The following is a 57,671-nucleotide window of genomic DNA, read 5'->3' on the forward strand; positions in this document are numbered from 1 at the left end:
GCTGTTTCTGGTGCCTGTTCAGGCTGCGGCGGAGAAGAATGTTTTCGTGGATTCTGCCTGGCTTAACACGCCTTTTATCCGCGAGTTGCAGAACAACATTCTCTTCGTTAAGGTTAGCAATTCCGGATCAGAAGCAGCCCGCAATGTTGTTTTGAAGCTGAGTCTGGATAATATGCAGGCTTCGACGGCGTCCGTAAATGTTCCTGCCAACGGCAGCGCAACCGCCAAATTCAATTTTAACCTAAAAGGAAAAGGCTATAAAAAAGGGCAGATCACATTTGACGATTTCCCGGTTACATTTGATAACAACTATTATTTCGTGCTCAATGCTTCGCCGTTGATCCGCGTCCTGCACATTTACGGGCAGAAGTCTGCTGGCAACTACATTGAAAACGTCTACGCCAACGACAGCCTCTTTTCTTTGCAAAGTTACAGCGCCAGTAATGTTGATCCGGGATTAATCAAAAATACAGATCTTGTTGTTTTAGAGGGCGTTACCTCGCTATCTGGTTCCCTACCCCAGGATTTGCAGGAGCTCATCCGAAATGGCGGAAGTGTTACAATAATCCCTCCCGCCGCACCTAATACTGAAAGTTATAGCGGCTTTTTGTCGCGGATCGGCATTAATGGTTTGTCCGGCACCCAGAATGCTCAACCTGCACCGGTTGCACTTGCAGCGCCCGATCGTAACAATCCGTTTTTCAGCGATGTTTTTGAAGAATCCGTCCGGCAGGAACTGAACCTTAATCTACCCTCCGCTTCGCCTGTGTGGAGCTGGGCCAATGCAGGGCAAATGGTGCTGGCATTGCGCAACGGACAGACGTATCTGAACCAGGTTACTTTCGGAACGGGCAAGGTTTACCTCTTTGCGGCACCTTTAAATCCGGAATACGGCAACATTGCGCAGCACGCCATTTTTGTGCCTATCATGTATAAAATCGCTGCATCCAGCGTCCGCGCGCAGCGTACATCTTTCAAGTTTGATGAGAATCCGATAACATTAAATGTTGAGAAAGCGCAGCCAAATACGGTTTATAAATTGAGAAGAAATCAGAAAGAAGTCATTCCCGTGCAGCGGATCGCGGGAAATCAGCTTTTACTTGAAATTCCCCAGGGCGATCAGCTTGGAGAGGGATTGGATGCGGGATATTTTGAATTAATAAAAGACAACAAAGTAGAACAGATCATCGCATTGAACCACAACAATGCGGAGTCAAAACTGCAATACTATTCCCCTGACGAGCTCAGAACCATTTTCGCCGGACAAAAAAACGTCCAAATCTTCGACCGCATCGACGACGACGCCTTCTCCACAGCCTTCCAGCAACAAAACATGGGAACCAACCTCTGGAAATATTTCCTATACGGAGCCCTTTTCTTTCTCTTAGTAGAGGTAGCCTTGATCCGGTTATTGAAATGATTGCTTAAACAATAGTTGTAGTTTTTGTTTCACGAATAAATTGTTATTTTTGACAAAAACTAACAGTTATGCGCACTATAAAATCAAAATCTGCAACTCCCGGTACTATAAAAGCTGCGGACTATTTTCGCCCTTTCGAAACAACTTCCACCCTTCATGAGCCCGGCGTAAGCTATCAAAAACTTGATCCTGCTAAATATGGCCGCTTGATCAGCTGCGAGCTTTCGGATGAAGAACTGGAAATGGCGAATGATCCTAATGTCAAGCCCTTCGCATACGTCTCCGATTCCGCAGCGTATGTTCGTAAAATCCGCAAAACATCGAAGCCTTAGATGTTGCTGCTTGACACAAACATTCTAATCGACTATTTGAGAGACAAGCCGCAAGCCATTCATTTCATACATTATACAGGAAAATTCAATCTAGGCATCAACACCATCGTTGTTTTGGAACTGTATAACGGTTGCCTGAATCGGGCAGAGTTTGCGAAAATCAAGCGAACGCTCAATGGTTTTATTCACTTTGATCTTAACGAATCTGTTGCCAAAGCGGCAATTGATATCAGTCATACATTCGCATTATCGCACCAGTTAAGCGTTGCGGATACGCTGATTGCTGCAACGGCATTGGTATATGATTTAGAGTTGCGGACATTAAATCTCAGGGATTTCAAAATGATTCCCGGACTTCGCGTTTCCAACTCGCTCATTCTGCCATAATGATATGAATTTTTCAAAAGTATCTTGTCAAAAGATTTCGGTTCAGTTTTATGTTAGCGGTTTTTACACCAATTTTGTGTGACACTACCGGAACATTAAATGCTTTCATCGCGAATAGGAATTCTTGGCGGCGGCCAACTAGGACTTATGCTTTTACAAGCCGCTGTGGACTGGAATCTGGACATTCACGTCCTCGATCCCGACGCAGAGGCCCCATGCAAACAAATTGCCCCTCACTTTCAGCAAGGCTCGTTACAGGATTATGACACGGTTTATAATTTCGGCAAAGACCTGGATGTCATCACGATAGAAATTGAAAAAGTCAATGTCCAGGCTTTGGAAGCACTGGAAAAGGAAGGCAAGAAAATCTTCCCTCAACCCTCTGTTATCCGACAAATCCAGGATAAACGTGTCCAAAAGCAGTTTTACAAAGATCATAACCTCCCAACTGCCGATTTTATATTAACAGAGAACCGGCAAGATGTCTATAAAAACGCATCCTTTTTACCCGCATTTCATAAGCTGGGAAAAGATGGTTACGATGGCCGTGGGGTGCAGCGGCTTACTTCCGAAGCAGACATTGAAAAGGCTTTCGAACAGCCCGGACTTCTGGAAAAGGCAGTGCACTTTGAGAAGGAACTGGCCGTCATCGTGGCGCGGAATGTAAAAGGCGAAATCACCACATTCCCGACCGTGGAAATGGTTTTTCATCCGGAACTGAACCTGGTTGAATATCTTTTTGCACCAGCAGAAATTGAAAAATCCATAGACGAAAAAGCGCAGGAAATTGCCAGAAAAACGGCAGAAGCTTTCCAGATCGTCGGGTTGCTTGCTGTGGAGCTTTTTATGACTGCCGATGGCGAGATCCTGATCAATGAAGTGGCGCCAAGGCCACATAACAGTGGCCACCACACCATCCGCGCCAATGCGACTTCACAATACGAGCAGCACTGGCGGGCCATTCTGGACTTACCGCTGGGCAGCACGCAAGCTTATGGGCCATCCGCAATGGTAAACTTGCTGGGTGAAGAAGGCTACGAAGGTCCGGCGATTTATGAAGGAATGGAGAAATTGTTGGCTACTGAACAGGTTTTCCCGTTCCTTTACTGGAAGGCCATTACAAAATCATTTAGAAAAATGGGCCATATTACCATTATGGATGCCGATATCGCGTCTTTAAAGAGAAAGGTTGATTTTGTTAAAAAGAATATCAGAGTAATTAGTAAGTAATCTTTCGTTTAGTAATGGTTGGAATCATAATGGGAAGCTTATCAGACCGGAAAATCATGCAGCAGGCAGCTGATGCACTTTCCGAGCTTGGGATCGCTTTCGAAATGGAGATCGTCTCGGCACACCGTACGCCCGAACGCATGCTGGAATACGCGTCATCGGCCAGAAGTCGCGGGTTACAGGTTATTATCGCCGGTGCAGGCGGCGCGGCACACTTGCCGGGCATGGTTGCCTCACTCACTTCACTGCCTGTTATCGGCGTCCCGGTTTTGTCCAGCAATTCGATAGATGGCTGGGATTCAGTGCTTTCCATCTTACAAATGCCTTCGGGTGTGCCGGTGGCAACAGTGGCACTGGATGGGGCGAGAAACGCTGGAATTCTGGCGGCCCAAATCATCGGAGCGAGCGATCCGGAGGTCGGAAAAAGGCTTGATGCATTCAAGGAAGGCCTAAAAGAAAAAGTTGCGGTCATGAATGAGGAATTGAGAAATCACCTTGGAAGTTAGAAGGTCTTTAGTATTTTCGTAAAATTAATTAGCACCACAAAAAACCTCGATTACCGGCTATGGAAGACGAATTCCCTAAGAAAAGAAATGTCCGTCCGACCGAAAAGTCCAACCTTCCTATTGTTACCCTGTTTGTGTTGGTTCTTTTGGTATTAGCAATGTTGTACGTGGGGTATGAATACATTTCCGACAGTTCCTCCAATTCCGAAGAGCTTACTTCGGTCGTTGTGGACTCAACGCTTGAAGAACCCAGTGTAGGCGAGCCGATAACCGACGAGCCCGCCGAAGCATTAGAAACACCGGCCTCGGAAAAGCCGTCGGCAGCGAAAGACCAACCGAAAGAGACTCCAAAAGAAACGACGCCTGCGATTTCGGCGTCCTCAGTTGGTGGAGAGCAAATTACGCATACAGTGAAAGGCGGTGAAACTTTTTCAAGCATTGCATCGCGCTACAATTTGAAAACGGAAACATTAAAGGGACTGAATGCTTCCACTCCCGAGTTGAAGTCGGACGTTACCAAGCTCAAAATTCAAGTTCAGGCCGTGCATACTGTGGGCCCGGGCGATGTTTTGAGGGTAGTGGCAGGCAAATATGGAGTTACCAAAGAAGCAATCATGAAAGCGAATGGTAGAACCAGAGATTTCTCCGAAAGAGGTGAAAAACTCATCATTCCTTTTCCGTCCAGAAAATAGATTCTGAAAATAAAGACATATAAAAGCGCCCGGGACGACTCTTCGTTCCGGGCGCTTTTTTGGCATTGATATTTGATTTAAGCACTTTTCAGCTCAAAAACCACCTCTTCCTCCTCTTCCACCACCAGGCATATCACCGCTTTCAAAATCTCTGCGGCGGTTGTTTTGCGGAGCCGGCGCTTTTCCGAAGTTTCTCAGCGTGTAAGTGAAAGTCAGCATTGCATATTGGGTCAAAACGCGATTGGTAACATCCTGCACGTAGGTTTCCGTCACGTTCCGGGTAATGCTGTTGTTTTGTTTCAAGATGTCGAAAACCGTTAGTTTCAATTCGCCGGCATTGTTTTTCAGGAATTTCTTCCCAATGCTGGCATTCCACAATGTGAAGTTTCGGTTATAACCTTCTCCCAAACCCCGGTACGACTGGTTGCTCACATCACTTTGCACAACAAACCCTTTTCCAAAAATCCAGTTCACACGTCCGGTAATGCCCTGCGTATAATAATTATTGTTCAAATTCGGCTGGATCGTATTGCGGACCATATTGTAGTTTCCTGAATAAGAAACTGTGAAATCGAGGTTCTCGCTGACATTGCTGCTGACAACCAAACCCTGCGAAACCGCGTAGGTGTTGGAGTAATTTGAAATGTTGTTGATCAAGCCAGGGGAACGCACATAGTTGAAGCCGGTAGTCAGGTTTACATTCAGTTTTAATGGCGCAATGGGCTTTCCATAAGCGAGAAAAGTTCGTGCATTCCAGCTTCCGTCCACATTCACAGGCTTTGTAAATTTCGCTCCGCGTTCCAGAATAATTCCGTCGACGATTTCGGTTGGCTCCTGCGCAATCAATGTTGAGTTTACAATTGCGTTATTGGTTTGGGTTACAAAAACCATTGCATTCAGGTTGTACGGACGCTCTGCGCCGGCCAGCAAATAGCGAATATTAAAACTGTTGCGATATTCCTGTTTCAGGTCCGGGTTTCCAGCAGTTAAGGCGAGCGGGTTACTGTTATCGATCACATTCTGCAACTGGGAAATCGATGGCTGATTTGTTGAACTTCTGAAAAAAGTACGGAACTGCGTACCGGTTTTGGATCTGTAACTCAACATAAAATTAGGCAGCAGATTTGTAAATGACTGATCCACTTTGGCGTTGACAGGCGCCAATTGCTGACTGTACAAGCCGGTATTTTGGAAATCCAGCCCCAAATTCGCCGACCAGCTATTTTTGCGATAACGGTAGCCGATTCCTGCCCGGTTGGTCACGTAACGATTGTCAAATGTATTGGAAAGCAGCGAATCAAGGTCCGAATAAGTGTTTTCATCGAAACTCATGTTGTAAGTTTCTTTTTTCGAATCGCTGTTGCTCACCGTCAGACCGTAGTTGAACTGTAACTGGCTGTTTTTCCCGATAGGCTCGGTGTAGATCAGGTTTCCGCCTAATGTCAGGCCGTTGGAATAGGTATAACTTTCCTGATCCAGCGTATCGCCTCGTGCCGCCAGGCCCAGACTGTCGAAAAACATGGTTTTGGAATACAGATTACCAAGTCCGTTGCGATCATTCAGCTGCGTGTTCAGATTCACAGAAAGGGTCCGGCCCTTCTTTTCAAATGAATGGCGAAACAAAACGTCATTATTGAAGTTGTACGCATTGGTTGCATTACGCTGGCTGTTATCCAGGCTGTTGATCCGCAGGCCGTTCAGCGTGTTGAGTCCGGCCTTTGTGCTAGCTGAATTGTTGTCCTGAAAGCTGAATCGCGGTGTCACGATCAGCGAGTTATTCTTATTAATGTTGTATTCTATTCTGAAATTAAGTCTGTGGTTTGCGTTGGTGTTGTTTGTACGGCTGTTTTCATTGTAAATCTGATCCGTAGAATCCGTATCACCAGGCAAAATGAAGCGTTGCTGCATGCTCTGCAAATTGCTGTTACCCGTGCGGTTGAAAAAATAGCTTCCGGTAATATCCACTTTTTTCCCAAACTTGTTGGCATAGTTCAATCCGAAAGAATTTGTTCCGGTAATCCCGCTTTGGTTACCCACCAGGAAATTACCCGCAGAGCCACCTCCCGAACCGCCTCTTCCCCCGCCCCCTCCACCGGAAACACCGATCAGATCCTGGCTTGAAAAGTTTTGCATATTAATGTTATTGCTCAGCCCAATCACCGATATACGCTGATCGCCTTTGAAAAAACTCACATTTCCACCCGCCTGATAACGGTTATCCAGCCCATACCCGGCGAAAACCTTACCAAACTGGCCCATTTTGCGATCGGCTTTGGTGACAATGTTGATGGTTTTTTGGCCGTTACCATCGTCGAATCCTGTGAATTGCGCCTGATCGCTCAGTTTGTCAAAAACTTCGATCTTATCGACGATCTCGGCAGGAAGCGATTTCAATGTTAGTGCAGCATCTTCCCCAAAAAATGGCTTACCATCCACCAAAACCCTGTTAACTGTCTCACCATTGGCCGTTACCGTTCCGTTAGCGACCGTTATGCCGGGCATTTTCTGGATGAGGTCCTCGGAAGTTGCGTCAGGGTTTGTTTTATAGGCAGCAGCATTGAACTGGGTCGTGTCGCCTTTTTGCTGCACCGCAGTAACTTGCCCTACGACCTTGATTTCTTTCAAATTCGCAACGGCTTCGCTCAACTGAAATGTGCCGACATCCTGCGTATCATCCTGCACTGTGACTGTGCGGGAAGCATCTTTATAACTCAGATAGGAAACCTTCACAAGATAAACAGCTTGCTTGGCGAGACCACTGAATGAAAACTTACCGTCTATATCAGTCGTTACATACTCGGGTTTCGCATCGGGCAGGTTCCTGCTTACTGCAACATATGCGCCCACAACCGGCTCGTTGGTAACACTGTCTTTTACCACGCCGGTGATCCGGCCGGTTGGGTCTTGTGCAAATGCTGAGAGGGAAAATAATATCAGCAGCGAGAGTAGGGATGCGAATTTTTTCATGGTTTCTGTAAAGGTTAATTGCATTTTAGAGCCTCCTTTTTGATTATAGTTTAATAAGACTCAGCAATAAACCCCTACAATCGATAAAACCACCACACTTATAGATCAACGCCGGGATTTACCCGACGAGAAAATTCACTTCAACCAGTCCTTTAAAAGCCCTTCATACGCATCCAGGAATTTTTGATAAGCTTTTTCCAGCTTTGGAAGCGCCTCGCCGAGCGTGCTCGTATCATCCGATTTCAAACGCCATTCCGCGTCGCGCGCTATTTCAGCAACCTGTGCCACGCCCACAGTTCCGCCGCTTCCCTTTAATGTATGCAAATTACTTTTCACCGTTTTAATGTCCCCACTGGCATATGCCTCCAAAGCACCCGCAACCAGCTCATTGGATTCTGTAACGAAATCTTCAAACACAGACCATACGAGATCCGGGCCGCCAATGCCGTTCAGCTGATCGATGATTTCTTTGTCCAAGATCGGCAACACCACTTCCTGGGCAATTTCGCGCTGTTTGGATTCCAATTTGCGGCTTTCCACATTACTCAGCAAATCTTTCACTTTGAGGATCAATGTTTGCGCGCGAATGGGTTTGGCAATGTAATCGTCCATGCCCTGGCTCATAAACCGGTCACGGTCCTCTTTCATGGAATAGGCTGTCATGGCCACAATCGGCGGCATAGTGTCCGGGAAACGCTTTTTCAACTCCTGGGAAGTCTCCACGCCATCCATATCGGGCATTTGGATATCCATGAATATAATGTCGTAGCTCACATCCGAAACTTTCCTTTTCGCTTCCACCATTTCAATCGCCTTAAACCCGCTCTCTGCCAGATCCACGTAGCAACCCGATTTTTTCAGGATTTCGTTCGCCACTTTCCGGTTTACCGCATTGTCGTCCACCAGCAGAATGGTCGGATGATAGTCTGTGAAAACATTCTCAATCGGCGTTTCCTCCATCTGCACAATGGTGCTGGCCTGAGCGATGGAAGTTTCTTTTGTTTCAAATGTAAACCAAAATGTGCTCCCCTCTCCCACGGTCGATTCCACACCAATTTCCCCATGCATTAACTCACACAACTGCTTGGAAATGGCCAATCCAAGACCCGTTCCGCCAAAAGATTTACGGGAAGAGTTATCGAGCTGTGTAAATGAGGTGAACAGGATCTGCCGGTCCATCGGACTGATCCCTATGCCCGAATCCTGAACCTCAACTTTTATTTTATGAAACAATCCGTCCTTCTTAACCAATGTCAGGAACACAGTAACTGCCCCGTGTTCGGTGAACTTCAATGCATTGGAAGTCAGGTTCGACAAGATCTGCAATAATCTGGTTTGATCCGCAATGATGAACTTCGGAATGTCGGGGGCAATGTGATAGGTGAGCGTATTTCCTTTACTCTTAGCAGTTTGTCCGAAAAGCGAAACCAATTTCAGCAACAACTCTTCCGTCGCGATCGGCGCCTCGTGCAATTCCATCTTTCCGGCCTCGATTTTGGAAAGATCCAGAATGTCATTCAGAATGTTCAGTAATGTTTCCGATGAGCGCTTGATTGTCAGCACGTAATCCTTTTGCTCCACATTCAGCGGAGTCTCGCCCAGTAAATCGATCATTCCGATCACACCATTCATCGGCGTCCGGATTTCGTGGCTCATATTGGCCAAAAACCCTTCTTTCACCTTTAATGACCGCTCTGCATGTTCTTTCGCTTTCAGTAATTCCTGCTCGTTACGCTTCAATTCGGTAATGTCACGCGCCAGCACAGCAATTTCGGTTGGCTTGCCTTTGTCGTTGGTAAACATCAGCATGTTAATCATGAACTGCCTTTCGGTGCCGTCTTTGCGGTAAAGCGAGATCTCGAAGTTGCGAAGGCTCTTGCTCCGCCTCAACCGGATCAATGCTGAATGTATCCGTTTTTTATCTGGAAAAAATTCAAGGATCTTGTGTCCGATCACTTCACCCGGCAAGTAACCGAGCCTTTTCAACACAGATTGGCTGATCATGGTAATCTCACCCAGGCGGTTAATCCGACAATAAATGTCTTGCAGATTTTCAAAAATCCCCCGAAAAAGCTCTTCACTATGCCGCAGTGACAGCTCAGCCTCTTTACGCCGTGTAATGTCGCGTGCGATGCCCGAAACCTCCTCAATTACGCCATCCGCATAATGAATGGGGTTAAGGTAAAATTCGAGCCACATTTCGCCGTCGCCTTTCCGGTCTATTTTAAATTCAAAATATTGCGGCTCGCCTTTTAAAGCCTGCCTGTATTTTGTTTCCAGCGTCCTGCGATTGCTGTTGCCCACCATTCGCCAGCCAAATTTCTCCGCACTGGACTGCAATGAAGGCCTTATACCAAGCTGATTCTGAATAAGATCTGCGTAATTCCTGTTGAATGAAGTTAGCTGTAAGGATTTGTTAACCGACCAGATCAGGTGAGAACTGCTGTCAAAAATCGCATTCAGGCGTGCCAGATATTTACTCAGTTCTTCTTCATTCTGTTTCCTGGCAATCGCCATCGCGACCTGCCCTGAAATGAATTCGAGTAACTCCAAATCCCTAGCATCGAACATGTTAGGATCATCATAGGATTTTACACCAATGATCCCCGTGACGCGGTCGCCTACGCGCAAGGGCACGCACAGGAGCAATTTTGGCGTTACGCCGTATAGGTGCAAACTGTTTGTTTTAGCCAGTTCTTCGACTTTTTCACCAGACAGAAACAGTGGTTTGTTAGACGCAATCGCATATTCCGTCAAACCATTACCCAGCTTTCTTTTTGTAAATTTTACATTCCCTTTAAAATACTGATCGATATAGTAAGGGAAATAAATGTAGCTTTTGCTTGGATCGTAAAGCGCGATGAAGAAGTTTTTTACATCAATAATCTTACCAAGTTCTTCATGGATGCTGTGGTAAAAATCGTCCAGATTCTGTGTGTTAACAGTCCAGTTGGCGATGCTATAATACAGGTTCTGCGCCTTTTCAGCCCTTATTTTTTCAGTATAATCATTTAAAATGCAGCGGAAAGCAGTTGGTTTACCATTATCAAAACGGCAATTGACACTTCCTGCCACAAAAACCTTTTTTCCCTCCCTACTAAGGAAAACCGTTTCAAAATTTGGATTGGAATAGCCTTGCTCAATCAGTTTCAGCTGCGCCAGTGCCTGCTCTTTATGCTGCGGATGCAGAATGTCTTCCATCCGCATGGACGCAATTTCGTCGAGCCCGTAACCCAGCACTTCGCGCCATGCTTTGTTTACAAATATAAATTTCCCGTCAATCGCAACCAGCTGGATCAGATCGCTGGTGTTGTCCACCAAATCCTGTAACTGCGAGTTGGATTTGGCAATGGATGATTCCATTCGGCGGCGGCGGGTGATGTCATCACCAACCAATGTCACACATTCCACCTCGTCGTGCTCGCTGTGCATGAGCACGCTGTTGATTGAAAACGTCCTTAATGTTCCTTTTTGAGCTAGAAAAGGCACTTCTCTCTGTTCCAATTTCCTTTTTCCCTGAATGCCTTCTTCCAGCATCTGCCGGATTTCATGTTCTTCTTCCTTAGGAATGAGTCTGTCAAAAATGCTGTGTCCCACCAGGTCCGACTCCTGCCAGCCTGTTTTCATCAAAGCATGCGCACTGATATTACGGATGATGAAGTCCGGAGAAAAGGTAATTCCAATCAGGTTGAGATGCTGAAGTGTAGCGTGTATAGTCTGCCAATCGGTCTGGGACAAGATCAATTCCATAGTAAGTTGATAATCGCACTTTTAAGATTCCTTCCTATTCTTTATTCGATAAATCTACGAATTAAGCCGTAATTTTGGTTCGTGAAAACAAATTATAAAAAGCGCGACGATTCCAAAGTAAGGGCCAAAAAGCATTTGGGCCAGCACTTTCTGAAAGACTTAAATATTGCTCAGCGGATCGTCGACGGACTGTCCGGACATAACGGTTACAGCACGGTTTTAGAGATCGGCCCCGGGATGGGCGTCCTCACCCAGTTTCTGATCACAAAAGATGCATTCAGCACACACGTGATTGAAATCGACACCGAATCTGTTGCCTATTTGAAGAAACATTACGAAGACCTCACGCCCAGGATCATTGAAGGCGACTTTCTGAAATTCAATCCGGCCGATTACTTTTCAGAGCCTTTCGCCATCATTGGCAACTTTCCTTACAACATTTCCTCTCAGATTTTTTTCCGTGCATTACAAATCCGCGATCAGATCCCCGAGATCGTTTGTATGCTGCAAAAAGAAGTGGCTATGCGCATTGCATCGCCTCCGGGAAATAAGGATTATGGTATATTAAGCGTTCTATTGCAGGCATTTTATGATATAGATTACCTGGTTTCCGTGCCTCCGGGTGCATTTGATCCTCCTCCCAAAGTGCAGTCCGGCGTGATCCGTTTGCGTAGGAATGCGGTCGCAGCATTGGATTGTGATGAAAAAATGTTTTTCAGAGTTGTGAAAACGGCTTTTAATCAAAGAAGAAAAACACTTCGCAATGCATTGAAACCCATCGGTGAATTTCCTGAAAATCCACTGCTGACCAAACGGGCGGAGCAGCTGAGCGTGGCGCAGTTCGTGGAGCTGACCAGACTTGCCCAGGATTTGCAGCCGCAAATCTGAAAATGCCTTTTGATAGTATATAATGTAGCTAGGAGCCATTCTGCTAATTGCTAAAAGCTAAGTGACCAATGACGTTTGAATTAACCAAAGATTACGTAGAGCACATTCTGGAACTGATTGAAAAACAGGATTCTGCTTCCATCAGGAGGGAAACGGAGAGCCTTTTTCCGGCAGATATCACCGGTCTTTTGTCAGAGCTGGAAACAGAGAGTGCCAAATTCCTGATCACGCAGCTGAATGTGGAACGCGGGGCGGAAATCCTGGCGGATATGGATCCGAATGAACGTCGTGAGTTTTTGAAAGCATTCACGTCAGAAGAAATCTCTCATTTTGTCAATCTTTTCGATTCTGATGATGCGGTGGATTTGCTGAACGAGCAGCCTATCCGTGTTCGCGAAGAAGTGATTGCCTTGCTGGAAGACCGCGAACAAGCGCGTTTTATCCTCGATCTGCTGCATTACGACGAAGATGTGGCGGGTGGTTTGATGCAGAAAGAGTTGGTAAAAGCCAATGTCAATTGGAATGTAAATCAATGTATTGAAGAGCTCCGTAAGCAAGCAGAGGATGTTGGGAAAGTGTATGCGGTTTACGTTGTTGATGATTTTGGCAAACTGCTAGGCCTTCTTTCACTTAAAAAAATCGTCCTGGCACATAAAAATACGCGCATTGAAAGTCTGTATGACAAAGATGTGATTTTCGTGGAAACTTACCGCCCGGCCGAAGAAGTAGCCGAGCTCATGCAGCGTTACGACCTTGACGCACTGCCTGTTGTAAATGTGCAGGGAAAACTTTTGGGCCGGATCACCATTGATGACGTGATCGACGTGATCACAGAGCAAGCCAGCTCGGACACATTGGCGATGGCGGGTATTACGGGTGATGTGGAAGAGGACGATACAATCTGGCAGCAGACCAAAGCACGTTTACCGTGGCTCCTGGTGGGCATGATGGGAGGAATTCTGGCCGCAAAGTTTATTAGTTTTTTTGAAGGAGATTTGAAAATTATTCCCGCTATGGCGGCATTTATTCCTATTATCGGATCCACCGGCGGGAATGTGGGCATTCAAACCTCTTCTATTATTCTTCAAAGTCTGGCTGATAAAACCGGCTTGGACACAACGGTTGGGCAGCGACTGATCAGAATGTTTGCCGTTGCATTTATCAATGGCATTATCATCAGCACCATTGTTTTCGGATTTAATCTTTTGATTGGCAACGATATACAATTGGCATTGGTCGTCTCGGCAGCATTAATGTCCGTCGTTTTCCTCGCCTCATTTATGGGGACCATGACACCGATTTTACTTGAAAAAATAGGCATTAACCCCGCAGTAGCATCCGGCCCCTTCATCACCACAGCCAACGACCTCATCGGCTACGGCGTATATTTCGGGCTGGCACATTTGCTGCTGAATCTTTAACATTCACTCAAACTAATCGGAATATTCACCGCTAACCCGCCTTCCGACGTCTCCTTATAGCGATTATTCATATCCAGTGCCGTTTCCCACATGGTATGCACCACATTGTCCAGTGAAACTTTCGCATTATCCGGGTTACTTTGCAAAGCTAGCTGACAGGCAGTAATCGCCTTAATCGCTCCCATTGTATTCCGCTCAATGCAGGGAATCTGCACCAAACCGCCCACAGGATCGCAAGTAAGGCCCAGATGATGTTCCATCGCGATTTCAGCAGCCATCAAACATTGTTCAACCGTGCCACCGGAAACCTGCGCCAATCCAGCAGCAGCCATAGCCGAAGAAACGCCAATTTCAGCCTGACAACCGCCCATAGCAGCCGAAAGTGTGGCTCCTTTTTTAAAAATACTCCCAATCTCACCGGCTGTCAGTAAAAACCGAAACACATCTTCCTCCGTCCCTCCGCAAAAAGTAAGATGATACTGAATCACCGCCGGAATCACTCCTGCCGACCCGTTTGTTGGCGCAGTAACAACCCTGCTATATGATGCATTTTCTTCATTAACTGCTAAGGCAAAGCAACTTACCCAATCCAATGTATAGCTAAACCCCGCACCGCTCCGGCGGATCGCGTCCATCCAGTCGTCACAGCCAGCGCAAACAAAGTCTTTCAATAGCTTCTCGTTTAATGCTGCCGCCCGCCGCTGCACATTCAAACCACCCGGCAAAACACCGTTCGTCTGGCAACCATGGAAAATGCTTTGCTGCATCACGTGCCAGATGTTCATTAAATTGCTTCTTACCAGTTTTTCGTCTTTCCAAACTTTTTCATTTTCTAAAACAATCTCCCAAATCGATTTTTGTGAAGCATGATGCCATTTCAGCAAATCCGCAGCCTGGTCGATTGGGTAAGGAAGATCCACGCATGGCTTCACCTCGTCCCCCGCCTTGCCCTCCTGAATCACGAAACCGCCGCCTACCGAGTAATATGATTCTTCAATCAAGCCTTTGTTTCCGCAGTTTGCAATGAATGTGAGGCCATTGGGATGAAATGGAAGTGTCTCGTTTTTATAGAAGATAATGTTCTCCTTAGGAGAGAAAACCACCTGTAAGTCACCGGGGAGCACGATGCATTCCTTTGTGGCAATTTCAGCCAGGATCTCATCAATATGTTCTGTCTTCACCGTAACCGGATCATAACCGCTCAAACCCAGGATCACCGCAATATCCGTCCCATGCCCCTTACCCGTTTTGGCCAGTGAACCATAAAGATGAATGTCAACCGCCCGCACCTCGTCCAAGGCATCCTTCGCCTGAACAGCCTGCAAAAATTGCTGAGCCGCCCGCCAGGGCCCAATCGTATGCGAACTAGAAGGCCCAATCCCAATCTTAAAAATATCAAAAACGGATATGCGTTCTTCTTTCATTTTTGGATAGTTGACTTGACCTTTGTAAAGTTAGCGAGACTTTTTGAGGTTTTGGAAACTTGGAAATTCTTGGGTTACCTTTACGGTATTCGAATATTCAAGCATAATCAAATGATCGCAGTAATCCAGCGCGTAAGCAGCGCTTCTGTTACAATTGAAGGAAAAGTTGAAGAGGAAATACAAAAGGGCTTTCTGGTTTTATTAGGCATTACACATCTTGATAGTCAGGAAGATATCGAGTGGCTGGGCAGGAAGATTGTTGGTCTGCGGGTGTTTGGGGATAGTGATGATAAGATGAATCTTGACCTCAAAGCTGTGGACGGGGACATTTTGCTGATCAGCCAGTTCACGCTGCATGCGAGCACAAAAAAGGGAAACCGGCCCTCCTTCATCGAAGCAGCCAGACCTGAAATAGCAACCCCACTTTACGAAGGAATGATCACCTTTCTGGAAAAAGAAATAGAAAAACCCATCCAACGTGGAATCTTCGGTGCCGATATGAAAGTGGCATTGCTCAATGACGGGCCAGTAACCATCATCATAGATTCAAAAAACAGGATTTGAGATAAAAGGCAATCAGCAATCACATAGTCAGAATCAAATATCATATCACTCAAACATTCACTCATTCAAAATTCACTCATTAACCCCATGACCATCCAAGAAGCCCAAACACAAGTTGACAACTGGATCAAAACCTATGGCGTCCGTTATTTTTCTGAATTGACTAATATGGCGATCCTGACGGAAGAAGTAGGAGAACTTGCCCGCATTATGGCGAGGACATATGGAGATCAGTCCTTCAAGAAATCGGATTTGGGCAAAGACCTGGGCGATGAAATGGCGGATGTAATGTGGGTGCTGATATGCCTTGCTAATCAAACGGGCGTTAACCTGACCGAGGCTTTTGAAAAAAACATGGCGAAGAAAACGGAACGCGATAAGGACCGGCATAAGAATAATGAGAAGTTAATTGACTAGATATGCTTGTAATGTTGATTCTCAATTTCTTCTAAAAACAAGAAGAGAGCCCGGTTGCCCAGGCTCTCTTCTTCATTTATAATGCAATGCTTGAATTACATATCCAGCAATAATCTCATTGGATCTTCCAGAAGCTGCTTCACGCGAACCAGGAAGCTTACAGAATCTTTACCGTCAATGGTGCGGTGGTCATAAGAAAGTGCCACGTACATAATAGGACGGATAACGATCTGGCCGTCCACCACAACTGCGCGTTCAACAATGTTGTGCATTCCCAGAATCGCTGACTGCGGTGCATTGATGATCGGTGTTGAAAGCATCGAACCGAATGTTCCTCCGTTGGTGATCGTGAATGTTCCACCGGACATTTCATCCAGTCCAAGTTTTCCATCCCGTGCGCGAACGGCCAAGCGAACGATTTCTTTTTCAACTGCTGCAAATGACAATGTTTCAGCATTGCGGATCACAGGCACAACCAAGCCGCGAGGCGTAGAAACTGCCACCGAAATGTCTGCATAATCATTGTAAACCAGCTCATCGCCGTCCATATAGGCATTAATAACCGGGAAGTCTTTCAACGCAACGGTTACTGCTTTCACAAAGAATGACATAAAGCCTAAACCAACTTCATGCTTCTCTTTGAATTTATCTTTGAATTTCGAACGTACGTCCATAACCGGCTTCATATCCACCTCGTTGAACGTGGTAAGCATGGCCGTTTCATTTTTCACTGCAACCAATCTGCGTGCGATGGTCTTACGCAGTGAAGACATTTTCTCACGACGCTGACCTCTTGCTCCGGCTGGCGCTGCGGCAGGTGCTGCAGGTTTCGGAGCAGCTGATTGTGACGGTGCAGCAGTTTCAGCTGGTTTACTGCCTGCTTTCAATGCATCGTCTTTCATAATGCGTCCGCCTGATCCTGAACCATTCACGTCTTTCGGATCAATTCCTCTTTCAGCTAAAATTTTGGCAGCAACAGGTGATGCGTGTTTTTCGCTGTATGCTTTATCTGATCCGCCTGTCTCCGCGGCTGGTGCAGCAGCTTGCTGGGAAGATCCTGCGGATGCCTGTGCCCCGCCGGCTCCCGGCTCAATGGTGCAAATGATCGCACCAATGGACAACGTTTCACCTTCTTTTCCAACAATCCGCAACGTTCCTGCTGCTTCTGCGGGTAATTCAAATGTTGCTTTATCCGATTCAAGTTCGCATAGGATCTCGTCAACTTCTACGTGATCACCGTCTTTTTTGCTCCATGAAGCAATGGTAACCTCCGTAATAGACTCTCCTACTGCCGGAACTTTCATTTCATATGGTTTCCCACCTCCTGCAGGAGCGGCAGCAGCTTGTGCTGGCGCAACAGCGGCTGGTTCACCTGCTTTGTCTTCAATTTTATCGGCAGCTGGTTCCTCAGCGGCGGACGCAGCTGGTGCAGCGGCGTTGGCAGCAGGGGCAGCTTCCTGTTTCGGAGCAGTATCTTTCGATGCACCGTTCGCGGCTGAATCGATGGTTGCAATCAGGTCGCCAATGTTCAGCGTATCGCCTTCCTGCGCTTTAATGTGCAGGGTGCCTTCTGCTTCTGCTGTCAGTTCAAATGTCGCTTTATCCGAATCAAGTCCACAAATGACCTCATCCATTTTCACAAAATCGCCATCATTTTTGAACCAATTCCCTATTGTAACCTCTGTAATGGACTCGCCAACGGGCGGTACTTTTATCTCAATTTCAGCCATTTTATGTGCAATCTTGTTATCGAACTAAGTGTCTAAATTTTATAGGAATATCATTCAAAAGCTCTGCTAATAATCTCTGCCTGCTCTTTCGCATGGATTTTCGAGAAACCGGTCGAAGGAGAAGCGCTTGATTCGCGGGCAATTACCTGCAATGGATTTGCGCCTTTGTACATTCTCAGCATGAATGTCCAGCCACCCATATTGAAAGGTTCTTCCTGCACCCAATATACTTTTGCATTGGTATATTGTGCCAAATGTGCATCAATCTGCGTCTGCGGGAACGGATGCATTTGTTCAAGACGGATAATGGCAACATCGTCGCGCTTGTCTGTCTGCTGTTTTTCGTAAAGCTCATAATAAAGCTTTCCTGTGCACAGCAACACTTTTTTCACCTTTTTCGGATCTGCAAAAGTGTCTCCTATCGTTTCCTGGAACGAGCCGTTAACAAGGCTGTCGATCGGCGAAACACACAATGGATGTCTCAGCATCGACTTTGGCGACATTACTACCAAAGGCTTGCGGAACGGGAATTTCAACTGCCTGCGCATCAGGTGGAAGAAGTTTGCAGGCGTTGTTACATTTGCTACAATCAGGTTGTAATTAGCAGAAAGCTGCAAATAACGTTCCGGCCGTGCATTGGAGTGCTCCGGCCCCTGGCCTTCATATCCATGAGGGAGCAGCATTACCAATCCTGTCCAGCGATCCCATTTCGTTTCACTTGAAGTAACAAACTGGTCAATGATCACCTGCGTACCATTTGCAAAGTCACCAAACTGTGCTTCCCAGATCACCAATGCATTAGGGTTTGCCATGGAATAACCAAATTCAAAACCTAAAACGCCGTATTCTGATAGCAGCGAGTTATAGATCATGAACGGCCCCTGACCTTCCTGAATATGCTGTAAACTATTATAAGCTGCATTCGTTTCCACATCCCTGAGCACCGCATGACGGTGAGAGAATGTTCCGCGCTGCACATCCTGGCCGCTTAATCTGACAATGTTCCCTTCCGTAAGAATGGAACCGTAAGCAAGCAATTCGGCTGTTGCCCAGTTTACTTCTTTTTTATCAAAAATCATTTGCTCACGATCTTTGAGCAACTTATCGATCTGTTTCAGACGGCTGAAATTCTCAGGCGTGCTGATCAATGCCTTCCCGATCTTTTCCAATGTTTCCAATGGAACACCGGTTTCAGGCGATTTTTCAAAATCTTCCGGCCTCGATTTGCGCAATGTGTGCCATTCCTGTTCCAGTTTCGGCATGATATATGGCAATGCTTTTTGCTTCACCATATCCAAGCGCTCCTGCAAAAGCTGCTTGAACTCTTTGTCCATGTTAGCCGCCAGCTGCGCGTCTATATCGCCGCGATCTGAAAGCGTTTTTTGATAAATCTCCCGCGGATTCTGGTGATTCTCAATGGATTTGTAAAGAACCGGCTGCGTAAATTTCGGTTCGTCCGCCTCGTTGTGACCATGACGACGATAGCAAACCATATCAATGAAAATGTCCTTATTAAACGTCTGACGATATTCCACAGCCAGTCGCATACAGAACACAACTGCCTCAGGATCATCCCCATTTACGTGTAAAACAGGCGCATCCACAATCTTAGCAATGTCTGTACAGTAAATGCTGGACCTTGCGTCAATGAAGTCTGTTGTGAAACCAACCTGGTTATTGATCACAAAGTGAATGGTCCCACCTGTGTAGTAGCCATTTAAAGCAGACATTTGGGTCACTTCATAAACAATCCCCTGACCGGCAACCGCTGCATCACCGTGAATCAGAACAGGCAGAACGCGGTCGTAATCACTGTCGTACATGCCATCGGCGCGTGCGCGGATATAACCTTCTACAACCGGGTTAACGGCTTCAAGGTGAGATGGGTTAGGTGCCAGTTTCAAGTGTACTTTTTCACCATTCTTGGTTGTGATCTGGCTCGCAAAACCCATGTGGTATTTCACGTCGCCGTCTCCCCAAACCTGATCCGGCAAGTTACCTTCAAACTCGTTGAAGATCTGGCCGTAAGTTTTCTGCATCACGTTGGCAAGCACGTTCAGACGGCCACGGTGTGCCATCCCGATCATCACTTCAACAACGCCCATCTCAGCAGCCTTGTTGATCATCGCGTCCAATGCAGGGATGGTAGTTTCGCCACCTTCCAGAGAAAAACGCTTCTGACCTAAATATTTTGTGTGAAGGAAATTCTCAAAAACAACCGCCTCGTTCAGCTTTGAAAGAATATGTTTTTTCTCATCAATCGAGAAACTCATATTCAATGCTTCCTTCTCAATTTTCTTGCGCAACCAGCTTTTTTGCTCGCGGTCACGGATGTATAAATATTCGAAACCAATGTTTCTTGTATAAATCGTTTTAAGCGAATCGACGATTTCACGCAGTGATGCCGGACGACCGAAAAGCTCAACGCCTGCTTCAAAAACCGTGTCCAAATCTTCATTCCCAAGATTAAAATCAGCGATATCTAACTGAGGCTGACGATCCTTGCGTTTTTGAATGGGGTTGGTAGTTGCCAGTAAGTGGCCTCTTGACCTGAATCCACGGATTAGGTGAACAACTTCCATTTCCTTGCGGATACGGGAGGGATCGGTTTTCGAAATTGTGGCTGCTTCCTTGCCATTAGCAGCGCCGTTCGCGTGGCCGTTGCCGTTGACAGGATACTTTTGTGAGAAGTCAAAGCCTTCAAAAAATTTCTGCCAGCCTTCGTCTACTGAAGCTGGATTCTGCTTATAGGAATTGTACAATTCCTCTATGTAAGCGCCGTCGGAATTTGCTATATATGTGTATTTATCCATCACAAAAGTGAGTATTTCATTTACCGCACAAAGGTACGAGACTTATTAAAACATTACGAATAAATTATCCTTTTAACTTAGGCCAAAAACGATCTCTGACCGTCCAGCCGCACTAGTTTTTCTGAAACCCGTTCGGACTCGGGACAAATTTCAGCATAAGTTCATGTATGCCTTTCGGGCCGGAATAGTTGGCGTAAAGTTGCTCAACCTGGCGCGTGCTGTAAAAATATCCCAATCTGATATTCTTTCCTGCCTGCACTTCTGCCGAGATCTGCAAATAATCCACTTTCTGCGAAAAAGACTGATATCCGCCCCCAATGCGGTATGACGCCCCTATGCCGACTTTTTCATTAAACCAAAACCTGCTGCCCAGGTCGAAACGCAATGCATGGTCCTTCTCCTGGACAAACAGAACGTGCGGCAATATCATCAGATCATCATTTAGATAGTAACTGCCACCAGCCATTATATATAAGGGACGACGATAAACGCTGGTTATTGCCTGATTGCCGAAATTCTGTGTCAATAGTTCCGGTTTTGATATCCCGAAATACAGACGATCCGAACGCAGCCATGCCCCGATTCCGAAACTTCCTAACACCGTATTATTCCTGGGAGAGCTCAAATCCACAACCGGAAGCACATTAATTCCACCCTGCGCACCAAGCCCGAGCTTCCAATTGTCCGAAATACCGAGATGATAGGCGAACGAGCCGGAAAAGCCCGTGGTAGTGAAAAAACTCGTCTGGTCATTCAATGCCATAAAGCCTATTCCAAACTTGCCATTGGCAACGGTCCCGTCTGCGGTGAATGTCTGACTGGATGGGGAGTTTTGAATGTTAAACCATTTTCTGCGGAACATTGCCGTCATATTGAAAGTCTCCCGCACACCTGTAAAGCCGGGGTTAATGGTCATCGGGCTTTGCACGTATTGTTCGTAAAGGACTTCTCTTTGCGCCAAAACAGGCTGTGAACTTGCGGCTGCCAACAGCAAAAGGCAAACATTTAATCTGATCCGGAAAAGTTGTGTGTTCATGAGATTCATTTAAATCAATTACTAACTAAAAATGGCAAGAGAGGTTATCCCTTGCCACCAATAAGAACCGTGAATTTAAAATTTATACTGATTTTTTAATTAAAAATCATAGCCTAATGTCACGTAAGGAACGGCCTTATTTGTATAACCGTTGTCGACACCCCAGGCGTAATCAAACTTAGCATAAAAGCCGAATAACGTCGTTCTGGCGCCTACTCCATAACCCATTAAATACGGATTTTTGAAGTTGGTAACCGTTGCACGGAAAGGATCTTCCTCGCTTCCAATGATTTGCGTATTCAAACTGTTGTTTTCGCTGAATGGCCCCTTACCCGTCCATGCAGTTCCGATATCGCCAAAACCGACGATCTGGAAGTTGCGCAGGAAGCTGGAAGTGATCGCACCGCGATAAAGATATTTCACCAATGGAATTCTCAATTCGGCATTCAGCAACATATAGCTTGTTCCGGATAATCGGTTCAGCTTAAAGCCTCGCAAATTAGTGGCGAAATCTGCGAAGAAAATGTCGCGGTTGTCTTTTTGGAAATCGAGCGGGTTGTCACCGGTGCGTACTTCCTTCTTGTTTCCGATCCAGTTTTCCATCCCACCCAGAATGTTCTGTTTTGGCGCCTTACCACCCGAATGACTCGCCGAAGCACGAACCGCCAGGATCAGGTCGCGGTGGATTTTTTGGTAATGACGAAAATCGAGGCTTACGCGGTTGAAACTTTCATTGCCATTTGACAGGCCTTGTTGTAGGTCATAACGGATCTTGAAACGCGTTCCTTCCATCATATTCATACCGTTTACACGCGTGTTATCAAACACATATTCACTCCGCAAACCGCCATAGTTGGAGGCCAGGTCAGGATTTGGCAGCAAATACACATCGATCATACGTGTAGAGCTGAACATCGGGGAAAGCGAGAAGCGGCTTGTCGTCGAAAATGGATAGGATGCCGTAAACATCAGCTGGTTAAACCGGTATTTCTGCGGCGCTCCCTCAGAATCAACGTAAAGGCTTTTTCTGTCAATGCGAAGCCCGAAATCAATGCGGTATGTATTGTTATTATATTCTGCAAAAAGATCGCTGTTGCGGAAATTCGAGGAAATGAAAAGTCCTGCTTTGATCACATGGTTTTCAAGCAGATCATTCATCGAAATGGACTGAGCGTAACCAAATCCTCTGATCGGGTCGATGCGCCAGTCCGAATTGGCGTCATTGGTAATGAATAAGCCTTTGTAAGGATATGGCCCTTTGATAGCAATGTTCTCCCTTGTCGCTTTGGACCTCGACAATGTGCTTGGCGATGTCGGGAATGTTCCCCGGCGCTGTTTTGATTCGAAAGCTTTCAGAACGTCCTCGTCAAATTCGTAATTATCGGTATCCACTTCGCCTTCTTTCAGAGCGATTTTAGGCATTCCGGCAGGTTTTGCCTGCTGTGCAGAATCTGCTTTCTGGCCTGTTGTTGCACCAGCAGCTGATGTTCCAGCCGGGGCAGCCGCAGCAGCACCATTGGTCAATGGCGGTGTGTTTACTGTTGCATTGATATTAAAACCATTTTTGAAAGCCGCTGTGTAATAACCGTCGTTCAAATAAGTGTAAGCCAATCCTCCACCCGACTTGGTTGTCAAATCCGCATTTCTGATGCCTTGAATGTAGTTGGTGAGCTGGGAATTTGTATTGCTTGCACGGTTAAATTTAAAAAGGTTGCTTACGCCTTTCTCATTGGAGATGTAAACAATGTCATTTTCGTCCGCATAAACCGGCAGTATCTTGGTTTTTCCATCCGCCTGAACGAGTTTCAGTAGATTGTCCGACTTGGGCGTTCCATCATGCTCGAAAATCGTAAATGAGCCCGAAATTGATTTGTAATTTCCCTTATCGCCGGTTCCCAGCGAATCCACAGATCGGTTTGAAGAGAAAACCACCCTGCGCGACGATCCTTGCACGAAACGTGGGGAAAGATCATCGTAAAGATCGCTGGTTAATGGCAATGCAGAAGCCCGCGCAACGCTGATCAGATAAAGGTCATTTTGTCCGCCCTTATCCGCACTTACGGCAAGCATTGTTCCGTCATGCGAAACATCCATATCCACAATCTGATCCAGACCACGAATATTTCGTTTCAGCTTCACCTTGACCTTTTTCGTGCCCAGGTTTTCATACTGATAAAAATTCTTGCGGTCATTTTCAGTAGCCAGGATCGATAACACATTATTCCGGGACCAGCCTAAAAGCGGTGGCTGCGTTTTCACCCTTCCACCTATGAAATCAAGCTTGCCCTGACGAACGATTTTCTTACTACCGGTCTCACTATCAAACAAATAAACCCTGTAACGACCATTCTTGATCTCACTGACGGCAGTAAATTTCTTATCCGGAGACACCTTAATCACGGCGCTTGCATCGGAAACGCCGAATTCATTCAGCTTATATTTCCAGGTTGGAGCCGGATCAGCGTAAAACTGCTCGGCGTTTTTGTTTTGGTTTAAATAATACGCTTTCCAATCACGTAGAAAACGGTTGTAAGACTGAATTCCCAAGGTGCTGGTAATGCTGGTTTGCTCGGTCCTGATAATGCGGGTAAGGTTCAGGATATCTGAAATCTTGTCTTTTCCGTAGCGTTCAGCAATGTAATTCCAAATGGAGTGGCCGATTAGTGTAGCGTCATTGCCAGTCATTAATGTCGGCTTACGCACATTGCGGTTTTTGAAAAAATCACGCATGTAATCATTCAATTCCGGCGACCAGCCTTCTGCAATGTAGGCAGCAGTTCCTGACATGAACCATTCTGGTAGCGTCAGCAGCAATGAACTTTGCAGCGCTTCCTTCATATTTCCTCCGTAAAGCATGTCGTAGACAAACAATAGGCTAATGTCTTTTACCAGTTTCTGGCGAAATGTGACCTGGTTTCCAGTGTATGCAACTTCTACCCGCGACTGGGAAAGATCCAGTTTCTGCTCATTAAGGTTATCCAATGTGGACAGCCCCATGTTGCTCTGTTCCAACTCGGCAGGAGAATTGTAAAGAAAGATTTTTACACGGCTGTAAGGAGTCCAGCCCAGGATATCGGTGATCTTATCAAATTCACTTTCAGCATATTGCGCCGTCAGCTTGGCAAGCGCAGTTCCGCCCTGGTAGTGATAGATTTCGAAATTGGTTGTTCTGAATATTTTCCAGTTAAAGGTCTTGTACTGGACCCTGTTCTTTCCAAATGTTTCCTGGGAGGGGTAGCGTTGCGCTACTGATTCGGTAAATAATCCTAAAACCGCTAAAAGACCGACCGAAAAGGTTAACTTGTATATAGATTTTATGCTCATAGTGCTAAGGCTGACTTCAACGGAAATATAACGAAAAATACCGCTGAATATTAACTAGCGGATTCAATTCTTTACCGTTTTCCAAATGTTGGGCGAGCTCATTTGCAAAAAATGGCGCCAGCGTAACACCCTTCGTGCCTAATCCATTGAAAATAGCAACATTATGGTATGCAGGATGCACACCGATCAACGGCCTGCGATCCCTTACAGACGGCCTGATGCCGGCCACTTCCGAGCGAATATGATAGGGTATTTTCAGCAGCGCACTGAGCTTTTCTTTCAGTTCAGCAGTGGCTTCTTCTGTGGGCTCCCAATCCAGCGGATCCCAGGAATAAGTGGCTCCTACCCGGCTTACTTTTTCAGCCACCGGAAACATGAAAATTCCCTGGTTCACAATGTAGTCTTGCAAGGCAACTTCCGTTTCAATTTCCAGGATTTGCCCTTTCACCGGCGTAAAAGGAAGCCAGTTGAAAAAGTCGTTTTCCAAAGCCTTGAATCCCTGACATAAAACCAGCTTTCCGAATGTCTTGTCTTTCCAAACTATCCCATCCGTTGAAACAGACAATGCATTGATATCGAATGCTTCATCAACAAGCATTCCGTATTCCAGAAAATAATTTTTGCTTTGATCCAATAACACAGGCAGGTCAATCCAGCCAGACCGGATCACTTCTAAACCGCCGTAGTCGGCATGAATATAATCGGATAAATCAGCGGAATCTCCGTCCTGCTTTATATAGGAAGCGATTTTCGGATCGGCTGTCTGGGCGAGATAAGTGTTTTGTTCGGCTATCGAGCGGAATGGTCGATAAATAGGTGCGGGATGCACAAATTTCTCACCAAATATTGCTTCAAGATAACCATAGAAGCCCTTTGCATAGGGAAAGAGGTCGTCCGCCAGCCAGGTTTTTACCAGCTTTTTACCGGTTAAAGGATTAAATATCCCCGCCGCAACTTTTGAGGAAGAAGGTGCTCGTGAATCGTTTACTATTAAGATCTTTTTACCAAGATCCAATAAATGCATGGCCAGCGAAGTGCCCGCAATGCCTTGCCCTACAATCAGATAGTCATAATCGTGCTCTTCCATATCAGGCCCGGCTCGCTCTTCGGCGAAGTGACAACCCGATCTGCTCATCGGCCAACCTGACAACCATTTCAACCTGCTCGTCCAGCGTCATCAGGGAATTATCGATGTAAACAGCATCTGCTGCTTGCCGCAGCGGACTTTCTGCACGGGTAGTATCAATGTGATCGCGCATTCTCAGGTTTTCGGCAATTTCCGGCAGTCCTATCAGCTCTCCTTTTTCGAGTAATTCAAGTTGCCTTCTTTGCGCGCGGATCAGCGGATCAGCGGTCATGAAAATCTTTAATTCCGCTTGCGGAAAAACGACGGTCCCGATGTCCCGGCCATCCATAACAATGCCTTTGGTTTTGCCCATGCGCTGTTGCTGCGCCACCAGCGCGTGCCTTACTTCCGCGATCGCACTCACATCGCTCACCTTTTCAGAAACATACATTTTGCGGATTTCATCTTCTACATTGAGCCCGTTCAGGTAAGTGTCGTTACGCCCCAGTTCGGCATGCCTGCGGAAGGAAATGTGAATGTTGCTCAGCGCTGTTTCAGTTTCTTTGGGATTGGTAAGGCTGACGTGATTTTGTATAAAATACAGTGTAACAGCCCGATACATAGCACCGGTGTCGATATAAGGGTAGTTCAGCTGCTTTGCAACCAGTTTCGCAGTTGTGCTTTTGCCACAGCTGGAATAGCCATCAATCGCAACAATTATTTTGGGCATATGGATGAATCTTGTATTTGCAAAAATAGAAGAAAGAATGGGCGGGAAGCCGCTTTTACGCAATTTTTTCCTCCGGTTGCTACATTATCCGCTGCATATCAGGCTTCTTCCAGCAGAAATATAACCAAACTTCTCGCGCCATGTGCACCTATGACGAGTGATTGCTCAATGTCAGCCGTTTTGGAAGGTCCGGAAATAAAACAACCCCAACCCGTCGTCTCGGTCAGGCGCTCATATGCGTCGTGCATGTTGTTCACAATCGCTTTTCGTGGAATAACAAAGGCCAGATTCTGCGTAATAAAAGGTAGAGCACGATGCGGCAAGTGCGCATCCGAAATCCAGATCGCACCATTTTCAGCCACACCAAATTCCGCTTGCAGGATTGCAATTTCAATCAGTTCCAATGCGTGCGGGTCCGGGTTATTGAGACTAAAATCGGCCCAGTTGCTCAATGCTGGAATGGTGGTTGCGCGGTTGACAACGGAAGCGTAAAGCTCGTCGGCCTTCCGTGCAAGCGCCGCTAAATCCTTCACCACGATTACTTCGGTGTAAATCGCGGTGAGCGTTTCTATGAACTTCTCTTCTGTATTTTCATATAAACTGTCAAAACGCGTGGTTTCCGGAAGCTGCGTTTCGGCTGGTTTATTCAGTTTTATTTGCTGCAATATTTTTTCCCGTGAGGTCATTGTATTATTCTTTTCGATTGCGGATATACCAGTCGCGGAAACTTTCCTTAGGCGGCTCGGGCATTTCGCGTTGTTTGAACCAGGGATTCATTCCATTATTCACTACAAAAGGGATTGTACGCATCAGGGAGCGCCCTAATCTGCCCGACCATTGATAAAACCTCGGCTGAGACAAAACCACAGACATGGCCTTAATGCCCAGTTCCTTCGCTTGCGGCACATGCCCGCCTTTTACCAAAACCTGCCGCCATTTATAGAGCTGATCATGAATGTCAATTTTAACAGGGCAAACATTGGAACAGCTGCCGCATAATGTGCTTGCAAAAGGCAGATCCGCATTCTTGGTCATATCCAGATTTGGCGCGAGGATCGATCCGATCGGGCCTGCAACGGCATTGTGGTAACTGTGCCCGCCGCTTCTGCGGTAAACCGGACAAGTGTTCATACACGCGCCGCAGCGAATGCATTTGAGTGAATTTCTGAAATCGGCGCGTCCTAATTGAGTCGTGCGGCCATTATCGACAATGATAATGTGCATTTCCTGACCTTCTCGTGGTTTTTTGAAATGGCTGCTGTAAGTGGTGATGGGCTGGCCGGTTGCACTTCTTGCCAAAAGCCTCAGAAAAACGGCGAGGTCTTTTTGTTTCGGGATTATTTTTTCAAAACCCATGCTGGCGATATGAATGTCGGCCAGATGTGCGCCCATATCCGCATTTCCTTCATTGGTGGAAACAACAAATCCGCCGGTTTCGGCGATGGCGAAGTTTACGCCCGTTAATGCTGCTCTTCTGGTCAAAAACTTGTCGCGCAAATGTTGCCGGGCAGCTTCTGTTAGATATTGCGGATCCGTGGCGCCGGCTTCTGTTCCTAAATGCTCGTGGAAAAGGTCGCCGATATCTTTCTTTTTCAAATGTATTGCGGGAAGCACAATGTGGCTCGGCGGCTCATTCCTTAACTGCACAATCCGCTCGCCCAGGTCCGTGTCGATGACCTCAATCCCGTTCTTAGACAAAAACTCGTTCATATGACATTCCTCGGTCAGCATGGACTTGCTTTTGACCATCTTGTCGATATTATTTTGCTTCAAAAGATTGAGGACGATCTCGTTATGCTCCGCAGCGTCCGCCGCCCAGTGAATGTGAATGCCGTTTTCTTTCGCTTTTTGTTCAAAAGAAATGAGCAGCTCATCCATATGCGACAGGACATAATTCTTAATGCCCGACGCCGTTTCCCGCAATTGCTCCCATTCCGGCAATAATTTCGAGGATTTATCCCTTTTCTGGCGCACAAACCAGAGCGTCTCATCATGCCAATCTACATAGGGCTCGTCCTTATTAAAAGTCTCCGAAGCCACCGAATGCTCAATTATCGCCTTAGACATAATTTGCTTAACAATTTGATAATAGTATTTTATAAAGAATAAGAATTGTACTTTTCACATTCATTGCACTATTCCAAGTTTGCTATTTGTTTAATAAACAACTTTTTACTTAACCCAAAAAAGCTATTTTATTGTAATGCAATATCTTATACTTTTGAATCACAAAGTTATTCGATCAGGGCATCGGAGTTTGAAACAAGTTTAGTTTAACTTTTTTTAGACACAATTAAATTTTCACTCTTATGAAAACTAAAAACACGCTTCTCATCGCAGCCTTGACTGGCTTGCTTTTATCAGGTTCAGCATTGACAGTTCATGCACAAACCGCCATCGCAACTGAAAAAACGGAAACAGTTTCTAACAAACTGACTGTTCTTCAGATCAAACCAATGCAATTCCGCGTTTCATATAATAATCCAGTTTCTAAAAATGTAGCAGTTCGCATTTTGGATACTGATAACAATGTTCTTTTTTCAGAAAACAGACGCGTTGACAACAGCTATTTGAAATATTTCGACTTATCGACTTTGATGGATGGAACTTACACATTCGAAATCACGGACGGTAAAGAGAAGGCTACACAATCGTTTGATATTCTGACTACAACGAGCCGCGTTGTTTCTTCTATCAACTAACAACAAAGCGCTTCTCAGATTCTGTGCCTCTTTGGCAAGCCTGCAAACCCTCCTTTGCGACGCGCCACCCATAAACTTTGTAAATGCCGGTTCCTATGCGGGGATCGGCATTTGTTTTTTTACGGCGCTGTTCAGAATCTCTGCGATATGCTTCACCTGCACATTGCTTTTGCTTCTTTTCAAAATTCCTTCCAAATGCAAAAGACAGCTCATATCCGAGCCCGTAATGTATTCGGCATGATGGCGAATGTGGTCCGAAACGCGGTCTTTACCCATTTTCACAGAAACCGCTTCTTCACTAACGCAAAAAGTACCGCCAAAACCACAGCATTCATCCGGCCTGTCCAGGTCAACCAATTCCAATCCTCTGACATTTTTCAAAAGTGAAACCGGTTTGGAAAACGGCGCCGCATTCAACTCGGACATTTGTGACAAATGCAGCCCGCGCTGGCCGTGACAACCCTGGTGCAAGCCCACACGGTGCGGAAATTCAGCTTCGATAAAATCAACTTTTAAAATATCGACGATAAACTCCACCAGCTCGTACACTTTCTTACGCAACACCTTGGACTCATCCGGTTTGTTTTCCACCTTCAAATGATCCTTAATGTGCAGCACACAGCTTCCAGACGGTGACACAACATAATCACAATCAGCGAATTGATTATAAAATAACCTGTCGCAATCCTTTGTCAAATGTTCGAAACCTGAGTTGGCCATTGGCTGCCCGCAGCAAGTCTGGCTCAACGGGAATGTTACATTACAGCCCAGTTTTTCAAGCAGTTCGAGCGTTGCTATGCCCACCTGCGGATAAAACTGATCGACATAGCAGGGGATAAACAATCCGATTTTCAAATCCGAGTGATTCATTTTTACCAAAATTCAATGGTGGCAAGTATGGGGTAGTGGTCCGAAACCTGTGGGTAATTCCTGATTACCTTGTAATTTCTGATCCTTACTTTATTATTCAGCAAAGCAAAAATATAGTCGAGCCGGTCGCCGGGCAGTCCCTCGTTCCAGGTTTCCAGCTGTGAACCCTGCGCGGCATCCTGCCAGTTCTTCCGGAAAGAAAAATAAGGCTGTTCATTCGGTCGCGCACCCATATCCATGCCCAATAGCACAGGCTGGATGCTGTTGACGAGCATTTGATTAATATAGGCTGCCTGCAAAGCCCTGTCCATAACCGAGGCGTACTCTAACCGCGCATTACAAAACCGGAATGTGAGTCCCCGGGCTGGTTTTACCAATCCACATAACAGCACTTTGGGATCCGCGCCTGCTGTTTTCGGCAGGTCAATGGTTTGTGTTTTTTCAAATTCCCAGGTGGATAAAATTCCTACGCCCTGCGAGCCGTTTTCAGACTTGTCCGCAACACCATATAAATAATGCATCCCCGTCTGAACGGCAATTTGCCGGAGCTGAAACTGCACTTTTCCATTACCAACCAGGCTATCAACCGCTTGCAGGGCGATCAGGTCCGGCTTATGTTCCTTGATAATTTTCAGGATATCCCTCAGGTTCGATTCCTCGCTCCGGTTCAGCCCATGGCGGATGTTAAAGCTCATCACTTTGATTTCCACAGGCTTGCGCGGCCGGGAAGAAAACAATGTGCAAGACAAACTGGCAATTAGTAACAGATAAATTAATTTACTCAAACCATTCAGAACGCTAAGTCACCAATCTTTCCTTCTTCTTTTTTATTTGAGGGCAAATATTTTATCCATTAACACCCATTTTTCGCCTGGTTTGGCGGATGGAAGGGCTTTTTGATACTTCCACATGAGCTGTTCCCATTCCTGGACCTGCGCATTGGCGGCGTCCATCCGGGCTTTATTTTCAAAACTAAAATCATCTTCCGTTTCCATGATCATGAAAAGGCGCTCCCCGATCCGGTAAATCTCCATTTGGGTGATCCCGGCATCCAGAATGCTTTTTTCAATTTCAGGCCTGGCTTTTTTGTGATATTGTTCATACTCGGCAATCATCACCGGATCATTCACCAGATCCACCGCAAGACAGTATTTTTTCATAAATCAAACATCAAGACTATAAAATTCCACTGCATTTTTACCCATCACTTTCTGCAATTCCGAATCTGAAAACATGCTCAGATAGTCGGTCAAAATGCCCTTTGCACCTTCATACTCAGCGGCAATGAGGCAGACCGGCCAGTCGGAACCATAGATTAATCTGTCCGTTCCGAATGCTTCGAAAACAACGTCCAGGTAAGGTCGGAAATCTGCTTTTTCCCAGTTTTTCCAATCGGCTTCGGTAACCATTCCGGACACTTTGCAGCTTACATTGGAAAGTTCTGCGAGCTCGCGAATGTCCGTTGCCCAGGGCTGCATTTCGCCGTTTTTGATCAAAGGTTTGGCAATGTGGTCCAGCACAAAATGCACATTAGGCAGCTTAACCGCGAAATTGAATGCTTCTTTCAACTGGTCCTGACGGATCAGAATGTCATAGGTAAAATCAAAAGCAACCAACTGACCAACGCCCTTAATGAATGCAGGTTGCAGCATAAATCCTTCCGCCTCACCTTGCACCACGTGCCTGAAACCCCTCAGCTTTTCAAATTGCGAATACTTTTCAAGCTGATCATATAAATCTTCCGCCTGCAAATCGACCCAACCCACCACGCCTTTGATAAAATCATTTGCCTCAGCAAGCTGCAACAGAAATTCCGTTTCCGACCGGGACTGCGAAGCCTGCACGGCCACGCAGCCATCCACGCGGTTTTCTTTCAAAACCGGTTGTAGATCTTCGGGCAGGAAATTCTTGCGGATTGCCTGCATCTCGGGCGTGATCCATGCATCGCGTTCAGCGTCAAAAACCCAGAAATGCTGGTGTGCGTCGATAACCATATTATAGTGGCTTCCAGGCGATTGCTTCCTGTTTTTGCGAACCTAATTTTTCAATCCCGAGCTCAACAACGTCACCGGCTTTCAGGTAAACCTGTGGCTTCATGCCCAAGCCCACGCCTGCTGGTGTTCCGGTTGTGATCATGTCGCCCGGCAGCAATGTCATGAACTGGCTCAGGTAACTGATCAGGAAGGGAACCTGGAAAATCATGTCCGAGGTGCTGCTATCCTGTATTTTTTTACCGTTCAATGTCAGCCAGAGTTCGAGGTCATTTGCATTGCCCACCTCGTCAGCTGTCACCAGGTAAGGCCCCAATGGTGCGAATGTGTCATTGCTTTTTCCCTTCACCCATTGTCCGCCACGCTCAATTTGGAACGCGCGTTCTGAATAGTCGTTATGGACTGCGTAACCCGCTACATAGCTTAGTGCATCTGCTTCTTCTACATAACTGGCTCTCTTGCCAATGATCACAGCCAGCTCCACTTCCCAGTCCGTTTTCTCCGAATTTCTTGGGATAATCACCTGGTCATTAGGCCCGCACAATGCAGAAGTTGATTTAAAAAATACGATCGGTTCCTTTGGCAATTCTGTCGCACCGGATTCGTAAGCGTGCTTGGCGTAGTTCATGCCTATACACACAATTTTAGACGGGCGAGCTACGCAAGAACCGTAACGGAAACCTTCCACAACCTCCTGGCAGCTTGATTGATTGGCACTTAGCCATTCTGTAAGGCGAGTTAAGCCGTCGGTTGCAAAAAACTTCTCATTGTAATCTTCACCAAATGCAGACACATCCAGTTTCGTACCATCGGGAAGTTCCACACCCGGTTTTTCCTGCTCAAAAGCACCAAATCGAAAAAGTTTCATAAGTTTTATACGGCTTGCAGCGGTTTGCTTTACGCCTTTTTTTAGTTATTTCTCAATGTTTCAAAAGCCTGTCAACAACAGTCGCTTAATTATTCAGCTTCTCAAATCCACCGTCAATCAGATAGTCGCAGCCCGTGACAAAACCGGCTTCGTCTGAGCAGAGATACAATGCCATTGCACCGATTTCCTCGGGCTTGGCCATTCTGCCAATAGGCTGTGTTTTGGAAAGTTTTTCGAACATTTCTTCTTCTTTGCCAGGATAATTTTTGGAAATAAATCCATCCACAAAAGGCGTGTGCACGCGCGCCGGCGAAATGCTGTTGCAGCGAATGCCATCCGCCAGATAGTCCCGGGCAACCGACAATGTCATGGAATAAACCGCCCCTTTGGCGGTAGAGTAAGCAAACCGGTCCGGAATGCCGACCGTGGCTGCAATCGATGCCATGTTCAGAATCACGCCGCCGCCATTGGCTTTCAAATGCGGAATAGTCGCCATGAGGCAATTGTAAACACCTTTCACATTGACATTAATAACGCGGTCAAAATCAATTTCAGCCGTGTTATCCGCCTTGCCTACATGCGCAATTCCGGCATTGTTAACCAGAATGTTGATCTTGTGATTGGTCGCGATGGCATTGATCACATTGACCACGTCGGCTTGTTTGGAGATATCAATGGCGTGTGCTTCCGCTCGACCGCCATCTGCAATGATCTGGTTTACAACCTGGTTGGCCAGATCAAAATTCAGTTCAAGAATATGGACAAATGCGCCCTGTTTCGCAAAAGTTTGAGAGATCGCCAGGCCAATGCCGCTCGCCCCCCCGGTTACCAATGCTGTTTTTCCGCTTAAATCAAACATGAAATTTTGAATGTTATTGAAACAAAAGGGCCTTTCCAGCGGCCTTTACTTGCATTATTTCTTCTGATCTGAATTTTTATCTATATTAAATTAATTCCAAAGGTCCCCGGGTTGAAACCCGGGGCAAATGATTTTGTTGATTATAGAGTCTGTTTTAAATTCTCATCAATCAGCATTGCCCTGGGCAAGTGATTTTATTAATTAAAGAGCCTTTCTAAATTCCATCAATCAGCATTGCCCCGGGCAATGATTTTATTAGTTATAAAGCCTTTCAAAATCCCCATCAATCAGCATTGCCCCGGGTTTCAACCCGGGGATCAAATGAGAATATTTTCAATCTCTGATTTTGTCATTCAATTAAGAAAAATTTAGAGAGAGACGCCGCGTTTCCAGGGGATGAAATCATCCTGGCCTAGTTGCTGTGCTTTGGTCAATTCTCCGCTGGCTACTCGGATAACATATTCTAGCAATGCTTCTGCGTTTTGTTCCAGGCTTTGCGCGCCGTCAACAACCGGTCCGCAATCAAAATCGATGACGTCGGGCATGCGGTTGGCTAATGTGGTGTTGGTTGCGACTTTGGCAACGGGGCAGATCGGGTTGCCGGTGGGCGTTCCTAATCCGGTTGTAAAAAGGATAATGTTGGCGCCTGCGGCTGTTTGCCCGGTGGTTGCTTCTACATCATTGCCTGGTGTGCATACGAGTTGCAAGCCTGATTCCGTGGCTCTTTCGGTGTAGTTTAGCACATCCGAAATATATGCATTACCGCCTTTGCGGGCTGCTCCGGCTGATTTTATGGCATCTGTAATGAGTCCGTCTTTGATATTTCCGGGTGATGGATTGAATGCGAACGCGGAACCGACTGCTTCTGCTTTGCCGGCGTAGTCGCGCATTAGTTTTTCAAATTTGGCGGCCTTCTCTTCGGTCACACAACGGTTAATGAGCTCTTGCTCAACACCATTGAGTTCGGGAAATTCTGCTAATAATGTCTGTCCGCCTAAGCCGACAACGATATCCGAAAGATGTCCTAAAACGGGGTTCGCAGAAATGCCTGAAAATCCATCTGAACCGCCGCATTTAAGGCCAACGGAAAGTTTGGACAGAGGCGCGTCGCTTCTTTCGAACTCATTGATCTTGGTAACACCCATGAAAGTTTCCTTAATCGCACCCGACATTAAGGAATATTCCGTGCCTTTCTGATGCTCAAATGCGAAGAACGGTTTATTGAAATTCGGATCGCGTTTTTTGATCTCGTCCTCCAATGTCTTCAACTCCGAATTCTGGCAACCCAGACTTAACACCGTAATGCCGGCCACATTAGGGTGAACTGCATAGGAAGCAAAAAGAGCACAAAGCGTGTTGGCGTCCGTTCTTGTGCCGCCACAGCCGCCTTCGTGGGTCAGGAATTTGATTCCGTCCACATTCTGGAACGGGCGTTCCGGTTTCTTTCTAACAGGTTCGCGCTCGGTGAATGCTTCCATACTTTTAATGGTTCGCAAGTCGCCGCTTTGATATAAATGCAGGAAATCCCTGACGTGTTCTCTATAAATATCGGTTTGCGCATAACCCAGCTCGCGCTCGAACGCATCCTTCATAATCAGCACATTGCGGTTCTCGCAAAATACCAATGGCACCACGAGCCAGTAATTATATGTACCTACGCGGCCGTCTTCCCGGTGATAACCTTTGAATGTTCTGTTTTGCCATTTGCTTACATCCGGCTGAACGTAAGAATAAGGCTGGCGATTGGCCGTGCTGTAATCCTGTGAATCGTGTTTGAGATTGAATGTCGTGATGGGCTCGCCCTTGCGGATGGGCTGCGATGCGCGTCCTACGAGCACGCCATACATGATGATAGCGCCACCGGTTTCAATGTCTTCCGTCACAAACTTATGCTTGGCAGAAACGCCGTAAGGCAGCGAATAATGACTGCCTGCCCAGGCCACGTCGGCATTCACGGGCAAGTCCCGCAATGCAACGATCACATTATCAGAAGGATGTATTTTTAAAAGCTGTGACGCCATAGTCAGTTTCAAATTGGTTTTGCTTCGCCGGGTATTTTAAATAGAATTTATCAACAAATGAACTGAAATATTTCAATACATTGATTCGCAATACTAGCAAAGTTTTCAACTATATTGGCATATATTTCCTCTTAATAGAATCTTTTTGTAATTATTAGTGAAACCGCAATTACTAAAAGTCCCTAAAGGCCTGCAAAAATCGTTTAGTATCCGCCGCGATGTGGTCCTCTACTTTTACAACCGCTGGCATTACCATCCCGAGCTCGAACTGATCCATATTGAGCAGGGTTCGGGCACGCAGTTTGTGGGTGACAACATTCAGAATTTCCAGAGTGGCGACCTCCTTTTGATCGGCCCTAACCTGCCCCATTACTGGCGCTGCGACGAGAAATATTTTCAGCGCGAAAGTCAGTTATATGCACAAGCCACCGTCGTGCATTTCTCGCTGGACTTGTTCGGTAATGCATTTTTGGAATTGCCTGAAAACAAGGCCATCCGTGAATTACTGCTCAAAGCAAAGTTTGGAATGAAACTATTGGGTGAAGAGACCGAAAATGTCAAGAAACTTTTGCAGGATCTATTGGATCAAAAAAGCGGGAATGCAGTGATTTCACTTTTGCAAATCCTTGAAAACCTCGCGCATTGCTCAGAAAAAAGAACATTATCCAACACACATTATCACGAAGAATACGATCAATACGACACGGACCGGATCAACCAGATCTATCAATATTCGATCAGTAATTTCCAAAAGAAGATTTCGATCGAAGAGATTTCGGAGATTGCAAACATTAGCCCCCATTCGTTTTGCCGTTATTTCAAAAGCCGCAGCCGCAAGACTTACTCGCAGTTTTTGCTGGAACTAAGGATCGGGCATGCATGCAAATTACTTTCAGAAACCAAGCTGCCTGTGGCGCAGATTTGCTATGAAAGCGGTTTCAACAATTTTGCCAATTTCAATAAATATTTCAAAATCCACACCGGCAAGAGTCCTTTGGCTTATCAAAAGGAATTCCGAAAAATTGCCGTTCACCTGCCTAACCTGGAAGTCGCATTATGAAAATTAACCTGGTCAATATTTTTGAAAAAACCATTTCAGAGGCAGAACTGCGCATTGCCGATGGAATCATTAAGGAAATCGACATTACCGGACCCGAAAATCCGTCTTTGCCTTACGCGCTGCCCGGCTTCACGGACGCGCACGTACATATAGAGAGCTCCATGCTAACGCCCGCACAATTTGCCCGCCTCGCGGTTGTGCACGGAACCATTGCCACGGTTTCGGACCCGCATGAAATCGGGAATGTGCTCGGCATAGCAGGAGTGGAATTCATGATTGAAGATGGCAAGCGTGTGCCGTTTAAATTCTGCTTCGGAGCGCCCTCGTGTGTTCCGGCGACGGTTTTTGAAACGGCCGGGGCTGTGATTGATGCGGAACAGGTTGGCCAGTTACTGGCAAAGGACGACATTGGTTACCTGGCCGAAGTCATGAATTTTCCGGGCGTGATCAATGAAGATCCGGATATGATGGCGAAGATCAACTGGGCAAAACATTATAATAAGGTTGTCGACGGCCACGCGCCCGGCCTGCGCGGGGAAGCGGCGCGCAAATATGCATCGCACGGCATAACCACTGACCATGAATGCTTTACCTATGACGAAGCCCGAGAAAAAATTGATTACGGCGTCAAAATACTGATCCGGGAAGGCAGCGCTGCCCGGAATTTCGCGGCATTAATTCCGCTGATCGATGAGTTTCCCGAACTGGTCATGTTCTGTTCGGACGACAAGCATCCGGATAACCTTGTGGCGGGGCATATTAATGTACTGGTAAAGAGGGCATTGTCGCTGGGTTATGACATTTGGAACATTCTGCAGGCGGCCTGCATCAATCCTGTGTTGCATTATAGTTTGAATGTTGGTTTGCTGAGATTAAATGATCCGGCCGATTTTATTTTGGTTGATAACCTGAGTGATCTTCATGTACAGGAAACCTGGATTGATGGGGTGCTTGTGGCCAAAGATTCAGTTTCGATGATCCCGGACCTGCGAAGCGCGCATCCCAACCGGTTTGTGTGCGCCCCAAAGACAGCTGCTGATTTTGTTCTAAAAAATGAAAAAAATTCTGAATCCCAGATAAGGGTCATTGAAGCATTAGAGGGTCAACTGATTACGAATGAAATCATTGCGAATGCAAAAGTGCAGGGCGATGCAATTATGGCTGATCCGGACAATGACATCCTGAAAGTCACCGTGATCAACCGCTATGAAAACGCGCTTCCGTCCATCGCATTTATTAAAAATTTCGGGTTGAAAAAAGGCGCTATCGCTTCGTCCGTTGCGCATGATTCACACAACATTATATGTGTGGGTTGCGACGATGAAAGTATAGCCATGGCCGTGAATATGATCATTGAAGCGAAGGGTGGAATTTCGGCGGCAGGGAATGGAAAAACGCAATTAATCGCGTTGCCGATCGCAGGAATTATGACGGATTCGGATGGCTATGAAGTGGCGGCGGCTTACACATTGCTCGACAATTTTGTGAAAGAGGAATTGATGTCATCGCTGCAATCTCCGTTCATGACGCTGTCATTTATGGCGCTGCTCGTGATACCACGTTTGAAATTGAGCGATAGAGGCCTTTTTGATGGTGAAAACTTCAATTTTGTTTCGGTAAGTCTTTAAACGGTGACATATTTAACGAAATAGTAACATTAACCTTTGAAATAGAATTTTCTGACGAAAATATTTTTTAAATACGTTTTTTTATAAATATATTTACAAGTGTAATAATGACCCTTATTACAAATATCAATTCCTAACCCCAATCAAAATCCTTTCCAAACAATGGCTCACCTACGCTACAAGCAAGAAGAAGAACTCTGTTTTTGGGATCAGTTCAGAAAAGGCGATGAAAATGCTTATGCATGCCTGTACCGCTCTTACGTTCACATTTTGTATCAGTATTGCTCACAGTTTACGATTGACAAACCACTGATTAAAGACTGCATTCACGACTTATTTGTTGAACTCTGGAAAAACCGAATGACGCTGGGTGACACCACTTCCGTTCGGTTTTATCTTATGGCGTCAATTAAAAGAAAGTTGGTTCGCCATTTGAACGCACAGCAGAAGCATACAAGCAACGAGGATATTCCGGTAGAATACTGGCATATCAACACGCCTTCTCATGAAAATCACCTGATTTCCGAAGAAGAATTTGAATCAACCAATCAGCATTTAAACGTAGCGATCAACGGGCTTCCACGCCGCCAGCGCGAAGCCATCTTTTTAAAATTTTACATGAATTTGAATAACCACGAAATCGCAGACCTGATGAAAATCAACATTCAGTCTGTTTATAACCTGGTTTTTGGTGCATTAGGCAATCTTAAAAAGCAAATGACGCTGGACAGACTGACCTTCTGACATTTCTTTATAAAATTATTATTGCAAAAAGCGTGGCGAACTAAGCCACGCTTTTTTTGTTAAATATTTACGATCATTAACAAACTGAAATAATACCATTTGAATGTCGCTGAACTCCACGCCATTAGCTGAACGCCTGCGCCCGAGAACCCTGGATGACTTTGTTGGCCAGGAAAAACTATTAGGCCCGAACGGCCCGTTGCGCAGGGCTATTTTGCAAAATACCATCCCTTCCATGATTTTCTGGGGACCGCCCGGCGTCGGAAAAACAACATTGGCATTACTCATAGCCGAAACTACCAAAAGACAATTTTACAACCTCAGCGCCATCAGTTCGGGCGTGAAAGATCTGCGCGAAGTGCTGGCAAGGCCATCCGGCTTGTTCCCGGCGATTTTGTTCATTGATGAGATTCACCGTTACAACAAAAGTCAGCAGGATGCATTGCTGGGTGCGGTGGAAAAAGGACAGGTAACATTGATCGGTGCGACGACTGAAAATCCTTCATTTGAGATCAACTCAGCTCTTTTATCGCGGAGCCAGATTTACATCCTGGAAGCATTTGGTGAAAAAGAATTGAAACAACTGATCGAAAGGGCGCTTACCAAAGATCAGTTTTTAAAGAATAAGAATGTCACTTTCGAGTCGTATGACGCGCTGATGCGCCTTTCGGGCGGGGACGGTCGCAAGCTGCTCAATCTCCTGGAATTGGTGATTCTCGGAAAAGGCGAGGAAAAAGACATTGTCATTACCGACGAATGGGTGACCGAAGTGGCGCAGCAGAACATTGCGCGTTACGACAAATCGGGCGAGCAACATTATGATATCATTTCTGCTTTTATCAAATCATTAAGAGGAAGCGACCCGAACGGCGCAGTTTACTGGATGGCACGCATGATCGTGGCCGGTGAAGATCCGTCTTTTATCGCCCGCCGGATGCTCATTATGGCTTCTGAGGATATTGGAAATGCAAACCCAACTGCCATGATCATGGCCAATGCGTGCATGCAGGCCGTGAATGTGATCGGCTATCCCGAATGCCGCATAATCCTCTCACAAGTAGCGATTTACCTTGCCACTTCCCCCAAAAGCAATGCCAGTTACATGGCCATTGGCGACGCCATCGAGCTCGCCAAAAACACGGCCCATTTGCCAGTCCCGCTGCACCTGCGCAATGCGCCGACCAAACTTATGAAGCAGATCGGTTATGGCAAAGAATACAAATATTCACACGAATTTGAAGGGAATTTCGCCAAGCAGAACTTCATGCCGGACGAGCTGAAAGGCAGGAAAGTGTTCGAGCCGGGGCTGAATGCGAGGGAAGAAGAGATCCGCAAAAAATTGCAGCACTGGTGGGGCGACTGGTACGGTTACTGATCTTTGCTTTTAAGCTTTTCCTCAAATTTAGAAAATGACAAATCAGGAACTTTGTCCGTCTTTAACGGCTTGTTCCATTCTTTTTTCAGCTTTTTCGCCAATTTTTCAAGATTTTCATCTGACTCTTTCACGCGGACAGCATTGTTTTCGTCAGATATCGGTTTGATCTTTTTCATAAGCTGAGAGCAAAAAGCAATACTAAAATGACAGATTGTTTAAATTACGCAAAGATGGTTTTGATAGATCAAATATCAGAAACATTGCCAAACTTTATAAGCAAATATTAACCTAAATGACCCTAAATGATTCAAAAATGACCAACAACACTACTATTCCGGAAAGTATCCCATTGATTGAGCGCCAGTTACTGATCAATCAGTGCAAGATACTTTCAATTATTTGTGATGAAAAGGACAGGGAGATTAATGAAAAACGAATCGAGATCCTCGAAAAAGGTTATACGGGCTTGTATCCGAAAGTGTTCAACTCATTATATGAAGAGGTGCCTATCAGCGTATATGATGAAATATCAAGCATTATGAAAATGTATGGGCGCATCAATGAGTCCATTAAAATGTTGTCAAATGAGGAGAAAGAATTGCTGGATCTTGCAAAAATCGAGTTTGAAGGTTTTGACGAAGACAGCGGCATGCATTATTATATGATGTCTTACCTTGTAGACCGGATGGACGAGCACGGAGAATATAAGGGCCGACAGCTCAAATCACACAATAGTTCATGTATGATCAAATACAACAAGATGCTTTCTGTGTATTCGGAGCTCGCAAAGGCGGCGGATAGTCACTTTGCACTATCTGACTTACAGCGGTTTATAGAGAGCGTTTTAGATACGAATGAATGATCTGCGTCGCGTTAAAGAGCCAATTGTAGTTCAAAACCTTGATTGAGTATGCTTTATTTAATGTGATAATTATAAAAACATATTTCTGCGTTAAAAAATAATGTTTTAAGTAAAGATTTCGTTAAATTTGTGTTGATAACCAGGCAACTGATTATCAAATAACGTTGAGTAAAATCAGACATCCCGGATACCCTGTATTTGGGATGTTTTTTTGTACCCTCTCGGCAAAAAAAATGCACAGCCGGGCTGTGCATAGGGTATATAGTGTCGAGTATGAATGTCTTATATTGGGAAAATGATCAATGCCATTCTACCTTTCTCAGCCTGGCCGCATTGCGTTTGATAAACATATGCTCGTCTACCATATAACGATCATGCCCTGGCGATTTCTTCAACTGGGTGATCAGCCATACGGCACAAAATGTTGCGCCTATCAGTATAGCAATAAAAAGATATGGTCCGATTGCGTATATACTTTGAAGTAGCTGAGTCATAATTTCCAGTAGTTAGTCAGGTTTCTGATATCTTGACTGAAAATAAAAAATAATCGTACCAGAACTTCGTAATTGCCTTCCTGCGCGTGGTCGGGTGTATTTTAGCAAACTTGTAGAATTGCAGGCAGTTAAGTGGTGAAAAGTGTGGAATATCAGCCGCTACTTTCAGCGTTTCAGTACGTTTTCCTCTTTTAGATAACCGAGATATTCTCGGAACTCATAGCCTGTCATTTCAGAGATCTGCTTTGAAAAGAGCTTGTGTTTTTTGTCAGGTTCCACTTGCGACAGAGCGTCGGAAATGAGGAATGTTAGGATGGGATTCCATCGGTTCAGGGTGTCTTCGAATTTGATTTCCGGGTCGCTTAATTCTTTGCTTATAAAATGCAGCCCCTTGTCTTCTGCCAGCAATCTTAGGACTTGCAGATATACCTGCTTGTTCTCGTCATACTCAGGCTTCTTGCCGATACCTTCATATTGAAATAGAAAATCCTGGATCTTGTAGAGATCCTGCATCGTTGAAGAATGGTCAGTCATGATTTTAATGTTAGCAAAGCGTTGATACTTACTAACAATTAAAATCATGCCTTATTTGGAGTAATCGAAACCGCCCTGCTATTGCTGAAAATTGCCGGAAAAACTTTCAGATGACGGCGTTCACCACTTTTGTATCGCAGCCCACAACGGAATTGTTGACATAGCCCACGCTGATCCCCGAAACTTTCGTGGCCTTTTTGGAAGGCAGCGGCGTCTTGATGGTTACGATCTTAGAAGTGATCACCGCCTGTGTGTCGGACAGATATTTGAATTCTACCTCAATATTTTTGATGGCCGTAGGCGAGTTGTTCTCGATCACCATGCTGTGAATTGCGATCCCACCTACAGAATGCCATTCGTTTTCGAGGATTTTAATTTTGCCGATCAGCTTTTCCCTGTTTTGTGAACCTACTGCGTTTAGCGAGTCCGCCTGGCTGATAACTTCTGTTTTAGATTTCACAATCGGCTTTTCTTTGAGAAAATCAAATTGCTTGTAATAGTAGAGGATGTAAATGAATGCGCAAACGGGAACTATGGCGCTGACCCATTTTAATAAAGGAATAAAGAACTTCTTGAACTTGGCCTTCTTGCCTCTTCTTCCTGCCATATATGTTGTGTTAACGTGTACTTAACTTTTTTGTGGTGCTGTTATACGCAAATATACCGATCCGCGGCTGCAATTTTGTTCATGTCGTTTTTTTTTGACAAGATAGTAGCACAAACAAAAACAAACCGCTGGTTTTGAGCCAGCGGTTTGTATGTGTATCGTGTTGAACAGGACTATTGTCTTACAAATCTGTGGGTAGCAATCGTGCCATTGTTATGGATAATTTGCACCACATATGAGCCTGAGCTTAAATTTCTAGTGCTGATACCCGTGCTTAATGCATTTGATGCTTCAAACACCGTTTTGCCAAGTGCATTTACAACTTTCACCTGCTTGATATCAGACCAGTCGGTCAGACTAAGGTTGATGTTTTCAGCATTGCGAACCGGGTTTGGATACAGGAACGCTGCGCTTGCAAATGAAACGTTTTCGATGTGGCTGTAAGCAAAAGTTTCGTCCAGATCAACCATTTTCAATCTGTAAAGGTTTTGGCCGTTCAAAGGTTTTGCATCCTGGAAAGAGTAGAATTGCTGGGTCACGCTTTCATGATTTGATTTCACAGAACCGATTTTATCCCATTTCTTACCATTTGCGCTGCGCTCAATGTCAAAGCGATCACTGTTCGTCTCCGAAGCAGTAGACCACGACAACGATGCAGTTGGGCCTTCACTTGCTGCCTTGAAGCTTACCAATGTCACCGGCAGAACAGATTCAATTATAATTTTAAAAGTGGTAATCGCAGTTTGTCCAAAAGCATTTGTTGCTTCAACATCGAAGAAATAAACACCTGTCTGACTCTCATTAGCGCCTCCGGATAGACGTCCTTCCAATGATAGCGTGATTGTATTGGGCAGCGTACCAGCAGCTGTCCTTCCATTGACTGACGTAACATTGCTAAGTCTATATGTGTAGTCAGTAAATCCTCCGCACTCAATATCAAAACCAGGCTGGGCCGGGAACTGAGGATAAGCTGCATCGAAAGAGAAGGCATCTGCACCTGAAAGATCAACCGAGATCACGTCATCCGTATCGTATACGCCCAGGTCCCCCCCTGTAAATGTGATGGGTGTGCGCGCGCTAAGTTCGTGAATGTTGATACTGTTGAGCACATTAGCAACCCCTTCAACGATAATCTCGATGCCGTCGAAAGCTGTCCCGGGATTGAACGCTACTGTTGCGGGATTCGAACCGTTAAAATCAATCAATCTTAAACCTAACAGAAGGCTTTCGAGTGTGCGGACCGTACCCACTCTTGTATTGCCCAATCTTGCCTGTATCCTAATGTCGGACAATAAAGTAACGTCGGCCAATAAACCTATTTTGGAAAGCGTAGCGACTATTTCTGTGCCCGAAGGGACTGTCTTTGTCAAGCGAATCACCTGAGAGATTTCAGCAAGCGCACTTACTTCTGCGGCTTTCAATACCGAATATGTGGCCGCGTTACCGTCTATTGCCCTTTCCGGATTAACCAGCGCATTTGTAAGCGTTACACTAACACCTTCTACTTCCGCGGCAGCATTGGTAAAACTTGGTACAGATTCACATGGCGTGAAAGTAGTGGTTGTATAAGCAACAGCATGATCAATGTCTATTGTCGCATTGCCAATTGCCACATTCGCTATCTTCTCAAAATCGTATGTTACACTAACCCTCGTGTACGCATTAGTAGGCTTAACTGCCAGGAACAATGCTCCGGAAGGATCTCTCACCAATTTCGAAGTTGTTGCTCCACCGTCGGAAGTTGCAGACAGCGCATTCGTATTCAGGAGGCCTAGTAGCCCTACCAGCTGGTCAAGATCAAGACCAATTATAGAAGTTTCAATATCCGTGATCCGCACATATGTTGTAACACCTGCTGCTATGCCAGGATTGAAATTCAAGTTCAGCGTTCCCTTACTGGAGACCGCAATAGTAACTTCAAGTGGAGGAATCCCAGTAGTAACAGTCAAACCCTGTACCCTCATTCTGGCTACACCTCCGCCGGGTCCGCCAGCTGCATTTTCCGGAGTCGTACCTGTGGCGACCGCGGGGAGCTCGTTGCCCGCCGTAAATGTTGCACTACTCGCATATTGCTGCGCAAATGCACCCTGCGCAAGCAGCGAGAAAATCATGATGAGACCTAACCCTGAACGTGAACCTTTCGTGGCCAGTTTTCTAATTAGTTGACGGATAGAAATTTTCATAGTAGTAGAATTTAGATAGTTATTATAAACCGTTATGTGTATTAAAGGACGTTGATACGCTATGGAAATAGTGATCGACAGCCAGACGGCCGACGTTTCCGGGACACTTATTTTATCGTGGAGGCTTCCAGGTAAAAATGCTGGAAGTGGGTAAAAAGAGTTGAAGACTCTTAAATGCAGATGTAAAGTTTACTTCATTTACTGGTTTTAAGTTGAAACAAAAATTCAAAATACCCGCAATTCACATAGTAATAGTTGGTTACAAAATCATTACTAGTACTCACTGCAAATAGTAGTTATTTGCAAATGTATCTATTAAAAGCACAAAAAAGACCCGCATAATAGTACTATGCTGATACCCCCAAAATTTAGGGGGTATAGAGTTAATTCTATCCACATATTTCTTATCTTTCTTATACTTAAATTGCGGATCATCTAGTCCCGAAAACGACTTCTGGATGCTATTAAGTTGTATTTCAGCACTATTATAATTTTGCGTTGTTAAAAATCTCCTGAAAAGGACGCAGTAAGTAACTTGCGGCGACTATTGTATTATGGATATTAGATCTAAGCACACAATGGACAATACAAATTACTTTCCTGGAAAGCATAAAAATACTTCGATCAACATTGCTTTGGTAGATCAGCTCACGCTCCTTACCGACGCTTTGCGAAATGTTTTATGCCAAATGCAGGAAGTAAATGCGGTGGTGTCCTACACGGACGGGAAGGAATTTATGGCCGACCATGCCATGTTCTTGCCGGACATTCTGATCATGGACTGGGCTATCAACGGTATGACTGGTCTCGAACTGCTTAACTCAGCCCGAAGCGCTGTTTCCAAGGACCTAAAAATTATAATCATTTCCTCGGTTACAGACGTGCAAACGATAAAACATGCGATCAGAAGGGGCGCAAACAGCTTCCTGCCAAAATCAGCATCGCTGGAAGAACTGAAAGAAGCCATCGTGTCTGTGATAGCAGGAAAGCAATATATTGGGAAAGGCATCCGGGATAACCTCATCAACAGCGTTTTTACCGATGAGCAGGTTGTACTACATCTATCGCCGCGCGAAAAAGAAGTTTTGCAAAAGGTTTGCAGTGGCCGGACGATCAAGGAAATTGCTTACGATCTCAAACTGAGCGCGCATACTGTCCAATATTACCACCGCTGCGTTATGGATAAATTGAAGGTGAAAAGGACGACCGATTTGATCGTTTACGCCTTGCAGCACGGGCTCTACATACCGGAAATGAAGCAGCCGGCAAATGTTTAATTTACCGGCCGTCCAAACGATATCAATTTTTAACGGTTCAATTTTCTGTAGAAGTCCGGCAGCGGATTCAATGCTGTGTTTTTGCGCTGATGCCAGTATGGATACGTGGGCGACTTGTCGCTTGCAGCATCCAGTTTCTTAACCTGTTCAAGTCTCAGGTTCCAGCCTACGGCACCCAGATTTTGTTTTAGCTGCTCTTCATTCCTTGCTCCAATGACCACATTACTAATGGTGGGCCGCTGTAAAAGCCAGTTAAGGGCAACCTGTGCAACCGTTTTTTCTGTTTCCGCGGCTACTTCGTCCAGCACATCAATGAGGTGAAAAAAGAATTCTTCCGGGATCTCTGGTCCTTCTCCCCCGCCCTGCGCGATGCGGCCCTCAGACGGCATCGGCTGGTTTCTTCTGTATTTCCCGCCTAATCTTCCGGCAGATAATGGACTCCATACGATTGTGCCGATGTGCTGATCCACCGCCAATGGCATCAATTCCCACTCAAACTCGCGGCTAAGCAATGAGTAATGTGCCTGATGCGCAATGTATTTGGACCAGCCATATTTTTCAGAAACAGACAGGGATTTCATTAAATGCCAGCCCGAAAAATTTGAACAGGCAATGTATCGCACCTTTCCGGCGGTAATCAGGTCATTGAGAGCGCTGAGCGTTTCTTCAACGGGCGTATTCGCATCGAAACCGTGCATGTGGTAAATATCAATATAGTCTGTTTTGAGCCGGCGGAGGCTGTCTTCACAAGATCTGACAAGGTGAAAACGCGACGACCCGAAATCGTTTGGCCCGGTTCCCATTTTGAAAGTTGCCTTGGTAGAAAGAATGATCTTATCCCGCAAACCGATGATGGCTTTCCCCAGAATTTCTTCCGAAAGTCCTTGTGAATACACATTAGCTGTGTCAAAAAACGTAATTCCGGCATCCATACAAAGGTTCACAAGACGTGCCGCTTCGTCAGTCTGGGTGTTTCCCCAAGCTTTGAAAAAATCGCCGCCGCCTCCGAATGTGCCTGTTCCGAAACTTAACACAGGAACTTTCAGCCCCGATGCTCCCAATTGTCTGTATTCCATATTAGTAAGGTCAGTTGTCTGATTTTGAACATTGTTACAATCGAGCCAAAATTTACAAGATTAATTCTTATACAAAAAAAATGGCGTCCCTTCGGAACGCCATTCTCTCAGCTTAATTGATCCCTAAATCAGCTCAATGTCGAGCAGGATTCTTTTGAAAACTTTCCCGGTCGTTTCGAAAATACCTTTGAAAGCACCAAGAAAAACACACAAGGGAAAAATTACGGGCAGATATATAAACCACCTCAAAGCCATTGATCTGTTAAACCTTTTCATGATAACACCTCTTCAACATTGCGTAATATTCAAACCCACTAGAAGGAATTATACATGCAAAATAGAAATAGTTGTATAAAAAGTCAAGATATAATGTCTCTTTATCGTCCAATGAAACTAGTTAGGAACGTTTGTCCCCGTTTCTTCCCGATCTTTTTTCTTACGTTTCTTGTCTTTTTTACCCGACTTGTCCTTCATCTGATTGTCATTCATGTTGGAATTCAATGTGCTTGTTCCAGTGCTTGAATTAGCCTCAGATGGCTGTGTTGTAGTCGATTGCGACGAGCCTTGTGCATTGTTTTGGCTGGTAGAATCTGGTGTTACTGCACCTGTTGTTCCTGTGCTTTGTGGCCAGGCAGAAGTGCCGCCAGCGCTGCTTCCCTGCGATTGAGAGCCGGTTGTGCTCTGCGATCCGGTTGTTCCTTGTGAACCGGTTGTTCCTTGTGAACCGCTTGTAGTTTGTGACCCGGTGGTGCCTTGCGATTGTCCGGTGCTTTCGCTCGTTCCTGTTCCCTGCATTTTACCATTTTTTCCGGTAGTATCCATGCCAGGTCTTGCTGCTCCTGCCGTGCCTGTGCTTTGTGGCCAGGCCGAAGTCCCTCCTGCACTATTTCCTTGTGACTGAGTCGAATCCTTGGTCGTTGAGCTGGATGACTTCGTGCTTTGATTTGTCGTTTGCGCATAAGCAGTTCCGCATAATGTCAGCATGAACAGTGCTACGCTAATTTTGAGCTTTTTCATTGTATTGATCTGTTGATGAGTTAAATTTCCCCACATCATATCAATAACTGTTCCAGCAGCGCTTCTTCCCCGCGTAATTACCTGACGTATAGTAAGCTCCGCTTCTCAACTGCGCTGCTTCTTGTGTCCTTATTTAAAAATTTCCCTTTCAATTTCGTAATGCGAAAATATTCGGGTGCAGCCAGGATATCGGCTTTCATGCCTGCGTTGAGCAAACTGTCGGCGAGCTCCGGGGAAGTGTAAATGTAGCACGGCTTCTTAGCGAGAAAGACATCCAGATCCTGGCTTGTACGTACAAGCCGGACATCCGCGGGAGCATAGAATTCAAGCGAATAGGAAAACGACTTGTAAGCGGCAACGGGAAGTTCAGGATTATTTGCCCAGATCGCCCTTGCAGCACTTCTGCCCGACTGGTATTGAAGTAAAAATGGGTAAAAGAACAGGAAAAGGAATATGTAAATGATGGCGGCCATTGCGTAACCATTGTATAAAATCCGCTGCAACGGATTCTCAAACCGGATAATGTTGACTACGGCTACAATAAAGCAAGTCAGGCCGGTGGCGAGCCATTCATTTTTTAATCCGGTCCAATACAGTAAACCGATGACCGCTATGGCGACGAGGAACACCAGAACCTGCTGCACCTTTGCCAAAATCGAAAGCTTTATGTGCCCCGCTTTTTGATATAAAAAATAACCGGTAATGATCGAAAAATAAGGAAACAGGATCACAATGTAATGCGGAAGCTGAAATCTCGACAGCGAAAAAAGAATGAAAGTAAGTAATGTGCTGCCATAAATGATCCAGCGCAAAGGCATCCTGTTCGTGTCAAAACGAATGAGATAGACAATAGCGCTTACCAGACCCACAGACCAGGGAAGAAACGCCCAAAGGGTTGTATGCATGAAAAAAGTAACATTTCCACTTCCTTTAATGGGCCCCGTGTTAAAGAAGCGGCCGAACTGACTGTCCCAGAAAAAGAATTTTAATCCGGAAACCCCTGTTTTTCCAAATACAACTTTCTCAGGATGCAGGTCAAACTGCGCGTAAAGACTGTACAACTCCGGGGTAATGAAAACGAAGCAGAGTATGAGCATTGCCCACCAGCGGTAATTCAGGAACTCCCGCCACTGAGAAGTAAAAACCCAGAACAGCACCCAGCCGCCGCCGATGGTAAGCAGCACAAAAATGCCCTTTGTCATGATAGCACATGCCGCAAAAAAAGCCGCAGCAACGATGTGAATGCCACTCTTTTTTTGATATACACACAACATATGCCAGACAGCCGCAATGATGCATGTGGTGAGATAAGGTTCCGCCCGGACGTCAAAGTTGGCGAGCGTGCTGTGCAATGCTACTGCGGAAATCAGGACCGAAATCCTGGCTACGGTAACATTAAACAGGTCCCTGCCCGTCAGAAAAGTGTAATAAAGACCCAGAAGCCAGAAAAGGAATGCCGGAAATTTATAAGCGAAACTCGTTATACCAAAAAGCTTGTAGCTGATCGCAGCCATCCAGAAAGGGAAATGCGGCTTATCGAGCCAGTCGTGGCCGTCGCCCCATAGATTTATCCAGTCGTTGTGCTGGACCATGTGCTTGGCAATTGTAGCATAAAGCGCCCCGTCCGGCTCAATAATTTCCAGCCAAAGGCCCGGAACATTCAATGCAATGCCAATAATCAGTAACCAGGGGAAATAACGTTGCAGAGCACGCTCAACATCATGCATAATTGTTTCTTTACGTGCCAGAATACCTGACGCTTCGTGAGAATGTTGCAAACATACGAAACGACGGCATTAATTTGTAACCGGCACCATAGCAAAGAAAGCTATCTGGCAATCTGATTTTCGAAGAAACCTTTCAGCATTTCGCTGTTGACAATTTTATTGCAGCTCTCAATGCTAAGCGGTTTTTGCTGGTAATCAATCACCTGGCTATAATTGGTTGCCCTTTTCATTTCTGATTCTTCTGTGGCCGAGCTGACCATCACAACATGGACCCGATTGAGATAAGGACGGCCGCCAATTGCATCCAGGAATTCCCAACCATTCATAATGGGCATATTAATGTCCAGTAACACGAGGAAATTAGTTTCCTGCGAAGGGTAACTGTCCAGATACTGCAGCGCATCTGATCCATTGTAGCACAAGACCGTATCGTTTAAAATTCCGGACTTTTTAAGAAACATTTCGTGGAGGAACAACATGATCTTATCATCGTCTACCAAAAGGATTTTGAGGTCATTAATCATGTCTTCTAACTTTATCTGCCTTATTCATCAGGTGTCAATTATGTTTTTGTCTAATTTACGTTATCAACGCCGTTGCGGACTAACAGGATTGCATATTTCGTCTTTCCCCAAATCCCCATATTCCCCATTTTTCTGCTTGCGACGTTATTTAAAAAAAATGATCCGCGCTTCGCAACCATCATTTCCCGCTGATTGGCACAATTATTACCGGCCTCCTCTTTCTCAATCAACAGCAGCATTATTGCCAAGATAACTTATGAAGCGTACAAAATTCTTTTTCCTTGCAGCAGCACTTTCTTTTGCAACCGTAGCCTGCGACGACGATACAACCGGGACCAATGCACCCGCCGAACTCGATAAGCAATTCATGCTTGCTGCATCCGATGGGGGTCTGTTTGAGATCAATGCCGGCCAGGTGGCATCGTCAAAAGGCACAACCCAGACCATTAAGCAGTTCGGGCAGGAAATGCTTGATGACCATACGAGCATCAAACAAGAGCTCATGAAAATCGCGAAGGATGCGAATGTAGACCTGCCAACAACATTGTCGAGTGGGAAGCAGCAGAAACTGGATTCACTGTCGGAACTTTCCGGAATCGCATTTGATACGACGTACATTAAAATGGTGACCATTTCGCACGAAGAAGCGGTGAACCTGTACGAAATTCAAGACAAGTCTGCCAGCAATGTTCAGCTGAAAACCTTTGCTGCCGACAAGCTGCCCAGGTTAAAGGCGCATCTGGAAAAGGCGAAAGCCATGAGAGATTCGATTCAGTAACTTAAAACCAAAATCCAATCTGGAATGCAATCCGGGGCTTTTCTTCCCTCTTCTCTTTTGGAATAAATGCTCCTACGGCAAAGGTGAGAATGTCAACCGGTGCAAACCAGACGCCGCCGCCGTAGTTATAATGCAGGGACTTGGATTCCTCATCATCAAGCCAGACGCGGCCGTAATCGAAACTTCCAAATACGCCATAAGTGAGCGGTAATGTTGGGTTATAGCTGCTGCCAAGCCGGATACGAAGGTCTGTATCGTGCCAAATGCTGCTATGCCCGTAAAAGCGCTCCGTCCGATAGCCACGCAATCCCTGCTTTCCGCCTAATGTTGGCATTTGAAAAAATTCATAACTATCCCCAAATATCAGCCCCGTTCCGACTTGCGTTGCCAGAATAATGTTTTCCCTGGCATCAAGGCTGGTATAATAGGCGAATCTGGCCCGGAATGAGCCAAAGTTGTTCTTGTTTTCCAGGTTTGTTGTCCAGTTTAAACCGGCGTTAAAGCGTATTCCCGTATGTGGCGCAAAAATGTTGTCAACGCTGTTGAAGTCAAACTGAAAGTTGCCGCCAGCAAACATTTTTGTCTCAAAAACATCATCGGACAATTCGTTTTCAGCACTTGTAATGAACCTGCCGCCTGTTGGCTGAATGTCTGAAAGCTCAAAGGTTGGCCCCAGGGTAATAAAGCCGGCTGTTCCGGCAAAACGTTTTTTTAATGCAGGATAAATGTGTAAAAAGCTTTGTCTTACCCGGTAAAAATCAGGGTCATTGACCAGCCTTTCGGTGTCATTTCCTAATCCGGCGTAGTTAAATGCGTAAGTAGGGCCGTGGTAATAGGTGTCTAGATAAAAGTCAAACTTTTTAAATGCATTGATAAAATCACCGGTATAATTCACTTTAAAACCCCTGGTAGCAAAGGCATAACTGGCACCAAATGCGTGCAATGAGGCGTAAGGTTCCTTTTTAAACCCATATTTCATCCAGGTGGCGCTTGCGCCGAGCAACAGCCCGTCATCCGGGTTCACACCCAGGATCGGCGCCGGAATGGCAATGTCGTAATTGCTGTCAGCGCTGCGCCGGTCATATACATTATAACGGTAAAGATTCGTGCGCTTGTCCCTGGTATCAGCCCCTGCAACGACTGTGTTTTTTCGCAGGTCGTCGTAGATGAGTGTTTTCTTTTTTCCAGCACTTGTGCCCGTGCTGTCGGCAAATACATCCGTTCCCAGTCCGCCGATCAATCTTACTCTGATGCCCTTTCCGGCGTCTCCTTTAACTATAAATTCATCGTCATCACCATTGCCATACACATTGATTGTCCTGGTAACATCAGCATTAAAAACACGCTCGTAATTTAAATGTTTGATACGGCCGTCCTTCCCGGTTTCGTAAACAGAAACTTTGGTTCGCCTTTCATCCAACCTTTCCACCACCACCCTTTCTTCCTCTTCCGTCCCAATGACATTCACGTTCTCGCTCACAAATTCATAATGTGTCCTGGCGATTGTGAGCAGCTTATCCCGACGGCTTTTCATGTTTTGGATCAATGCAGCAGCGGATTTTTGCCTGGCTTCCTCCGGCCAGCTGGCAAAAGAATTGTTAATGACTTCGTCGGTGAGGTTGGTTTGGATAAACTTCGCCTGCTCTTCCCATTGCTCCCAGGTAAGCCGGGTGAGGAATGTCCTGTCAAAAAGCCGCGCACTCCACGTAGTCCATTTCATGCTTTGTATTTCAGGGCTGAAACTTTGGAGCTGACGCAGAAACGGCAATGTCAGCCGCGCAACGCCGGTCAGCAAGCCGTCGTACATGGAAAATGCCTGGTCACGGTCCCTCGGGATCGGACGATACAATGTGGTCCCGTCCTGCTGCTTCACCGACGACCAAGCCCATTGATCGTCATGCCTGTCCCAGTCACCCACGATGAAATCAAAAAGACGTGTCCGGATTGCCCACGCTTCGTCTACTTTATTTTTACCATTTTCGAGCAGACTTTCGACCAGGTCGGGCGTGCTGACAATTTTATCAGGATTACCAAAAAATGCTGCCTGCTTCCATCTTTTTCCGTCGGGGCGCTCTTCCAGCAAGTTCATGGTGCCGCCGAAAAGCGCATTATAGGTGGCCAGCCCGGGTTGGGCAGGGACATAATATAGCTTTGGATTGGTGTGGTAAACTTGCACCGCATCCGCCAATAAAGGCATACAGAGCGGCGCGAAAGGATTGGTTGACAAGAAGTTATCCTCAACCAGATATTTAGCTGCGATCATTTGATTAAAAGGAAATGGCAAAAACCGGCTCACATCCTTCGTCAATCCGCGCAATGCATATTCCTTTCCGTCTTTGTCCCGCAGGCGCAGAGAGTTGGTCTGGTTACCGCCACCTTGCTTCACAGGTGTCACGCCGCCTTTGAATTTATTCAGATCTAGGACAGGGAATGTATATTTTTCAACGTAAAGATCCCTGTTGTGCTGACCAAGCAAAAATCGGTGGAATCCGCCCACGGGTTTCACCTCGTTACTGGTCACATATCGGCTCGTGGAATCATTATGCTGGTTATATTCGGTAAAAGCGATTGTCGAATCCGGTAATTCAACGGCTTGCTTATCCTTTATTTTTTTCCGAAAAACCAGCTTCGCCTCTTTTCCGTCAGCGGTTACTTCCCAGAAATTGGTCCAGGCTTCACCACCTTCATAAAAGTTAATGGTTGAATATCCCAGCCGCGATGAAGCAAACTGCGACCCCTTACCCAGGCTTACCGGACTATTTTTACTCCCGCTTCCGCTGACAATGAATTCCTGATTGTCGTTTTCTATAAACTGCAATGCATGCTCATGCCCGCTGGCAAAAATGAACTTACCATTTTTTTTGGCGCCCGTCATAACAGCTGTGCGCAGGTCTTTATAATGCTTGTTGGCAACATCCTGCTTCGAGCCGATCGTAGCGCGGAATATGGCGCTGATGCTGCCCAGAACCGGCAACGGGATCCATAGGTCAGGATTCAGCTCGGTGAGTGGAAAAATGTGCTGCTTGATGGTGAACCTGCCCCCGTGCGGACCGTATGTATAAGGCGGATGATGCATGGCGAAAACAACCTGCTTATTACGGTATTTGCGCACAACATTCTCAAACACAAACCGGAACTGCTCCCTGTTTTTAATCTCACAGCCGTCATTGATCTTCGAATCCTTATCCCAATCCGTAAGCCACCATTGTGAATCAACCACAATAACGACCACATTATCATTGAGTTCGATCACTTCCGGGCCTGAACAGCCATCCAGTGGAAGGAAATAATTTTGGTAATCTTCCTTATTGCTTACCCCCCGTTTTTCATTGATATATTTATCAACAAATTTTTCCTGGCGCTTCAAACCCTTCACGCCCCAACCGCGCCAGTCGTGGTTCCCGGGCAGGAAAATGGGCGTTCCTTTGAAGTTATCCAGCGTTTCGAGCTGTGAAATGATCCTGAATTCGGCTACTTTCCGGTCCGCAGAATCCTCCGACGGCGGCATACCGTGCTCATAAATGTTGTCTCCTAAAAACAATGCAGAACTATGCTTCGACTCCGTTTCGAGCTTTTTTTTGAGAAATTCCAAAACAGGCGCACGGCTTTCCGGCGAGTCGTTTCCGGCGTCGCCGATCAGATACATGGTGTGTTTCAGGACGAGATCGGGGCTCGGCGCATCCCGTTCCCAGTTAACCGCTTCTTTTGAAAACTGGGTCTTATAGCTGGCGCAGGAAAAAACCCCGACCAGCAAAACAAAAAAAGTAATAACCCGCAACACGCGCTTCATCGGCTTTTCTTTTTAAACTTTAAAATATTGCCCGAAAAAAGATCGTCACCTTCATTGGAAATGTACAGGTTTCCCTGCTTGTCGAAAATAATGCCCTCGGGCTGGATAAACTGGTTCCCATTAAGCGTATATGCCTCTTTTACCTTCCATTGATTATCGGTCACAACAAGGAGTTTGTTGACCGCAGAGATAATATACCAGTCGTTCGTCACCGGATTTTTGGCCAGGCCCGACGGACGAAAACCGCGCTCTACTTTGCCCGTAATCGCTTTGATCTCGTCGACTTGAATCGAGAATGTTTCTGAAATTTTCGCAGAATCCTTATCCGGCTCTAAAATATATCCCGTAACGCTGCGCTTGGAATTATCCTGCTCACAATTTTTGCAGAGAATATAGATGTTCCCCGAAGCCTCGTCACCAAACATGCCTTCGTATTCTCCTTTCGGCAATATTTTCTTCATTTCACGACTCTGCTCCACTTCCTCAAAAACCGCCTCGGTCAATGGAAAATTATAAATGGCACCATTGCTTTTCAGGACATAAACATTGTTTCTGATAATGGTAACATCCTCGTAATCACCTTTTTTGGAAAACTTAGCATTCAACTGCTTCGGCTCGTCCCAGCCCAGCCGGTAAAGCCGGCCATCTTCGTCCTGGATTGCGTAAATGGTGTCGGGATTTCCCTGGTTTAATGTAATACCCGAGATCTCGAAAAGGCTTTCCGGCATATTAAACTTGTCGGGCTTGCCCAGATCATAATCTTTGTAAACAACCTGTTCTTTTTTTGTGGAGTCGCACCCGCCCAACGTGAGCAAGGCCAGCATACCAATGTGCTGTAAGAATGTTGCCATATTTTTTAATGCGTTTTCAGTTCGGCTATGTCTTTTGACAACAGCCTGTAAATTTCCTCCTGCGAACGGATTCCTTTGTTGTCCGTTTTCAGTGAAATATTGTTTAAGTCACTATCGATCAGGACAGCTTGTTCTGTATCCTGCCATTGCAGCTCGATAATGTCCATCATTTGCGCTTTGAGCTTTTCGCTGTAAATCGGGAAACAGACTTCGATACGGCGGTAAATGTTCCGGTTCATCCAATCCGCGGAGCCCATAAACAGCTCGGGCTGACCATCATTGTGAAAGATAAAAACACGGCCGTGTTCCAGGTAACGGTCTACGATCCGCTTTACTGTAATATTTTCGCTTTGCCCCTTCACGCCCGGCACAATCCGGCAGACGCTACGCACGATCAGCCGGATGTTAATGCCTGCATTCGACGCTTCGTAAAGCTTGTTGACCAGTATTTCTTCTTCGAGGTTATTCAGTTTAATGGTAATGCCTGCTTCCCTGCCACTTTTTGCATGTGCAATCTCGCGGTCGATCAGTTGCAGGAATTTGGTTTGTAAATTAAACTGCGCCACCAGTAAATGCTGGAATGCGATAATGTCGGAACTGTCCGGCTTTTTCTTTTTACTCAAAAAACGGAAAAGCGTCTCTGCTTCCAGGAGCATAGGCTGGTGGGCTGTCAACAATATATGGTCTGTGTAAAGACGTGCCGTTCCTTCATTAAGATTACCTGTCGCCAACAAGCCCAGATATGGACATGAAGCGTGTTTTCTCTTTACCAAAGCCAGCTTGGCATGCACTTTCAGCGCATTCACGCTATGCACGATCTTCACGCCGGCAGACTTCATTTTTTTCGCCCAGCGAATGTTGTTGGCTTCATCAAACCTGGCTTTTAATTCCACCAGGACCGTCACCTTTTTGCCATTCTTGGCCGCGCTGATCAGTGCAAAGGCAATTTTGGAATCATGCGCCACGCGATACATGGTGGTGTAAATCTCTTCAACCTGCGGATTAATAGCCGCTTCATTGAAGAACCGCAGGATGGTGTCGTAACTCTGGTATGGCGCGTGGACCATCAAATCGCGTTCGAGAAGCGAGTCAAAGAACGATGTATGCTCATTTACACCTTCTATGCCTTCTGCCGC

At 45.8% G+C, this 57,671-nt stretch carries 48 protein-coding genes (2 of these 48 only partly in view); 18 read left to right on the forward strand and 30 right to left on the reverse strand.

Annotation, left to right across the window (positions count from 1 at the left end):
- From LZG74_RS12590 to LZG74_RS12615, 6 genes are all read left to right on the forward strand, one after another.
- Positions 1-1,420, forward strand: the 3' portion of a protein-coding gene (locus tag LZG74_RS12590; RefSeq protein WP_233796927.1) for a BatA domain-containing protein. The gene continues 641 nt to the left of window position 1, outside the view; the window shows 1,420 of its 2,061 coding nt (coding positions 642-2,061); the start codon falls outside the window, past its left edge; the stop codon is at positions 1,418-1,420.
- A gap of 68 nt (positions 1,421-1,488) precedes the next feature.
- Complete coding sequence (locus LZG74_RS12595; RefSeq protein WP_233796928.1) at positions 1,489-1,752, forward strand: hypothetical protein; 264 nt, start codon at positions 1,489-1,491, stop codon at positions 1,750-1,752.
- Positions 1,753-2,139 (forward strand): type II toxin-antitoxin system VapC family toxin, encoded by a 387-nt coding sequence (locus LZG74_RS12600; RefSeq protein WP_233796929.1) that lies wholly within the window; start codon positions 1,753-1,755, stop codon positions 2,137-2,139. It abuts the gene before it with no gap.
- Between the two features lie 99 nt (positions 2,140-2,238).
- Positions 2,239-3,369: a 5-(carboxyamino)imidazole ribonucleotide synthase gene (locus LZG74_RS12605; RefSeq protein WP_255699222.1), complete on the forward strand. Its 1,131-nt coding sequence runs from the start codon at positions 2,239-2,241 to the stop codon at positions 3,367-3,369.
- A gap of 14 nt (positions 3,370-3,383) precedes the next feature.
- Positions 3,384-3,875, forward strand: coding sequence for a 5-(carboxyamino)imidazole ribonucleotide mutase (gene purE, locus LZG74_RS12610; RefSeq protein ID WP_026631626.1), 492 nt, complete (start codon positions 3,384-3,386; stop codon positions 3,873-3,875).
- 59 nt (positions 3,876-3,934) lie between these two features.
- Complete coding sequence (locus LZG74_RS12615; RefSeq protein ID WP_233796931.1) at positions 3,935-4,567, forward strand: LysM domain-containing protein; 633 nt, start codon at positions 3,935-3,937, stop codon at positions 4,565-4,567.
- 93 nt (positions 4,568-4,660) lie between these two features.
- Here the strand turns inward: LZG74_RS12615 and LZG74_RS12620 are convergent, their stop codons facing one another.
- Both LZG74_RS12620 and LZG74_RS12625 read right to left on the reverse strand, forming a co-directional pair.
- Complete coding sequence (locus LZG74_RS12620; RefSeq protein WP_233796932.1) at positions 4,661-7,534, reverse strand: TonB-dependent receptor domain-containing protein; 2,874 nt, start codon at positions 7,532-7,534, stop codon at positions 4,661-4,663.
- A 135-nt stretch (positions 7,535-7,669) separates the two neighbouring features.
- Positions 7,670-11,284: a PAS domain S-box protein gene (locus LZG74_RS12625; RefSeq protein WP_233796933.1), complete on the reverse strand. Its 3,615-nt coding sequence runs from the start codon at positions 11,282-11,284 to the stop codon at positions 7,670-7,672.
- Positions 11,285-11,365: 81 nt separating this feature from the next.
- On the opposite strand from LZG74_RS12625, the gene rsmA reads away from it, so the two are divergent.
- Positions 11,366-12,172, forward strand: a complete 807-nt coding sequence (gene rsmA, locus LZG74_RS12630; protein ID WP_233796934.1) for a 16S rRNA (adenine(1518)-N(6)/adenine(1519)-N(6))-dimethyltransferase RsmA — start codon at positions 11,366-11,368, stop codon at positions 12,170-12,172.
- A 68-nt stretch (positions 12,173-12,240) separates the two neighbouring features.
- Positions 12,241-13,593: a magnesium transporter gene (mgtE, locus tag LZG74_RS12635; protein ID WP_233796935.1), complete on the forward strand. Its 1,353-nt coding sequence runs from the start codon at positions 12,241-12,243 to the stop codon at positions 13,591-13,593.
- On the opposite strand, the gene LZG74_RS12640 is transcribed toward mgtE, so the two are convergent.
- A complete protein-coding gene (locus LZG74_RS12640; RefSeq protein WP_233796936.1) occupies positions 13,590-15,017 on the reverse strand; it encodes an L-serine ammonia-lyase in 1,428 nt (475 codons plus the stop codon). The genes mgtE and LZG74_RS12640 overlap by 4 nt on opposite strands.
- 111 nt (positions 15,018-15,128) lie before the next feature.
- Between LZG74_RS12640 and dtd the strand changes: the two genes are divergently transcribed.
- Together dtd and LZG74_RS12650 are read left to right on the forward strand one after the other, a co-directional pair.
- Positions 15,129-15,581, forward strand: a complete 453-nt coding sequence (gene dtd / locus LZG74_RS12645) for a D-aminoacyl-tRNA deacylase (protein WP_233796937.1) — start codon at positions 15,129-15,131, stop codon at positions 15,579-15,581.
- Between the two features lie 87 nt (positions 15,582-15,668).
- On the forward strand, positions 15,669-15,998 hold the full coding sequence (locus LZG74_RS12650) for a nucleotide pyrophosphohydrolase (RefSeq protein WP_233796938.1): 330 nt from the start codon (positions 15,669-15,671) through the stop codon (positions 15,996-15,998).
- A gap of 95 nt (positions 15,999-16,093) precedes the next feature.
- Here LZG74_RS12650 and odhB read toward each other — a convergent pair whose 3' ends face one another.
- The 8 genes from odhB to LZG74_RS12690 all read right to left on the reverse strand — a co-directional run bounded on the left by odhB (position 16,094) and on the right by LZG74_RS12690 (position 28,764).
- Positions 16,094-17,728 carry a 2-oxoglutarate dehydrogenase complex dihydrolipoyllysine-residue succinyltransferase gene (gene odhB, locus LZG74_RS12655; RefSeq protein WP_233796939.1) on the reverse strand — a complete coding sequence of 545 codons (1,635 nt, stop codon included), beginning with the start codon at positions 17,726-17,728 and terminating at the stop codon, positions 16,094-16,096.
- A gap of 50 nt (positions 17,729-17,778) precedes the next feature.
- A complete protein-coding gene (locus tag LZG74_RS12660) occupies positions 17,779-20,541 on the reverse strand; it encodes a 2-oxoglutarate dehydrogenase E1 component (protein WP_233796940.1) in 2,763 nt (920 codons plus the stop codon).
- A gap of 112 nt (positions 20,542-20,653) precedes the next feature.
- Entirely contained in the window at positions 20,654-21,577 is a 924-nt protein-coding gene (locus LZG74_RS12665; protein ID WP_233796941.1) for a PorP/SprF family type IX secretion system membrane protein, read from the reverse strand.
- Between the two features lie 99 nt (positions 21,578-21,676).
- Positions 21,677-24,901 carry a hypothetical protein gene (locus LZG74_RS12670; protein WP_233796942.1) on the reverse strand — a complete coding sequence of 1,075 codons (3,225 nt, stop codon included), beginning with the start codon at positions 24,899-24,901 and terminating at the stop codon, positions 21,677-21,679.
- Between the two features lie 16 nt (positions 24,902-24,917).
- Complete coding sequence (locus LZG74_RS12675; protein WP_233796943.1) at positions 24,918-26,036, reverse strand: FAD-binding oxidoreductase; 1,119 nt, start codon at positions 26,034-26,036, stop codon at positions 24,918-24,920.
- Positions 25,990-26,697, reverse strand: coding sequence for a (d)CMP kinase (gene cmk, locus LZG74_RS12680; protein WP_026631641.1), 708 nt, complete (start codon positions 26,695-26,697; stop codon positions 25,990-25,992). The genes LZG74_RS12675 and cmk overlap by 47 nt, the downstream gene beginning before the upstream one ends.
- Positions 26,698-26,795: 98 nt before the next feature.
- Positions 26,796-27,383, reverse strand: coding sequence for an LUD domain-containing protein (locus LZG74_RS12685; protein WP_233796944.1), 588 nt, complete (start codon positions 27,381-27,383; stop codon positions 26,796-26,798).
- 4 nt (positions 27,384-27,387) lie between these two features.
- On the reverse strand, positions 27,388-28,764 hold the full coding sequence (locus tag LZG74_RS12690; protein ID WP_233796945.1) for a lactate utilization protein B: 1,377 nt from the start codon (positions 28,762-28,764) through the stop codon (positions 27,388-27,390).
- 242 nt (positions 28,765-29,006) lie between these two features.
- Between LZG74_RS12690 and LZG74_RS12695 the strand changes: the two genes are divergently transcribed.
- Positions 29,007-29,399, forward strand: a complete 393-nt coding sequence (locus tag LZG74_RS12695) for a hypothetical protein (protein WP_233796946.1) — start codon at positions 29,007-29,009, stop codon at positions 29,397-29,399.
- 93 nt (positions 29,400-29,492) lie between these two features.
- On the opposite strand, the gene LZG74_RS12700 is transcribed toward LZG74_RS12695, so the two are convergent.
- The 7 genes from LZG74_RS12700 to LZG74_RS12730 all read right to left on the reverse strand — a co-directional run bounded on the left by LZG74_RS12700 (position 29,493) and on the right by LZG74_RS12730 (position 36,008).
- Positions 29,493-30,269, reverse strand: coding sequence for a (Fe-S)-binding protein (locus tag LZG74_RS12700; RefSeq protein ID WP_026631645.1), 777 nt, complete (start codon positions 30,267-30,269; stop codon positions 29,493-29,495).
- A 2-nt stretch (positions 30,270-30,271) separates the two neighbouring features.
- Positions 30,272-31,054, reverse strand: coding sequence for an endonuclease/exonuclease/phosphatase family protein (locus LZG74_RS12705; RefSeq protein ID WP_233796947.1), 783 nt, complete (start codon positions 31,052-31,054; stop codon positions 30,272-30,274).
- A gap of 42 nt (positions 31,055-31,096) precedes the next feature.
- Positions 31,097-31,429 carry an L-rhamnose mutarotase gene (locus LZG74_RS12710; protein ID WP_233796948.1) on the reverse strand — a complete coding sequence of 111 codons (333 nt, stop codon included), beginning with the start codon at positions 31,427-31,429 and terminating at the stop codon, positions 31,097-31,099.
- 3 nt (positions 31,430-31,432) lie between these two features.
- Positions 31,433-32,263 (reverse strand): amidohydrolase, encoded by an 831-nt coding sequence (locus LZG74_RS12715; protein ID WP_233796949.1) that lies wholly within the window; start codon positions 32,261-32,263, stop codon positions 31,433-31,435.
- A 1-nt stretch (position 32,264) separates the two neighbouring features.
- A complete protein-coding gene (locus LZG74_RS12720) occupies positions 32,265-33,128 on the reverse strand; it encodes a fumarylacetoacetate hydrolase family protein (RefSeq protein WP_233796950.1) in 864 nt (287 codons plus the stop codon).
- Between the two features lie 85 nt (positions 33,129-33,213).
- On the reverse strand, positions 33,214-33,987 hold the full coding sequence (locus LZG74_RS12725; RefSeq protein WP_233796951.1) for an SDR family NAD(P)-dependent oxidoreductase: 774 nt from the start codon (positions 33,985-33,987) through the stop codon (positions 33,214-33,216).
- Positions 33,988-34,355: 368 nt separating this feature from the next.
- Complete coding sequence (locus tag LZG74_RS12730) at positions 34,356-36,008, reverse strand: UxaA family hydrolase (RefSeq protein WP_233796952.1); 1,653 nt, start codon at positions 36,006-36,008, stop codon at positions 34,356-34,358.
- 157 nt (positions 36,009-36,165) lie between these two features.
- Between LZG74_RS12730 and LZG74_RS12735 the strand changes: the two genes are divergently transcribed.
- From LZG74_RS12735 to LZG74_RS12750, 4 genes are all read left to right on the forward strand, one after another.
- Positions 36,166-37,068: an AraC family transcriptional regulator gene (locus LZG74_RS12735; protein ID WP_233796953.1), complete on the forward strand. Its 903-nt coding sequence runs from the start codon at positions 36,166-36,168 to the stop codon at positions 37,066-37,068.
- Complete coding sequence (ade, locus tag LZG74_RS12740; RefSeq protein ID WP_233796954.1) at positions 37,065-38,696, forward strand: adenine deaminase; 1,632 nt, start codon at positions 37,065-37,067, stop codon at positions 38,694-38,696. Before LZG74_RS12735 ends, ade begins: the two co-directional genes overlap by 4 nt.
- A 162-nt stretch (positions 38,697-38,858) precedes the next feature.
- The gene (locus tag LZG74_RS12745) at positions 38,859-39,440 is read left to right on the forward strand and encodes an RNA polymerase sigma factor (RefSeq protein WP_026631654.1); all 582 of its coding nucleotides are present in this window, start codon (positions 38,859-38,861) and stop codon (positions 39,438-39,440) included.
- 103 nt (positions 39,441-39,543) lie between these two features.
- Positions 39,544-40,815 carry a replication-associated recombination protein A gene (locus LZG74_RS12750; RefSeq protein WP_233796955.1) on the forward strand — a complete coding sequence of 424 codons (1,272 nt, stop codon included), beginning with the start codon at positions 39,544-39,546 and terminating at the stop codon, positions 40,813-40,815.
- Here the strand turns inward: LZG74_RS12750 and LZG74_RS12755 are convergent.
- Positions 40,809-40,991, reverse strand: a complete 183-nt coding sequence (locus LZG74_RS12755; protein WP_233796956.1) for a hypothetical protein — start codon at positions 40,989-40,991, stop codon at positions 40,809-40,811. The genes LZG74_RS12750 and LZG74_RS12755 overlap by 7 nt on opposite strands.
- Positions 40,992-41,128: 137 nt before the next feature.
- On the opposite strand from LZG74_RS12755, the gene LZG74_RS12760 reads away from it, so the two are divergent.
- The gene (locus tag LZG74_RS12760; protein ID WP_233796957.1) at positions 41,129-41,677 is read left to right on the forward strand and encodes a YfbU family protein; all 549 of its coding nucleotides are present in this window, start codon (positions 41,129-41,131) and stop codon (positions 41,675-41,677) included.
- Positions 41,678-41,976: 299 nt separating this feature from the next.
- On the opposite strand, the gene LZG74_RS12765 is transcribed toward LZG74_RS12760, so the two are convergent.
- The 4 genes from LZG74_RS12765 to LZG74_RS12780 form a co-directional block, all read right to left on the reverse strand.
- Positions 41,977-42,171 (reverse strand): hypothetical protein, encoded by a 195-nt coding sequence (locus LZG74_RS12765; RefSeq protein ID WP_233796958.1) that lies wholly within the window; start codon positions 42,169-42,171, stop codon positions 41,977-41,979.
- Between the two features lie 165 nt (positions 42,172-42,336).
- Complete coding sequence (locus LZG74_RS12770) at positions 42,337-42,705, reverse strand: hypothetical protein (protein WP_233796959.1); 369 nt, start codon at positions 42,703-42,705, stop codon at positions 42,337-42,339.
- 106 nt (positions 42,706-42,811) lie between these two features.
- The gene (locus tag LZG74_RS12775; protein WP_233796960.1) at positions 42,812-43,312 is read right to left on the reverse strand and encodes a hypothetical protein; all 501 of its coding nucleotides are present in this window, start codon (positions 43,310-43,312) and stop codon (positions 42,812-42,814) included.
- Positions 43,313-43,485: 173 nt separating this feature from the next.
- Complete coding sequence (locus tag LZG74_RS12780; RefSeq protein ID WP_233796961.1) at positions 43,486-45,495, reverse strand: T9SS type A sorting domain-containing protein; 2,010 nt, start codon at positions 45,493-45,495, stop codon at positions 43,486-43,488.
- A 578-nt stretch (positions 45,496-46,073) separates the two neighbouring features.
- On the opposite strand from LZG74_RS12780, the gene LZG74_RS12785 reads away from it, so the two are divergent.
- A complete protein-coding gene (locus LZG74_RS12785; RefSeq protein ID WP_233796962.1) occupies positions 46,074-46,772 on the forward strand; it encodes a response regulator transcription factor in 699 nt (232 codons plus the stop codon).
- Between the two features lie 29 nt (positions 46,773-46,801).
- Here the strand turns inward: LZG74_RS12785 and LZG74_RS12790 are convergent, their stop codons facing one another.
- From LZG74_RS12790 to LZG74_RS12805, 4 genes are all read right to left on the reverse strand, one after another.
- Positions 46,802-47,848 (reverse strand): aldo/keto reductase, encoded by a 1,047-nt coding sequence (locus tag LZG74_RS12790; RefSeq protein WP_233796963.1) that lies wholly within the window; start codon positions 47,846-47,848, stop codon positions 46,802-46,804.
- Positions 47,849-48,241: 393 nt separating this feature from the next.
- Positions 48,242-48,865, reverse strand: coding sequence for a hypothetical protein (locus LZG74_RS12795; RefSeq protein WP_233796964.1), 624 nt, complete (start codon positions 48,863-48,865; stop codon positions 48,242-48,244).
- A 77-nt stretch (positions 48,866-48,942) separates the two neighbouring features.
- Complete coding sequence (locus LZG74_RS12800; RefSeq protein ID WP_233796965.1) at positions 48,943-50,592, reverse strand: glycosyltransferase family 39 protein; 1,650 nt, start codon at positions 50,590-50,592, stop codon at positions 48,943-48,945.
- Between the two features lie 101 nt (positions 50,593-50,693).
- Positions 50,694-51,116: a two-component system response regulator gene (locus LZG74_RS12805; RefSeq protein WP_233796966.1), complete on the reverse strand. Its 423-nt coding sequence runs from the start codon at positions 51,114-51,116 to the stop codon at positions 50,694-50,696.
- Positions 51,117-51,372: 256 nt separating this feature from the next.
- On the opposite strand from LZG74_RS12805, the gene LZG74_RS12810 reads away from it, so the two are divergent.
- A complete protein-coding gene (locus LZG74_RS12810; protein WP_233796967.1) occupies positions 51,373-51,894 on the forward strand; it encodes a DUF4142 domain-containing protein in 522 nt (173 codons plus the stop codon).
- 1 nt (position 51,895) lies between these two features.
- Here the strand turns inward: LZG74_RS12810 and LZG74_RS12815 are convergent, their stop codons facing one another.
- The 3 genes in view from LZG74_RS12815 to ppk1 are tightly spaced (at most 5 nt apart) and all read right to left on the reverse strand, a layout consistent with a single transcriptional unit that may run on beyond the window.
- On the reverse strand, positions 51,896-55,684 hold the full coding sequence (locus LZG74_RS12815) for a metallophosphoesterase (RefSeq protein WP_233796968.1): 3,789 nt from the start codon (positions 55,682-55,684) through the stop codon (positions 51,896-51,898).
- On the reverse strand, positions 55,681-56,535 hold the full coding sequence (locus tag LZG74_RS12820) for an SdiA-regulated domain-containing protein (protein WP_233796969.1): 855 nt from the start codon (positions 56,533-56,535) through the stop codon (positions 55,681-55,683). The genes LZG74_RS12815 and LZG74_RS12820 overlap by 4 nt, the downstream gene beginning before the upstream one ends.
- Before the next feature lie 5 nt (positions 56,536-56,540).
- Positions 56,541-57,671 carry the 3' portion of a polyphosphate kinase 1 gene (gene ppk1 / locus LZG74_RS12825; protein WP_233796970.1) on the reverse strand. It continues 906 nt past the right edge of the window, so 1,131 of the gene's 2,037 nt are visible here — the last part of the coding sequence; its start codon lies beyond the right edge, outside the window; its stop codon occupies positions 56,541-56,543.

This window comes from Dyadobacter sp. CY327 (assembly GCF_021390415.1).
GTDB lineage: Bacteria > Bacteroidota > Bacteroidia > Cytophagales > Spirosomataceae > Dyadobacter > Dyadobacter chenhuakuii.

What these genes read in the sequence shown, in the direction of transcription:
- LZG74_RS12625 (WP_233796933.1), bottom strand. Translation starts at nt 11,284, where the DNA reads ATGGAATTGATCTTGTCCCAGACCGATTGGCAGACTATACACGCTACA.
- LZG74_RS12615 (WP_233796931.1), top strand. Translation starts at nt 3,935, where the DNA reads ATGGAAGACGAATTCCCTAAGAAAAGAAATGTCCGTCCGACCGAAAAG.
- LZG74_RS12760 (WP_233796957.1), top strand. Translation starts at nt 41,129, where the DNA reads ATGACCAACAACACTACTATTCCGGAAAGTATCCCATTGATTGAGCGC.
- LZG74_RS12720 (WP_233796950.1), bottom strand. Translation starts at nt 33,128, where the DNA reads ATGAAACTTTTTCGATTTGGTGCTTTTGAGCAGGAAAAACCGGGTGTG.
- LZG74_RS12660 (WP_233796940.1), bottom strand. Translation starts at nt 20,541, where the DNA reads ATGGATAAATACACATATATAGCAAATTCCGACGGCGCTTACATAGAG.
- LZG74_RS12730 (WP_233796952.1), bottom strand. Translation starts at nt 36,008, where the DNA reads ATGGCGTCACAGCTTTTAAAAATACATCCTTCTGATAATGTGATCGTT.
- LZG74_RS12700 (WP_026631645.1), bottom strand. Translation starts at nt 30,269, where the DNA reads ATGAATCACTCGGATTTGAAAATCGGATTGTTTATCCCCTGCTATGTC.
- LZG74_RS12600 (WP_233796929.1), top strand. Translation starts at nt 1,753, where the DNA reads ATGTTGCTGCTTGACACAAACATTCTAATCGACTATTTGAGAGACAAG.
- LZG74_RS12775 (WP_233796960.1), bottom strand. Translation starts at nt 43,312, where the DNA reads ATGGCAGGAAGAAGAGGCAAGAAGGCCAAGTTCAAGAAGTTCTTTATT.
- ade (WP_233796954.1), top strand. Translation starts at nt 37,065, where the DNA reads ATGAAAATTAACCTGGTCAATATTTTTGAAAAAACCATTTCAGAGGCA.
- LZG74_RS12710 (WP_233796948.1), bottom strand. Translation starts at nt 31,429, where the DNA reads ATGAAAAAATACTGTCTTGCGGTGGATCTGGTGAATGATCCGGTGATG.
- LZG74_RS12605 (WP_255699222.1), top strand. Translation starts at nt 2,239, where the DNA reads ATGCTTTCATCGCGAATAGGAATTCTTGGCGGCGGCCAACTAGGACTT.
- LZG74_RS12670 (WP_233796942.1), bottom strand. Translation starts at nt 24,901, where the DNA reads ATGAGCATAAAATCTATATACAAGTTAACCTTTTCGGTCGGTCTTTTA.
- LZG74_RS12765 (WP_233796958.1), bottom strand. Translation starts at nt 42,171, where the DNA reads ATGACTCAGCTACTTCAAAGTATATACGCAATCGGACCATATCTTTTT.
- LZG74_RS12685 (WP_233796944.1), bottom strand. Translation starts at nt 27,383, where the DNA reads ATGACCTCACGGGAAAAAATATTGCAGCAAATAAAACTGAATAAACCA.
- LZG74_RS12595 (WP_233796928.1), top strand. Translation starts at nt 1,489, where the DNA reads ATGCGCACTATAAAATCAAAATCTGCAACTCCCGGTACTATAAAAGCT.
- LZG74_RS12790 (WP_233796963.1), bottom strand. Translation starts at nt 47,848, where the DNA reads ATGGAATACAGACAATTGGGAGCATCGGGGCTGAAAGTTCCTGTGTTA.
- LZG74_RS12820 (WP_233796969.1), bottom strand. Translation starts at nt 56,535, where the DNA reads ATGGCAACATTCTTACAGCACATTGGTATGCTGGCCTTGCTCACGTTG.
- LZG74_RS12755 (WP_233796956.1), bottom strand. Translation starts at nt 40,991, where the DNA reads ATGAAAAAGATCAAACCGATATCTGACGAAAACAATGCTGTCCGCGTG.
- LZG74_RS12780 (WP_233796961.1), bottom strand. Translation starts at nt 45,495, where the DNA reads ATGAAAATTTCTATCCGTCAACTAATTAGAAAACTGGCCACGAAAGGT.
- odhB (WP_233796939.1), bottom strand. Translation starts at nt 17,728, where the DNA reads ATGGCTGAAATTGAGATAAAAGTACCGCCCGTTGGCGAGTCCATTACA.
- LZG74_RS12640 (WP_233796936.1), bottom strand. Translation starts at nt 15,017, where the DNA reads ATGAAAGAAGAACGCATATCCGTTTTTGATATTTTTAAGATTGGGATT.
- LZG74_RS12725 (WP_233796951.1), bottom strand. Translation starts at nt 33,987, where the DNA reads ATGTTTGATTTAAGCGGAAAAACAGCATTGGTAACCGGGGGGGCGAGC.
- LZG74_RS12815 (WP_233796968.1), bottom strand. Translation starts at nt 55,684, where the DNA reads ATGAAGCGCGTGTTGCGGGTTATTACTTTTTTTGTTTTGCTGGTCGGG.
- LZG74_RS12745 (WP_026631654.1), top strand. Translation starts at nt 38,859, where the DNA reads ATGGCTCACCTACGCTACAAGCAAGAAGAAGAACTCTGTTTTTGGGAT.
- LZG74_RS12795 (WP_233796964.1), bottom strand. Translation starts at nt 48,865, where the DNA reads ATGAAAAAGCTCAAAATTAGCGTAGCACTGTTCATGCTGACATTATGC.
- LZG74_RS12805 (WP_233796966.1), bottom strand. Translation starts at nt 51,116, where the DNA reads ATGATTAATGACCTCAAAATCCTTTTGGTAGACGATGATAAGATCATG.
- LZG74_RS12770 (WP_233796959.1), bottom strand. Translation starts at nt 42,705, where the DNA reads ATGACTGACCATTCTTCAACGATGCAGGATCTCTACAAGATCCAGGAT.
- purE (WP_026631626.1), top strand. Translation starts at nt 3,384, where the DNA reads ATGGTTGGAATCATAATGGGAAGCTTATCAGACCGGAAAATCATGCAG.
- LZG74_RS12750 (WP_233796955.1), top strand. Translation starts at nt 39,544, where the DNA reads ATGTCGCTGAACTCCACGCCATTAGCTGAACGCCTGCGCCCGAGAACC.
- LZG74_RS12675 (WP_233796943.1), bottom strand. Translation starts at nt 26,036, where the DNA reads ATGAGCAGATCGGGTTGTCACTTCGCCGAAGAGCGAGCCGGGCCTGAT.
- LZG74_RS12620 (WP_233796932.1), bottom strand. Translation starts at nt 7,534, where the DNA reads ATGAAAAAATTCGCATCCCTACTCTCGCTGCTGATATTATTTTCCCTC.
- cmk (WP_026631641.1), bottom strand. Translation starts at nt 26,697, where the DNA reads ATGCCCAAAATAATTGTTGCGATTGATGGCTATTCCAGCTGTGGCAAA.
- LZG74_RS12695 (WP_233796946.1), top strand. Translation starts at nt 29,007, where the DNA reads ATGAAAACTAAAAACACGCTTCTCATCGCAGCCTTGACTGGCTTGCTT.
- LZG74_RS12810 (WP_233796967.1), top strand. Translation starts at nt 51,373, where the DNA reads ATGAAGCGTACAAAATTCTTTTTCCTTGCAGCAGCACTTTCTTTTGCA.
- LZG74_RS12690 (WP_233796945.1), bottom strand. Translation starts at nt 28,764, where the DNA reads ATGTCTAAGGCGATAATTGAGCATTCGGTGGCTTCGGAGACTTTTAAT.
- LZG74_RS12800 (WP_233796965.1), bottom strand. Translation starts at nt 50,592, where the DNA reads ATGCATGATGTTGAGCGTGCTCTGCAACGTTATTTCCCCTGGTTACTG.
- LZG74_RS12785 (WP_233796962.1), top strand. Translation starts at nt 46,074, where the DNA reads ATGGACAATACAAATTACTTTCCTGGAAAGCATAAAAATACTTCGATC.
- LZG74_RS12650 (WP_233796938.1), top strand. Translation starts at nt 15,669, where the DNA reads ATGACCATCCAAGAAGCCCAAACACAAGTTGACAACTGGATCAAAACC.
- LZG74_RS12715 (WP_233796949.1), bottom strand. Translation starts at nt 32,263, where the DNA reads ATGGTTATCGACGCACACCAGCATTTCTGGGTTTTTGACGCTGAACGC.
- LZG74_RS12665 (WP_233796941.1), bottom strand. Translation starts at nt 21,577, where the DNA reads ATGAACACACAACTTTTCCGGATCAGATTAAATGTTTGCCTTTTGCTG.
- mgtE (WP_233796935.1), top strand. Translation starts at nt 12,241, where the DNA reads ATGACGTTTGAATTAACCAAAGATTACGTAGAGCACATTCTGGAACTG.
- dtd (WP_233796937.1), top strand. Translation starts at nt 15,129, where the DNA reads ATGATCGCAGTAATCCAGCGCGTAAGCAGCGCTTCTGTTACAATTGAA.